This is a genomic window from Bacillus sp. JK74, from assembly GCF_053663395.1.
Genome location: NZ_JBSJQB010000006.1, coordinates 62,260 through 119,789 on the forward strand (window position 1 = coordinate 62,260; position 57,530 = coordinate 119,789).

The 57,530-nt window shown below is 46.7% G+C and carries 55 protein-coding genes and 1 pseudogene (2 of these 56 only partly in view); 42 read left to right on the forward strand and 14 right to left on the reverse strand.

Translation table 11 applies throughout. The features are described from left to right. The 4 genes in view from purM to purD are tightly spaced (at most 14 nt apart) and all read left to right on the forward strand, a layout consistent with a single transcriptional unit that may run on beyond the window. Positions 1–756, forward strand: partial view of a phosphoribosylformylglycinamidine cyclo-ligase gene (purM, locus tag ACWJJ5_RS16250; RefSeq protein ID WP_454022539.1) — the 3' portion only. 285 nt of this gene lie to the left of the window's left edge; 756 of the gene's 1,041 nt are visible here — the last part of the coding sequence; the start codon falls outside the window, past its left edge; the stop codon is at positions 754–756. After that, on the forward strand, positions 753–1,340 hold the full coding sequence (gene purN, locus ACWJJ5_RS16255; RefSeq protein WP_454022540.1) for a phosphoribosylglycinamide formyltransferase: 588 nt from the start codon (positions 753–755) through the stop codon (positions 1,338–1,340). Before purM ends, purN begins: the two co-directional genes overlap by 4 nt. After that, on the forward strand, positions 1,337–2,875 hold the full coding sequence (gene purH, locus ACWJJ5_RS16260) for a bifunctional phosphoribosylaminoimidazolecarboxamide formyltransferase/IMP cyclohydrolase (RefSeq protein ID WP_160249086.1): 1,539 nt from the start codon (positions 1,337–1,339) through the stop codon (positions 2,873–2,875). The genes purN and purH overlap by 4 nt, the downstream gene beginning before the upstream one ends. Before the next feature lie 14 nt (positions 2,876–2,889). After that, positions 2,890–4,158 (forward strand): phosphoribosylamine--glycine ligase, encoded by a 1,269-nt coding sequence (gene purD, locus ACWJJ5_RS16265; RefSeq protein ID WP_255764166.1) that lies wholly within the window; start codon positions 2,890–2,892, stop codon positions 4,156–4,158. A gap of 18 nt (positions 4,159–4,176) precedes the next feature. On the opposite strand, the gene ACWJJ5_RS16270 is transcribed toward purD, so the two are convergent. Together ACWJJ5_RS16270 and ACWJJ5_RS16275 are read right to left on the reverse strand one after the other, a co-directional pair. Next, the gene (locus ACWJJ5_RS16270; RefSeq protein WP_164672385.1) at positions 4,177–4,320 is read right to left on the reverse strand and encodes a hypothetical protein; all 144 of its coding nucleotides are present in this window, start codon (positions 4,318–4,320) and stop codon (positions 4,177–4,179) included. Beyond that, entirely contained in the window at positions 4,295–4,525 is a 231-nt protein-coding gene (locus tag ACWJJ5_RS16275; RefSeq protein ID WP_017419030.1) for a YgaP family membrane protein, read from the reverse strand. The genes ACWJJ5_RS16270 and ACWJJ5_RS16275 overlap by 26 nt, the downstream gene beginning before the upstream one ends. A 121-nt stretch (positions 4,526–4,646) precedes the next feature. Here ACWJJ5_RS16275 and ACWJJ5_RS16280 point away from each other — a divergent pair, with 121 nt between their 5' ends. Genes ACWJJ5_RS16280 through ACWJJ5_RS16290 form a run of 3 tightly spaced genes read left to right on the forward strand, consistent with a single transcriptional unit; the run spans position 4,647 to position 7,723 of the window. After that, on the forward strand, positions 4,647–6,389 hold the full coding sequence (locus ACWJJ5_RS16280) for an adenine deaminase (RefSeq protein WP_003155748.1): 1,743 nt from the start codon (positions 4,647–4,649) through the stop codon (positions 6,387–6,389). A gap of 24 nt (positions 6,390–6,413) precedes the next feature. After that, positions 6,414–7,409: a DUF3048 domain-containing protein gene (locus ACWJJ5_RS16285; protein ID WP_063174586.1), complete on the forward strand. Its 996-nt coding sequence runs from the start codon at positions 6,414–6,416 to the stop codon at positions 7,407–7,409. A 2-nt stretch (positions 7,410–7,411) separates the two neighbouring features. Then, positions 7,412–7,723, forward strand: a complete 312-nt coding sequence (locus tag ACWJJ5_RS16290) for a YerC/YecD family TrpR-related protein (RefSeq protein ID WP_003155745.1) — start codon at positions 7,412–7,414, stop codon at positions 7,721–7,723. Positions 7,724–7,757: 34 nt separating this feature from the next. Here the strand turns inward: ACWJJ5_RS16290 and ACWJJ5_RS16295 are convergent, their stop codons facing one another. Beyond that, positions 7,758–9,332, reverse strand: coding sequence for an FMN-binding glutamate synthase family protein (locus ACWJJ5_RS16295; RefSeq protein WP_454022541.1), 1,575 nt, complete (start codon positions 9,330–9,332; stop codon positions 7,758–7,760). A gap of 195 nt (positions 9,333–9,527) precedes the next feature. Between ACWJJ5_RS16295 and ACWJJ5_RS16300 the strand changes: the two genes are divergently transcribed. The 5 genes from ACWJJ5_RS16300 to ACWJJ5_RS16320 all read left to right on the forward strand — a co-directional run bounded on the left by ACWJJ5_RS16300 (position 9,528) and on the right by ACWJJ5_RS16320 (position 16,969). Further along, positions 9,528–10,217 carry a heptaprenylglyceryl phosphate synthase gene (locus ACWJJ5_RS16300; RefSeq protein ID WP_003155740.1) on the forward strand — a complete coding sequence of 230 codons (690 nt, stop codon included), beginning with the start codon at positions 9,528–9,530 and terminating at the stop codon, positions 10,215–10,217. Between the two features lie 57 nt (positions 10,218–10,274). Continuing rightward, a complete protein-coding gene (gene pcrA, locus ACWJJ5_RS16305; RefSeq protein ID WP_007408910.1) occupies positions 10,275–12,494 on the forward strand; it encodes a DNA helicase PcrA in 2,220 nt (739 codons plus the stop codon). 24 nt (positions 12,495–12,518) lie between these two features. Then, positions 12,519–14,525: an NAD-dependent DNA ligase LigA gene (gene ligA, locus ACWJJ5_RS16310; RefSeq protein WP_029326170.1), complete on the forward strand. Its 2,007-nt coding sequence runs from the start codon at positions 12,519–12,521 to the stop codon at positions 14,523–14,525. A 15-nt stretch (positions 14,526–14,540) separates the two neighbouring features. Beyond that, positions 14,541–15,737, forward strand: coding sequence for a CamS family sex pheromone protein (locus ACWJJ5_RS16315; protein WP_003155737.1), 1,197 nt, complete (start codon positions 14,541–14,543; stop codon positions 15,735–15,737). 236 nt (positions 15,738–15,973) lie between these two features. Beyond that, the gene (locus ACWJJ5_RS16320) at positions 15,974–16,969 is read left to right on the forward strand and encodes a phosphotransferase enzyme family protein (protein ID WP_454022542.1); all 996 of its coding nucleotides are present in this window, start codon (positions 15,974–15,976) and stop codon (positions 16,967–16,969) included. A gap of 36 nt (positions 16,970–17,005) precedes the next feature. Here the strand turns inward: ACWJJ5_RS16320 and ACWJJ5_RS16325 are convergent, their stop codons facing one another. Next, positions 17,006–17,698, reverse strand: coding sequence for an MgtC/SapB family protein (locus ACWJJ5_RS16325; protein WP_003155735.1), 693 nt, complete (start codon positions 17,696–17,698; stop codon positions 17,006–17,008). Positions 17,699–17,818: 120 nt separating this feature from the next. Beyond that, positions 17,819–19,297, reverse strand: coding sequence for a sodium/proline symporter PutP (gene putP / locus ACWJJ5_RS16330; protein ID WP_007408914.1), 1,479 nt, complete (start codon positions 19,295–19,297; stop codon positions 17,819–17,821). 420 nt (positions 19,298–19,717) lie between these two features. Between putP and gatC the strand changes: the two genes are divergently transcribed. The 3 genes from gatC to gatB are packed head-to-tail and all read left to right on the forward strand — an operon-like array spanning position 19,718 to position 22,924. Further along, entirely contained in the window at positions 19,718–20,008 is a 291-nt protein-coding gene (gatC, locus tag ACWJJ5_RS16335) for an Asp-tRNA(Asn)/Glu-tRNA(Gln) amidotransferase subunit GatC (RefSeq protein WP_003155732.1), read from the forward strand. Positions 20,009–20,022: 14 nt separating this feature from the next. Then, the gene (gene gatA / locus ACWJJ5_RS16340; RefSeq protein WP_454022543.1) at positions 20,023–21,480 is read left to right on the forward strand and encodes an Asp-tRNA(Asn)/Glu-tRNA(Gln) amidotransferase subunit GatA; all 1,458 of its coding nucleotides are present in this window, start codon (positions 20,023–20,025) and stop codon (positions 21,478–21,480) included. Positions 21,481–21,493: 13 nt separating this feature from the next. After that, positions 21,494–22,924: an Asp-tRNA(Asn)/Glu-tRNA(Gln) amidotransferase subunit GatB gene (gatB, locus tag ACWJJ5_RS16345; RefSeq protein ID WP_015388583.1), complete on the forward strand. Its 1,431-nt coding sequence runs from the start codon at positions 21,494–21,496 to the stop codon at positions 22,922–22,924. A 62-nt stretch (positions 22,925–22,986) separates the two neighbouring features. Here the strand turns inward: gatB and ACWJJ5_RS16350 are convergent, their stop codons facing one another. Continuing rightward, positions 22,987–23,835 (reverse strand): TetR/AcrR family transcriptional regulator, encoded by an 849-nt coding sequence (locus tag ACWJJ5_RS16350; protein WP_454022544.1) that lies wholly within the window; start codon positions 23,833–23,835, stop codon positions 22,987–22,989. A 128-nt stretch (positions 23,836–23,963) separates the two neighbouring features. Here ACWJJ5_RS16350 and ACWJJ5_RS16355 point away from each other — a divergent pair, with 128 nt between their 5' ends. The 6 genes from ACWJJ5_RS16355 (at position 23,964) to ACWJJ5_RS16380 (ending at position 34,078) form a co-directional block, all read left to right on the forward strand. Beyond that, positions 23,964–27,107 carry an efflux RND transporter permease subunit gene (locus ACWJJ5_RS16355; RefSeq protein ID WP_070081472.1) on the forward strand — a complete coding sequence of 1,048 codons (3,144 nt, stop codon included), beginning with the start codon at positions 23,964–23,966 and terminating at the stop codon, positions 27,105–27,107. A 152-nt stretch (positions 27,108–27,259) separates the two neighbouring features. After that, complete coding sequence (locus tag ACWJJ5_RS16360) at positions 27,260–28,171, forward strand: diacylglycerol kinase (RefSeq protein WP_020955460.1); 912 nt, start codon at positions 27,260–27,262, stop codon at positions 28,169–28,171. A 147-nt stretch (positions 28,172–28,318) separates the two neighbouring features. Then, positions 28,319–29,695, forward strand: coding sequence for a 23S rRNA (uracil(1939)-C(5))-methyltransferase RlmD (rlmD, locus tag ACWJJ5_RS16365; protein ID WP_454022545.1), 1,377 nt, complete (start codon positions 28,319–28,321; stop codon positions 29,693–29,695). Between the two features lie 180 nt (positions 29,696–29,875). Further along, complete coding sequence (locus ACWJJ5_RS16370) at positions 29,876–31,828, forward strand: DUF2075 domain-containing protein (RefSeq protein ID WP_173613086.1); 1,953 nt, start codon at positions 29,876–29,878, stop codon at positions 31,826–31,828. A gap of 420 nt (positions 31,829–32,248) precedes the next feature. Then, the gene (locus ACWJJ5_RS16375) at positions 32,249–33,202 is read left to right on the forward strand and encodes an ATP-binding cassette domain-containing protein (protein ID WP_454022546.1); all 954 of its coding nucleotides are present in this window, start codon (positions 32,249–32,251) and stop codon (positions 33,200–33,202) included. Further along, positions 33,203–34,078, forward strand: coding sequence for an ABC transporter permease (locus tag ACWJJ5_RS16380; RefSeq protein ID WP_003155719.1), 876 nt, complete (start codon positions 33,203–33,205; stop codon positions 34,076–34,078). Positions 34,079–34,156: 78 nt separating this feature from the next. Here ACWJJ5_RS16380 and ACWJJ5_RS16385 read toward each other — a convergent pair. The 4 genes and pseudogenes from ACWJJ5_RS16385 to ACWJJ5_RS16400 form a co-directional block, all read right to left on the reverse strand. Further along, a pseudogene (locus tag ACWJJ5_RS16385) lies at positions 34,157–34,342 on the reverse strand (immunity protein YezG family protein); the annotation flags it as partial. A gap of 147 nt (positions 34,343–34,489) precedes the next feature. After that, entirely contained in the window at positions 34,490–34,750 is a 261-nt protein-coding gene (locus ACWJJ5_RS16390) for a TIGR01741 family protein (RefSeq protein ID WP_454022547.1), read from the reverse strand. A 16-nt stretch (positions 34,751–34,766) separates the two neighbouring features. Beyond that, the gene (locus ACWJJ5_RS16395) at positions 34,767–35,252 is read right to left on the reverse strand and encodes an antitoxin YezG family protein (protein WP_069473184.1); all 486 of its coding nucleotides are present in this window, start codon (positions 35,250–35,252) and stop codon (positions 34,767–34,769) included. Positions 35,253–35,256: 4 nt separating this feature from the next. Continuing rightward, a complete protein-coding gene (locus ACWJJ5_RS16400; RefSeq protein WP_454022548.1) occupies positions 35,257–37,263 on the reverse strand; it encodes a T7SS effector LXG polymorphic toxin in 2,007 nt (668 codons plus the stop codon). 299 nt (positions 37,264–37,562) lie between these two features. Between ACWJJ5_RS16400 and ACWJJ5_RS16405 the strand changes: the two genes are divergently transcribed. From ACWJJ5_RS16405 to ACWJJ5_RS16445, 9 genes are all read left to right on the forward strand, one after another. Then, the gene (locus tag ACWJJ5_RS16405) at positions 37,563–38,282 is read left to right on the forward strand and encodes a YebC/PmpR family DNA-binding transcriptional regulator (protein WP_003155709.1); all 720 of its coding nucleotides are present in this window, start codon (positions 37,563–37,565) and stop codon (positions 38,280–38,282) included. A gap of 179 nt (positions 38,283–38,461) precedes the next feature. Then, on the forward strand, positions 38,462–38,755 hold the full coding sequence (locus ACWJJ5_RS16410) for a spore coat protein (protein WP_115996197.1): 294 nt from the start codon (positions 38,462–38,464) through the stop codon (positions 38,753–38,755). Between the two features lie 175 nt (positions 38,756–38,930). Further along, positions 38,931–39,800 carry an aminoglycoside 6-adenylyltransferase gene (gene ant(6) / locus ACWJJ5_RS16415; protein ID WP_454022549.1) on the forward strand — a complete coding sequence of 290 codons (870 nt, stop codon included), beginning with the start codon at positions 38,931–38,933 and terminating at the stop codon, positions 39,798–39,800. A 133-nt stretch (positions 39,801–39,933) separates the two neighbouring features. Then, on the forward strand, positions 39,934–40,182 hold the full coding sequence (gene cotJA / locus ACWJJ5_RS16420; protein ID WP_003155704.1) for a spore coat-associated protein CotJA: 249 nt from the start codon (positions 39,934–39,936) through the stop codon (positions 40,180–40,182). After that, complete coding sequence (cotJB, locus tag ACWJJ5_RS16425; RefSeq protein ID WP_003155702.1) at positions 40,166–40,429, forward strand: spore coat protein CotJB; 264 nt, start codon at positions 40,166–40,168, stop codon at positions 40,427–40,429. The genes cotJA and cotJB overlap by 17 nt, the downstream gene beginning before the upstream one ends. Before the next feature lie 14 nt (positions 40,430–40,443). After that, positions 40,444–41,013, forward strand: a complete 570-nt coding sequence (gene cotJC / locus ACWJJ5_RS16430; RefSeq protein WP_003155700.1) for a spore coat protein CotJC — start codon at positions 40,444–40,446, stop codon at positions 41,011–41,013. A gap of 88 nt (positions 41,014–41,101) precedes the next feature. Further along, positions 41,102–41,635, forward strand: a complete 534-nt coding sequence (locus tag ACWJJ5_RS16435) for a GNAT family N-acetyltransferase (protein ID WP_060674483.1) — start codon at positions 41,102–41,104, stop codon at positions 41,633–41,635. Positions 41,636–41,665: 30 nt separating this feature from the next. Then, entirely contained in the window at positions 41,666–41,944 is a 279-nt protein-coding gene (locus ACWJJ5_RS16440) for a YesK-like family protein (protein ID WP_017419062.1), read from the forward strand. Between the two features lie 113 nt (positions 41,945–42,057). Next, a complete protein-coding gene (locus tag ACWJJ5_RS16445; protein ID WP_024084984.1) occupies positions 42,058–42,747 on the forward strand; it encodes a YetF domain-containing protein in 690 nt (229 codons plus the stop codon). A 32-nt stretch (positions 42,748–42,779) separates the two neighbouring features. On the opposite strand, the gene hmoA is transcribed toward ACWJJ5_RS16445, so the two are convergent. Together hmoA and ACWJJ5_RS16455 are read right to left on the reverse strand one after the other, a co-directional pair. Then, a complete protein-coding gene (gene hmoA, locus ACWJJ5_RS16450) occupies positions 42,780–43,106 on the reverse strand; it encodes a heme-degrading oxygenase HmoA (RefSeq protein ID WP_003155696.1) in 327 nt (108 codons plus the stop codon). Between the two features lie 84 nt (positions 43,107–43,190). After that, the gene (locus ACWJJ5_RS16455; RefSeq protein ID WP_007408938.1) at positions 43,191–43,553 is read right to left on the reverse strand and encodes a VOC family protein; all 363 of its coding nucleotides are present in this window, start codon (positions 43,551–43,553) and stop codon (positions 43,191–43,193) included. A 161-nt stretch (positions 43,554–43,714) separates the two neighbouring features. Between ACWJJ5_RS16455 and ACWJJ5_RS16460 the strand changes: the two genes are divergently transcribed. The 9 genes from ACWJJ5_RS16460 to ACWJJ5_RS16500 all read left to right on the forward strand — a co-directional run bounded on the left by ACWJJ5_RS16460 (position 43,715) and on the right by ACWJJ5_RS16500 (position 50,591). Further along, positions 43,715–44,581, forward strand: a complete 867-nt coding sequence (locus tag ACWJJ5_RS16460) for an STAS domain-containing protein (RefSeq protein ID WP_146276292.1) — start codon at positions 43,715–43,717, stop codon at positions 44,579–44,581. Between the two features lie 239 nt (positions 44,582–44,820). Beyond that, a complete protein-coding gene (locus tag ACWJJ5_RS16465; protein ID WP_454022550.1) occupies positions 44,821–45,891 on the forward strand; it encodes a sulfate ABC transporter substrate-binding protein in 1,071 nt (356 codons plus the stop codon). Positions 45,892–45,906: 15 nt separating this feature from the next. Next, positions 45,907–46,743 (forward strand): sulfate ABC transporter permease subunit CysT, encoded by an 837-nt coding sequence (gene cysT / locus ACWJJ5_RS16470; protein ID WP_060674487.1) that lies wholly within the window; start codon positions 45,907–45,909, stop codon positions 46,741–46,743. Positions 46,744–46,753: 10 nt separating this feature from the next. Continuing rightward, positions 46,754–47,617 carry a sulfate ABC transporter permease subunit CysW gene (cysW, locus tag ACWJJ5_RS16475; RefSeq protein ID WP_070081481.1) on the forward strand — a complete coding sequence of 288 codons (864 nt, stop codon included), beginning with the start codon at positions 46,754–46,756 and terminating at the stop codon, positions 47,615–47,617. A 13-nt stretch (positions 47,618–47,630) separates the two neighbouring features. After that, positions 47,631–48,701 (forward strand): sulfate/molybdate ABC transporter ATP-binding protein, encoded by a 1,071-nt coding sequence (locus ACWJJ5_RS16480; protein ID WP_077721922.1) that lies wholly within the window; start codon positions 47,631–47,633, stop codon positions 48,699–48,701. Positions 48,702–48,819: 118 nt separating this feature from the next. After that, positions 48,820–48,993 (forward strand): YezD family protein, encoded by a 174-nt coding sequence (locus ACWJJ5_RS16485; protein ID WP_003155693.1) that lies wholly within the window; start codon positions 48,820–48,822, stop codon positions 48,991–48,993. Between the two features lie 29 nt (positions 48,994–49,022). Then, entirely contained in the window at positions 49,023–49,325 is a 303-nt protein-coding gene (locus tag ACWJJ5_RS16490) for a hypothetical protein (protein WP_003155691.1), read from the forward strand. A 90-nt stretch (positions 49,326–49,415) separates the two neighbouring features. Further along, complete coding sequence (locus ACWJJ5_RS16495) at positions 49,416–50,060, forward strand: Bax inhibitor-1/YccA family protein (RefSeq protein WP_014304571.1); 645 nt, start codon at positions 49,416–49,418, stop codon at positions 50,058–50,060. 177 nt (positions 50,061–50,237) lie between these two features. Then, positions 50,238–50,591 carry a hypothetical protein gene (locus tag ACWJJ5_RS16500; protein WP_015416996.1) on the forward strand — a complete coding sequence of 118 codons (354 nt, stop codon included), beginning with the start codon at positions 50,238–50,240 and terminating at the stop codon, positions 50,589–50,591. Positions 50,592–50,716: 125 nt separating this feature from the next. Here ACWJJ5_RS16500 and ACWJJ5_RS16505 read toward each other — a convergent pair whose 3' ends face one another. Then, positions 50,717–51,229: a MarR family winged helix-turn-helix transcriptional regulator gene (locus ACWJJ5_RS16505; RefSeq protein ID WP_060674495.1), complete on the reverse strand. Its 513-nt coding sequence runs from the start codon at positions 51,227–51,229 to the stop codon at positions 50,717–50,719. A gap of 150 nt (positions 51,230–51,379) precedes the next feature. Between ACWJJ5_RS16505 and ACWJJ5_RS16510 the strand changes: the two genes are divergently transcribed. Continuing rightward, complete coding sequence (locus ACWJJ5_RS16510) at positions 51,380–52,501, forward strand: FAD-dependent oxidoreductase (RefSeq protein ID WP_070081486.1); 1,122 nt, start codon at positions 51,380–51,382, stop codon at positions 52,499–52,501. Between the two features lie 36 nt (positions 52,502–52,537). Here the strand turns inward: ACWJJ5_RS16510 and ACWJJ5_RS16515 are convergent, their stop codons facing one another. Further along, the gene (locus tag ACWJJ5_RS16515) at positions 52,538–53,608 is read right to left on the reverse strand and encodes a DUF3900 domain-containing protein (protein WP_326355118.1); all 1,071 of its coding nucleotides are present in this window, start codon (positions 53,606–53,608) and stop codon (positions 52,538–52,540) included. A gap of 164 nt (positions 53,609–53,772) precedes the next feature. Between ACWJJ5_RS16515 and ACWJJ5_RS16520 the strand changes: the two genes are divergently transcribed. Continuing rightward, entirely contained in the window at positions 53,773–56,955 is a 3,183-nt protein-coding gene (locus ACWJJ5_RS16520; protein ID WP_454022551.1) for a bifunctional cytochrome P450/NADPH--P450 reductase, read from the forward strand. A gap of 464 nt (positions 56,956–57,419) precedes the next feature. Continuing rightward, positions 57,420–57,530, forward strand: partial view of a hypothetical protein gene (locus tag ACWJJ5_RS16525; protein WP_077721924.1) — the 5' portion only. Its footprint extends 483 nt past the window's final position; 111 of the gene's 594 nt are visible here — the first part of the coding sequence; its start codon is at positions 57,420–57,422; its stop codon lies beyond the right edge, outside the window.

Genomic DNA, 57,530 nt, shown 5'->3' on the forward strand with positions numbered 1-57,530 from the left:
GGAGCGGAGCCGCTGTTTTTCCTTGATTATTTGGCGGTCGGCAAAGCTGATCCTGTGAAAATTGAGCAGATCGTTCAGGGCGTGGCGGACGGATGCGAGCAGTCAGGATCAGCGCTTATCGGCGGTGAGACGGCGGAAATGCCGGGGCTTTATACGTCTGATGAATACGATATTGCGGGCTTTTCAGTCGGCGTCGCGGAAAAAGACGAAATCGTCACCGGTGAACATATCGAAGAGGGGCATCTCTTAATCGGACTTACTTCAAGCGGCCTTCACAGCAACGGATTCTCCCTGGTGAGAAAAGTGCTTCTTGATGACGGCGGACTTGATTTGGATACTGTCTATGAACCGTTTGCGCGTCCTCTCGGAGAAGAATTGCTGGAACCGACGAGAATATATGTGAAGCCGGTGCTCAAGGCGGTGAAAAGCGGTAAGGTGGACGGCATGGCGCATGTGACAGGCGGAGGATTCATCGAGAATATCCCGCGAATGCTGCCGGACGGATTGAGCGCGGAAATTGATCACGGCTCATGGCCGATCCCGCCGATTTTTCCGTTTCTGCAGGAGCACGGCAAGCTGAAAGAAGAAGAAATGTTCAATGTCTTTAATATGGGCATCGGTTTTGTCCTTGCCGTTAAAGAAGAAAACCTGACAGACGTCATCAGCACGCTTGAAGCTCAGGACGAGAAGGCTTATCTGATCGGCCGGGTCAAGCGGGGCGAAGGCATTTCTTTCGGCGGTGCGGCTCTTTCATGAAAAAGTTTGCGGTATTTGCTTCAGGAAACGGATCGAACTTCGAGGCCATTGCCAAACGCATGAGAGAAGAGAAGTGGGATGCGGAGCTCTCGCTTCTCGTGACGGATAAGCCTCAGGCAAAGGCGGCGGAAAGGGCGGAGGCTCTACATATCCCGTCATTCGCCTTTGAACCGTCATCTTTTGAAAACAAAGCGGCCTTTGAACGGGCCATTATTGAACAGCTGTGTCTGCACGGGGCGGAATTAATCGTTCTCGCCGGCTATATGAGACTGATTGGAGATACGCTGCTTGAAGCATACGGGGGCCGCATTATTAATATACATCCCTCACTTCTTCCGGCATTCCCTGGGATTGACGCTGTCGGACAGGCGTATCGGGCGGGTGTGAAAGTGGCGGGCATTACCGTTCATTACGTCGACGAAGGCATGGACACCGGACCGATTATCGCGCAAAAAGCATTCGAAATACAGGAAAACGATACGCTTGAAGACATAGAGCATACAATACACGAGCTTGAGCACAAATGGTATCCGAGCGTTGTGAAGCGGCTGCTGGGACTAAATAACAGAGGTGAAAAGGCATGACAATCAAACGCGCACTAATCAGTGTTTCTGATAAAACAAATCTCGTACCTTTCGTAAGGGAACTGACAGAGCTCGGCGTCGAAGTCATTTCGACCGGAGGAACAAAAAAACTTCTTCAGGAAAACGGTGTGGATGTCATCGGCATTTCAGAAGTGACCGGATTTCCTGAAATTATGGACGGACGGTTAAAAACGCTCCATCCTAATATTCACGGCGGACTGCTTGCCGTAAGAGATAATGAAGAGCATATGGCGCAGATCAATGAGCACGGCATTGCACCGATTGACCTTGTGGTCGTCAACCTTTATCCGTTTAAAGAAACGATTTCAAAAGAAGACGTAACATACGATGAAGCGATAGAAAACATTGATATCGGCGGCCCAGGCATGCTGCGCGCTGCATCGAAAAACCATCAGGATGTGACGGTCATCACAGATCCGGCCGATTACAGCTCCGTGCTCAATGAGATGAAAGAACACGGCGGCGTTTCGCTCAAAAGAAAACGCGAGCTTGCGGCCAAAGTATTCCGCCATACCGCGGCATACGACGCATTAATCGCTGATTACTTAACACGCGAGGCCGGTGAGAAAGACCCTGAGCAATTCACCGTTACTTTTGAGAAAAAACAGTCGCTCCGCTACGGTGAAAACCCTCACCAAGAGGCGGTTTTCTACCAAAGCGCACTTCCTGTCTCCGGTTCCATCGCGGCGGCAAAACAGCTTCACGGCAAAGAGCTTTCTTACAACAACATTAAGGACGCGGATGCGGCCGTTCAAATCGTCCGGGAATTTACAGAACCCGCAGCTGTTGCCGTTAAACATATGAATCCGTGCGGAGTCGGTACGGGAGCTTCAATTGAGGAAGCATTCAATAAAGCGTATGAAGCTGATAAAACCTCCATTTTCGGCGGCATCATCGCGCTGAACCGTGAAGTTGATCAGACTACGGCTGAAGCCCTTCACGGCATCTTTTTAGAAATCATTATCGCCCCTTCTTTCAGTGAAGAAGCGCTGAACGTGCTGACGGCGAAGAAAAACCTTCGTCTGCTCACGCTTGACGTGACCGCATCAGGAAAGAAAGAAAAACAGCTGACTTCCGTACAGGGCGGTCTTTTGATTCAAGATTTAGACGTCCATGGATTTGATGACGCCGACATCAGCATTCCGACAAAAAGAGAGCCGAGCGAGCAGGAATGGGAAGATTTGAAGCTGGCCTGGAAAGTCGTCAAACACGTGAAATCGAACGCGATCGTCCTTGCAAAAGACCATATGACGGTCGGTGTGGGCGCAGGACAGATGAATCGCGTCGGTTCAGCCAAAATCGCCATTGAGCAGGCCGGAGAAAAAGCAAAAGGCAGCGCGCTCGGATCAGACGCGTTTTTCCCGATGCCGGATACAGTCGAAGAAGCCGCAAAAGCCGGTGTCACGGCGATTATCCAGCCCGGCGGATCGGTCCGCGATGAAGATTCGATTAAAAAAGCGGATGAATACGGAATCGCCATGGTATTCACCGGCATCAGACATTTCAAACATTAAGGGGGGAACGAAGCGTGAATGTATTGATTATCGGAAAAGGCGGCAGAGAGCATACATTGGCTTGGAAAACGGCGCAAAGCCCGCTTGTTGACACGGTGTACGCCGCGCCCGGAAATGACGGTATGGCAGACTGCGCGACACTGGTCAACATTGAAGAAAGCGATCATGCCGCACTCATTGCGTTTGCGAAAGAACATCATGTCGGGCTGACGATTATCGGCCCTGAAGTTCCTCTGATTGAAGGGATAGCCGACCAGTTTGAAAAAGCCGGACTGCTTGTTTTCGGACCGTCTGAAAAAGCGGCTATTATTGAAGGAAGCAAACAGTTTGCCAAGGATTTAATGAAAAAATACGGCATTCCGACGGCGGAGTACGAGACGTTTACTTCATTTGAAGAGGCGAAAGCATATGTACAGCAAAAAGGCGCGCCGATTGTCATTAAAGCGGACGGACTTGCCGCCGGAAAAGGTGTCACAGTCGCGATGACGGAAGAAGAAGCGATTGAATGCCTGCACGATTTTCTTGAGGATGAGAAATTCGGGGAGGCGAGCGCATCTGTTGTCATTGAAGAGTTCCTCGCCGGCGAAGAATTTTCTTTAATGGCGTTTGTAAAAGGGGAGACCGTCTATCCGATGGTCATCGCTCAAGACCATAAACGCGCCTTCGATGGAGACAAAGGGCCGAATACGGGCGGAATGGGCGCCTACTCACCGGTGCCGCACATTTCCGATAATATCGTCAGAAGCGCAGTCGAAACGATTGTGAAGCCGGCGGCAAAAGCAATGGTGAAAGAGGGGCGCTCCTTCACGGGCGTGCTGTACGCGGGGCTGATTCTGACGGAAGACGGATCAAAGGTCATTGAATTCAACGCGCGCTTCGGAGATCCGGAAACACAGGTCGTCGTGCCGAGAATGGAATCTGACCTCATTCAGGTGCTCTTAAATCTTCTGCATGAGAAAGATGTTGACCTAAGATGGAAGGATACGTCCGCGGTCAGCGTTGTCCTGGCTTCTGAAGGCTATCCGGAAGGCTATGCGAAAGGGACGCCGATCGGCAGTTTGACGTCCGCTGAAGACGGGATCGCCGTTTTTCATGCCGGAACGAAAAAAGACGGCGGACAATTTGTTACGAACGGCGGCCGGGTCGCCAATGTCACGGCATTTGCTGAGACATTTGAAGCGGCGAGGGATAAAGTGTACAGCGCCGTTTCAGGGCTGACAAAACCCGGACTGTTTTACAGAAGCGATATCGGCGCCCGTGCGCTGAAAGCATCGCAGCGATAAAGAGGAAACCCCCGCGTCTTAAAAGATGCGGGTTTTCTTCTGAATGACGACTAAGATTGTCGATTTGCCGTGAGAGATGGTTCTTCTCGGAATCGTGATAACAGGAGAAAATAAAATAACAAGCCGAAACGGCTTGTTATTTTTCTTGCTGATGGCTGTCATCCTGATTCATTCCTGTCTGGAACATATATGTCACCGGACAGAAGCGGAGGATGCCGGACGCCGCTTTCATCGCGCCCATCATCATACAGAAGAGATGCATCTTGCACCAAGGTTTTCTCGTGTATTTCGCTGAAGCGGCAGACAAAATGGTGAGGCCGCAAGTGATGCGCATAACGGCGTTTAATAAACTGATATTCGGTTTCATCATTTCAGCTCCCTTAGAAAAAGTTTTTCATTCATCTTCAATAATTTGTAACGTTTTAGCCGTGCGATAATTGTGCGGATGTGATACGATGGGTCTAATATAAGCGAAGGAGAGTATGTGAATGTCCGAACGTACCTTTAACTGGAAAAATAAAGACATCAGATCACAGGCGGATGTTGTAGACTCAAAGCTGCTTCCAACGCTACTTTTACGGGATGCTCTCGTATTAAATCCTTTTTTAAAACAATGGCTGAAAAAGAACGTCTGGATTTACGGAGACCGAATTGTATATGTTGGTCATGAGCTTCCTGATGCAGCAGAGCACATTCATACCATAAATTGTGAAGGAAAATACATTGTGCCAGGTTACATTGAACCGCATACACATCCTTTTCAAATATATAATCCCCAAACGCTCGCCGAATATGTGTCTCAATTCGGAACAACGACGTTTGTTAATGATAACTTGTTTTTTCTTTTGCACAGCGGTAAAAAGAAAGCGCTTACTATATTGGAAGAACTAAAAAAACAGCCGGTGCAATATTTCTGGTGGTCCAGATATGATCTGCAGACTGAAGTGCTGAATGAGGACCAGCTCCTTTCTTTTGATGTCCGCAAGCAATGGATTGAGCATCCGGATGTCATTCAAGGCGGAGAATTGACCGGATGGCCGCGCCTCATGGACGGCGATGACTTGATGCTTCATTGCATGCAGGCGACAAAGAAACTGCGCAAGCGGATAGAAGGGCATTTTCCCGGAGCTTCTGAAAAAACACTGACGAAGATGAAACTGTTCGGGGCTGATTCTGACCACGAGGCGATGAATGGCGACGAGGTGATGAGACGGCTTGAATTGGGTTACTATGTTTCGCTCAGACATTCATCCATCCGCCCTGATCTGAGAACGATTTTGCAGGATCTCCATCAAAAAGGCTTCCGGCATTATGATCATTTCTTTTACACGACGGATGGAGCGACGCCGCATTTTTATAAAGGCGGCATGACGAATGAATTAATCAAAATCGCTTTGGAGGAAGGGGTTCCGGCGATTGACGCCTACAATATGGCCTCCTTTAATATCGCGAAGTATTATCAGATGGATGACTTTCTCGGTGTGATCGGTCCGGGCCGGCTTGCTTCATTGAACATTCTCGATGACCCGATGAATCCGGACCCGGTCACGGTGATCTCCAAAGGCATCCTGCTGAGGGAAGACGGCCGAAATATGAATGCGTTTACAGAAACGGATTGGAAAAAGGGCGGTCTTGTCCCTCTTGAGCTTTCATATGATATGACGATGGATGATTTACAGTTTTCAATGCCGATGGGTGTGATAATGCGCAACGCCGTCATTATGGAGCCGTATATGATTGCGATTGATAATTCTGTTGACCAGCTTTCTTTTGATCATGATGAATGCTATCTCACGCTTCTCGATAAGCATGGAAAATGGCGGGTCAATACAATGCTGAAAGGTTTTGCCGATCGGGTGCAGGGCTTTGTCAGTTCTTACACGACAACCGGAGATATTATCGCTGCCGGAAAAAATAAAGAAGATATCCTGCTCGCTTTCTCACGGATGAAAGAAATCGGCGGCGGAATCGTGCTTGCCGAAAACGGGAAGATTCTGCATGAGATCCCCCTCGCCTTAAACGGTTCTGCATCCGCGGAGAATTATGAAGAAGTGCTTGAGAAAGAGCAAAAACTGAGGACGTTGCTGGAGGAGCGGGGCTACCGATTCTGCGATCCGATCTATACGCTGCTCTTTTTGCAGAGCACACACCTGCCTTATATCCGCATTACGCCGAGAGGAATATTCGACGTGATGAAAAAAACTGTACTCTTTCCATCGATAATGCGTTAAAATATAAAAGCAGGGAGCCGACATATGAAAAGATGGAAAACCGTTTGTATGCTTTGTTTTGCGTTTTTGCTGCTTGCCGCCTGCCGGCAGAACAATGCCGATCAGGTGCAGCCGAAAGAAGCGGAAGCTCCTTTAACGGGGCTGAAAACTGAGCAGAAGCTTGCAGAACGCCGTCCGATTGCAGTCGCAGTGAACAATCATCCGAAGGCGAGGCCCCAATCCGGGCTGTCAAAGGCGGATGTTGTCATCGAAGCGCTCGCGGAAGGCCGGATTACGCGGTTTCTCGCGATTTTTCAAAGTGAGATGCCGGAAACGGTCGGGCCTGTGCGGAGCGCGAGGGAATATTTTGTCACGCTCAGCAGCGGGTTTAACAGCATATTTGTCCATCATGGCTGGAGTCCCGGCGCTAAAAAGCAGCTGGAGTCCGGAACTTACGATTATATAAACGGTTTGGATTTTGACGGCAGCCTGTTTTGGAGAGCCGATTTCAGCAAGCCGCCCCACAATTCCTACACGTCGTATGACAATATCAGGAAGGCGGCGGAACAAAAAGGATACAAGCTGAACGGAAAAACAGAACCGCTCCCATTTCAGACATCAGATGCAAAACCCGGAAATGAAACCTACAATATTCGGATAGATTATGGAACACAAAACGTTACAAATCTTGTCGAATACGATTATGATAAAAAAGCTGATGCTTATACAAGAAGCTCTGATGGTGTGAAAGCGACAGACCGGGAGACCGGAAAGCCTTTAGCCATGCACAACATTTTTATTGTTGAAGCCGGCCATCGCATGACAGACAAAGATGGAAGGCGGGCCATCGATATTCAGTCAGGGGGGAAGGGCCTCCTGCTTCAGCACGGCGATGTTATAGAGTCAGACTGGGAATATAAAGACGGCCGTATTCTGCCCGTAAAAGGCGGTGAGATTCTTCCGTTTGTGCCAGGAAAGACATGGATTAATATCGTGCCTGATCTCGATGCAGCTTCCATTAGTAAAGGAGAAGGTGTTTGACGATGCAAATCGATAAATTACGCGGAAAAGAACTGGACCAGTTATTTTTATCTATTTTATCGCTGAAAGATCTGGAGGAATGCTATCGTTTCTTTGACGATCTTTGTACGATTAATGAAATCCAATCGCTGGCGCAGCGTTTGGAAGTGGCGAGAATGCTCCGCGAAGGAAATACGTATCACAAAATTGAAAGCGAAACGGGTGCTTCCACAGCGACGATTTCCCGGGTGAAGCGCTGCTTAAATTACGGGAACGACGCCTATGAAATGGCGCTTGACCGCGTAAACAAAGGAGAATCCTCCTCAGCTACGTAAAAAACCGCTCTGCCGATGACGGCAGGCGGTTTTTTTATGCGTGCTGATTCAAAAGGCCGGGAAGTTCCCTCAGGCTTCCGTCTTCCTCCCGGTATACGATGTGTTCAGCTGAGAAATGAATCGGCGAGCTGATACCCGCCGCCGCGGCAAGATGAAACAGCCCTTCACGCAACGAGAGCACGTAGTTGCAGACGCGATGCTGTTTATCCTCGATACTGAGCGCGCGCTGAAGTTTTGGATCGGTTGTCGCCACTCCGACAGGACAATGATTGGTGTGGCATACTTGAGCGCGGATACAGCCGACTGAAAACATCATTCCCCGGGCAATATTGACAAAATCCGCGCCTAACGCGAGGGCAACGGCAATCTTATCGGGAGTGAGCAGCTTTCCGGATGCGAAAATTTTCAGCTTATCTCTTATACCGTATGTCTTCAAAAGGCCGTCAACAAGGGGGAGGCCGGTCAGAATCGGCAGGCCGACGGAATCCGCCAGTTCATGGAAAGAAGCTCCCGTTCCCCCTTCACTGCCGTCAATCGTAATAAAGTCGGGAAGTTTGCCTGATGAACTCATACAGGAAATAAGCTCTTCAAGGTCTTTGCGGCTGCCCGGGACAATTTTGATGCCGACCGGTTTTTCACCGACAGTCCTTAATTTCTCAATGAAATCAAGCATGTCCGGAACATTTGAGAATTCGTTGAAGCGGTTTGGGCTGTCAATGGATTGTCCGGGCTGCACATTTCTGATGGCGGCAATTTCTTCGGTCACCTTTGAACCGTCAATATGACCGCCTCTTGCTTTCGCCCCTTGCGCAAGCTTTAATTCAAAGGCTTTAATCTGCTCGAGGCGGCTTTTTTTCTTAAATTCTGCCCATGAAAACTCTCCATCTTCAGTGCGCACGCCGAACAGCCCGGGGCCGATTTGGCAGATAATATCCGCGCCGCCTTTCAAGTGATACTCAGACAGGCCGCCTTCGCCTGTATTCATCCATGTGCCGCCGGCCTGGTGCAGCCCTTTTGACAGGGCGGTGATTGCCCGGTCGCCAAGTGAGCCGTAGCTCATCGCTGATTGTCCGATTAACCCTTTTACATAAAACGGTTTCTTGCACGTGTCGCGGCCGATCACTTGCACATCGTCCGGATGCAGGTAATAAGGGTCCGCTTTTGCTTTTTCACGGTGTTCGCTGCGTTTCAGCAGGTTGTCTTTGTCAATCTTGTATACCATCGTGTCGATCTTCGGCGTCTGATCTGTGCGCAGCTCCTCCCTTTGTTTCGGGAAGAGGGCGTTACGGATATAATAGCCCGGCTGATCGAAATCCCGTTCTGAGCCGAAGCCCATCATTCTGCTTTTATACTTTCCCGACATGACCGTCTGTTCATATTCTCTCCGGGAAAACGGCTGTTCTTCGTTATCATTGCTGAATAAATACTGCCGCAGCTCAGGTCCGATTTTTTCAAATATATAGCGTAGTTTTCCCGCTGCGGGATAATTGCGCAGCACTGAATGTTCTTCCTGCTTTTCGTCTCTTATGTATATCCAGAGAAACAATGCGGCGGGAACTAAAATAATAAAAATCAATATACAAATCAGTACGATAATGGCTTGTTCCATTGAGACCAGACTCCTTGCCTTTTTTCTCTTTGACATTCCACATATTGTTTGTTTTCAAACATAGACGTTTCCCGTCAGGCGGAGCGCAATCTTTTTTTGTGAATCAGGTGAATGACGTCTTTTTCCGTTTTTCCGGGCCAAACGAATTTGTTATAATGTTTAAATGGCAAGAAACGAATGGAGGAACGAAAACGCATGTACGATGTTAACGAGTGGAAGCATGTTTTTAAACTCGATCCGAATAAAGATTTACCGGATGAACAGCTGGAACGGCTTTGTGAATCAGGGACTGACGCCATTGTGATCGGAGGAAGCGACAATATCACCGAGGACAATGTGCTGAGACTGATGTCAAAGGTGCGGCGGTTTTTAGTGCCGTGCGTACTTGAGGTGTCGACGATTGATTCCATTGTGCCCGGGTTTGATCTTTATTTCATTCCGAGTGTGCTCAACAGCAAAAAGGCGGACTGGATTGTCGGCATGCATCATCAGGCGATGAAAGAATACGGAGAGCTCATGTCAATGGAGGAAATCGTGACGGAGGGCTACTGCATCGTCAACCCTGATTGTAAGGCGGCCGCTTTGACGGAGGCGGATACACATATAGAAACAGAAGATATTCTCGCCTATGCGCGGGTCGCGGAACATTTGCTTCATCTCCCGATTTTTTATCTGGAATACAGCGGGATGCTGGCGGACATAGAAACGGTGGAGAAAACGAAGGCTGTGCTGGACAAGTCCGTCCTGTTTTACGGAGGCGGGATTAAAGACGCGGAAACGGCGGAACGGTTCGGCCGTCATGCCGATGTCATCGTTGTCGGAAATGCCGTATATGAAGATTTTGATCAGGCGCTCAAAACGGTGGCGGCTGTAAAGACAAAGTAGCCAAGCGGACGAAATTGATTTATGATAGAACATATGTTTGATAGGCGGTGAACGGATATGAATTACATTAGCAATCAATTATTAAGCGGATTAAATCCCGTTCAGCAGGAAGCGGTCAAGACGACGGACGGTCCGCTGCTTCTGATGGCGGGCGCGGGAAGCGGAAAAACACGTGTGCTGACGCACAGAATCGCATACTTAATGGCGGAAAAACACGTGGCGCCATGGAACATTCTGGCGATTACCTTTACAAATAAAGCCGCCAGAGAAATGAAGGAGCGGGTGGAGAGCATTCTCGGACCCGGCGCGGATGAAATCTGGATTTCCACCTTCCACAGCATGTGCGTGCGGATTCTGCGCAGGGATATTGACAGAATCGGCATCAACCGAAACTTCTCCATTCTTGATACGGCTGATCAGCTTTCCGTTATTAAAGGGATTTTGAAAGAGCGGAATATCGATCCGAAAAAGTTTGATCCGAGAAGTATTTTAGGCTCCATCAGCAGCGCAAAAAACGAGCTGATCGAACCTGAGGAATTCGCAAAAACGGCCGGCGGCTACTACGATCAGGTCACGAGTGACGTGTATACCGATTATCAGAAAAAACTGCTGAAAAACCAATCGCTCGATTTTGATGATTTAATCATGACGACGATTAAGCTTTTTGAGCGTGTGCCGGAAGTGCTTGAGTTTTATCAGCGCAAATTCCAGTACATTCACGTAGACGAGTATCAGGATACGAACAGGGCGCAATACCTCCTTGTGAAGCAGCTTGCGGCCCGTCTTGAAAATATCTGCGTCGTCGGTGACTCCGACCAGTCCATTTACAGATGGCGCGGGGCGGATATCGCGAATATCCTTTCCTTTGAAAAAGATTACCCGAGCGCAAACGTGATTCTGCTCGAGCAAAACTACCGCTCAACAAAGCGGATTCTGCAAGCGGCTAACGAAGTGATCAAAAACAACTCAAACCGCAAGCCGAAAAACCTGTGGACGGAAAATGACGAAGGCATCAAGCTTTCTTATTACAGCGGCGACAATGAATTCGGCGAAGGCCAATTCGTCGCGGGCAAAATTTATGAGCTGCACAGCTCGGGCCGGCGGAAGCTTTCCGATATCGCGATTTTATACCGGACAAACGCCCAGTCGCGCGTCATTGAGGAAACCCTTTTAAAATCCGGTCTGAACTACAATATCGTCGGCGGAACCAAGTTCTACGACAGGAAAGAAATTAAAGACATTCTTGCATATCTGCGCCTTGTGTCAAATCCGGACGACGACATCAGTTTTACGCGGATCGTCAATGTGCCGAAGCGGGGCGTCGGCGCCACTTCGCTAGAAAAAATCGCGTCATATGCGGCGATGAACGGAATGTCAATGTTCCAGGCGATCAAACAGGTTGATTTCATCGGCGTCAGTGCAAAAGCGGCAAACGCGCTTGACGGCTTTGGCGCGATGATTGAGAATCTGACGAACATGCAGGATTATCTGTCCATTACGGAACTCACGGAAGAAATTCTCGAAAAAACGGAATACAGAGAAATGCTGAAGGCCGAAAAATCAATCGAAGCCCAAAGCCGCCTTGAAAATATCGACGAGTTTCTTTCCGTGACGAAAAACTTCGAACAAAAAAGCGAAGACAAGTCTCTCGTCGCGTTTCTGACTGATTTGGCGCTTATCGCGGATATTGACCAGCTCGACCAGAAGGAAGAGGAATCAGGCGGAAAGGATGCCGTCACTTTAATGACACTGCACGCCGCTAAGGGGCTTGAATTTCCTGTCGTGTTCTTAATGGGCATGGAAGAAGGCGTGTTCCCGCACAGCCGCTCCCTGATGGAAGAAGCCGAGATGGAAGAAGAACGCAGGCTCGCATATGTAGGCATCACGAGGGCGGAAGAAGAACTGTATTTAACGAATGCCAAAATGCGAACCTTATTCGGCCGCACCAATATGAATCCGGAATCCCGCTTTATCAGGGAAATACCTGGCGATTTATTGGAGAACCTAAATGAGAAGAAAACACCTCGCATGCAGCCGGGACGAAAAGTGCAGCCGAAACGCGGGCCCGTATCCCGTCCTGTTTCCTATGCGAACAAAACAGGCGGCGACTCGCTCAGCTGGGCGGTCGGCGATAAAGCGGGCCATAAAAAATGGGGCACCGGAACGGTTGTCAGCGTAAAAGGAGAAGGCGAAAGCACCGAGCTTGATATCGCATTCCCGAGCCCAGTCGGCGTGAAGCGTCTGCTTGCCGCTTTTGCGCCGATTGAAAAGCAGTAACCTGAAGAGGAAAGGAAGAACATGATGGACAAAGAAACAGCGAAACACCGGGCAGAAGAATTGCGCCGCACCATCGATCAGTACAGTTATGAATATTACACCTTAGATGAACCGAGTGTGCCGGATTCCGAGTACGACAGACTGATGCAGGAGCTGATTGCCATAGAGGAAGAGCACCCGGAGCTCAGAACGCCTGATTCGCCCACACAGCGGGTCGGGGGAGCGGTGCTTGAATCTTTTCAAAAGGTGCAGCACGGCACGCCGATGCTCAGTCTCGGCAACGCATTTAACGATGATGATCTCCGCGATTTTGACCGCCGCGTCCGTCAGGCTGTCGGTGACGGCGTCGCTTACAATGTGGAGCTGAAAATAGACGGTCTTGCTGTTTCTCTCCGTTATGAAGACGGCTATTTCGTCAGAGGCGCGACAAGAGGAGACGGAACGACGGGCGAAGATATCACGGAAAACTTAAAAACGATCCGCAACATTCCGCTGAAAATGAAACGGAATCTTTCCATAGAAGTGCGCGGAGAGGCGTACATGCCGAAACAGTCATTTGAAGCGCTCAATGAGGAAAGGCTGAAACATGAAGAGGAGCCGTTCGCCAATCCCCGGAACGCGGCTGCGGGCTCACTCAGACAGCTCGATCCGAAAATTGCAGCGAAACGAAATCTTGACATCTTCGTCTACAGTATAGCGGAGCTTGACGAAATGGGTGTGGAAACACAGAGTCAGGGCCTGGATTTTCTGGATGAGCTCGGTTTTAAAACAAACCAGGAACGGAAAAAATGCGCCACGATAGATGAAGTCATTGAAATGATCGAAGAGCTGCAGGCGAAGCGGGCCGATCTCCCTTATGAAATTGACGGAATCGTCATCAAAGTCGATTCGCTCGACCAGCAGGAAGAACTCGGGTATACGGCAAAAAGCCCGCGCTGGGCGATTGCTTATAAATTCCCGGCGGAAGAGGTCGTGACAAAACTGCTCGATATCGAACTGAATGTCGGAAGAACGGGCGTTATTACGCCGACCGCCGTTCTGGAACCGGTAAAAGTCGCGGGAACGACGGTCTCAAGAGCATCCCTTCATAACGAAGATTTAATTAAAGAGAAGGATATCCGCATTCTCGATAAAGTGGTCGTCAAAAAAGCGGGCGACATCATCCCTGAGGTCGTCAATGTCTTAATTGAACAGCGGACCGGGGAAGAAAAAGAATTCAATATGCCGACCAGCTGCCCTGAGTGCGAAAGCGAACTTGTCCGCATTGAAGGGGAAGTCGCGCTGCGCTGCATCAATCCGGAATGTCCGGCGCAGATCAGAGAAGGCCTGATTCACTTTGTCTCACGCAACGCGATGAATATTGACGGACTCGGAGAACGTGTCATCACACAGCTTTTCCGTGAACATCTCGTCCGTAATGTCGCTGATTTGTATAAGCTGACGAAAGAACAGGTTATCCGGCTTGAGCGGATGGGGGAAAAATCAACTGACAATCTGATCAGCTCCATCCAAAAGTCGAAAGAGAATTCGCTGGAACGCCTGCTGTTCGGTCTCGGCATCCGTTTTATCGGCTCAAAAGCGGCCAAAACACTGGCCATGCATTTTGAAAGCCTGGAAAATCTGAAACAAGCCACGGAAGAAGAGCTGCTTGCGGTAGATGAAATCGGCGAAAAGATGGCCGATGCCGTTGTCACCTATTTCCGCAAAGAGGAAATGCTTGAGCTTTTGAATGAACTTGAGGAACTCGGTGTGAACACACTCTACAAAGGCCCGAAAAAAGTAAAAGCGGAGGACAGCGACTCTTATTTTGCCGGCAAAACCATCGTGTTAACCGGAAAGCTTGAAGAGCTGTCCAGAAATGAAGCCAAGGCGCAGATTGAAGCGCTCGGCGGAAAGCTGACGGGATCTGTCAGCAAAAAAACAGACTTGCTGATTGCCGGAGAAGCGGCCGGAAGCAAGCTGACAAAAGCGCAGGAATTAAACATTGAAGTATGGAATGAAGCACAGCTATTGGGAGAGCTAAAGAAATAAGAGGAGTGTTTTCTATTGAAAAAGATGTTGGCATTGGCGGCGACGGCAACGGCGGCAGTACTCATGCTGTCGGCCTGTTCGCCGAGTTTCGGGGGAAAAAAAGAGGAAGAGATCACGCAGAAAACGGCAAAGTCTTCTGAAAAAGCGATCATACCGAAATATAATATCTCTGATTCCTACTATAAAATGGTGCTCCCGTTTAAGGCCGGAAAAGCGCGCGGCCTGACCGCGGACCGGCTGAACACGAGGCTGGACATCGATGAATTCGAGACGGGGCTGATGCGGCTCGCTCAAGACACGTTCCCGACGGATGACTATTTGTATCAGGAAGGCCAGTATTTAGATGAGGACACGGTACTCAGCTGGCTTGACCGCAAAAAAGAGGGCAGTGATCTGAAAAAGGCGAAAAAGGCAGACGCCAATTTCCAGAATCTCGGCTTAAACCCGGTGCTGCCAAGCTCGGGATCGGCAAAAGAGAAAAATGAAAACAGCCCGATTTACTTAGCGTCCATGCTTGAGCAGGATTACTTAGTAAGAAAAGATAAAAATTCCATCCAGCTTGGCGGTGTCATGATCGGTCTCGCTCTCAACTCTGTATACTATTACCGCGAAAACACAGGTGATCCGCAGCAGGAAGTGGAGCTCAGCGACAAAACGATCCGCAGCCACGGTGAAGAAATCGCACAGGAAGTCGTTAACCGTCTTCGGAAAATGGATAACCTGAAAAATGTGCCGATTACCGTCGCCCTTTATAAACAAGCGCCGAAAACATCAATCGTACCGGGGAATTACATTGCGAAAACAGAAGTCAAGGCCGGCTCATCCACCATTTCAAACTGGGATGATGTCAAAGAAAAGTACGTCTTCTATCCGGCGGATACAGACACGGCAAAGAAATACCCTGATGATTCCGAAGTGTTTAAACGCTTCAAAAACGCCATCGACAGCTACTTCCCGAATTACACCGGAGTTGTCGGAACGGCAATGTACGAAAACGATGAAATGAGAAAAATGAAGATTGAAATCCCGATGCAATTTTACGGGAAAAGCGAAGTCATCGCCTTTACCCAATACTTAACAGGTGAGCTGATGGATTATTATTCAAAAGGCTCAGTTGATGTCGAAATTAACATTACCTCGTCTGACGGGCAGGAAGCGCTGATCGTCCGCAATGCGGGTGACAAAGAACCGACCGTCCATATTTACGATTAACCAAGATACCCTTGTTCATTTCTGTATGAGCAAGGGTTTTTTATTGTGAATATCGTTGGAGCGAGGAATGAGGTATGTTAAGATATTTGTATAATTAGGAATTAACAGGAAAACACATTTCATTTCTAAGCGGATGTTACGAATCTGCTGTGAAAAAAGAAGGGCAGGAATGTTGATGAATGACATTTGCTGAGTACACACACCGCCTACAAACGTTATGAGAAGGGTGAATCAGCATGCATAAAGATATTAAAGCGATTTTTGAGGAAGATAAGGTGCTGGCTGAAGCCGGTGAAATATACGGATTTACCAAGTTTCAATTTATTGCGGACGCAGAGAACTACGTATATGAAATTGTGAAAGATAACGAACCGTATATCTTAAAAATTACGCATACGATCAGAAGAACACCGGAATATATTCTCGGGGAAATGGAATGGCTTCATCATCTGGCAAAGGGAGGGCTTTCAGTAGCAAAGCCGATTCCTTCATTAAATGGCAAAGATGTCGAAGAAGTCCCGGATGGAAAAGGCGGAGCGTTTTTATTAAGAGTCTATGAAAAAGCGCCCGGACGCAAAGTGGAGGAATCAGACTGGAACGGAACTCTGTTTTACCAGCTTGGAAAGTACACGGGGAACATGCACCGGCTGACAAAAAGCTACCGTCTGAGCGATCCGGCATATAAAAGGCAGGAATGGGATGAAGAGGAGCAGCTGAAGCTGAGAAAATACGTGCCCGCAGATCAGCATCTCGTATTTGAGCGGGCGGATACTCTAATGGAAAAACTGCGCCGTTTGCCGAAGAATCCTGAAAACTACGGCCTTGTGCACGCCGATCTGCATCATGGCAATTTTAATTGGGACAACGGAAAAATCACTGCATTTGATTTTGATGATATCGGCTACAATTGGTTTGTGAATGATATCAGTATTCTGCTGTACAACATGTTGTGGTATCCGGTCATCCCGTATGAAGACAAGGCCGCGTTTACGGGTGAATTCATGACTCACTTTATGAAAGGCTACAGGGAAGAAAATGACCTTGATTCCGCATGGTTTGAACACATCCCGGATTTCCTCCGGCTGCGCCATATGCTGATCTACGGATTATTGCATCAGGCGTTTGACCTCAATTCACTCGGGGACGAGGAACTCGGGATGCTGAAAGCCTTCAGGCGCGATATCGAAAATGAAACACCGATTACGGAGTATCAATTTTCTGCATTCGTATAAATAGAAAAACGCCGGCTGAATCCAACCCGGCGTTTTTTATAACGTATCACATTTCACTCCGACGACGCCCTGAATTTCTTTAATATCATAATAGACGTCAGTGGTGTAGCGGTTTTTATGAACACTGACTTTCACTTCCATAATCGGAAATTCTTTTTCACCCAGATCATCAATCCGGACGGAGTGAATGCGGAGCTGTTTGCTTTTCATTTCCTTTAAAATCTCGGTCATTTTGTCTTTATCGGAAAGAGACATTCTCACGCGGATATCCTTTTCCTTCAAGCGGTTGGGACCGATTTTTCTGATCAGCCACGGAAGAAATTCGACACTGATCAGGATAAACAAGAGGCTTGCGAACGCCTCTTTATAAAAGCCGGCGCCTGTAGCCAGACCCAGCCCGGCCGCGCCCCAGATGATAGCCGATGTCGTCAGGCCGGATATGACGTCATTGCTTTTACGCAGGATCACGCCCGCGCCGATAAAACCGACGCCGGAAATGATTTGGGCGGGAAGGCGGAGCGGATCCATCATGATACGGTAATATTTTGGGAAATGGTATGCCGCATTAATGCTGACGATCGTCAGCATACAGGAGCTGACGGCGATGACGATACAGGTTTTCAGTCCGAGCGGTTTGTTTTTCAGTTCTCGTTCAAGACCGATGATCATGCCGATCAGCGTGGCAATGCCCAGCTTTAATAAAATGTCTGGTTCGATAGGCCAGCTCAATTTGCACAGCACCTCCGCAATTTTTCTTATAATAAATTGATATGATTTTCTCACAGTATTTATAGCAGGACAAGTGCGGAAGAAAAAAGCCGTCAGGGATAAAATCTGACGGCTTTTTGTCTATTTCTTGTTTTTCAAAAGAGCTTCCATCCGGCTGAACAGCTGATAAGAAGCATCGGCCGGTTTTTTGGTCAGCAGGCTGACGGCAATACCGGCAATCAGACTGAGGAAGAATCCCGGAATGATTTCGTATACGCCGGTTGAAGCGGCAAGCCCTGTGGTGATCCAGATTAAAACGGCCGCTGCCCCGGTAATCATCGCCGCAAGCGCTCCCCATTCATTCATCCGTTTCCAGTACAGACTGAGCAAGAGCGCCGGACCGATAGCCGAACCGAAGCCAGCCCACGCATATCCGACCAGATCAAGAATGGTGCTGTTCGGATTCATGGAAAGCAGGATGGCGATAACGGCCACGATCAATACCGACAGGCGTCCGGTCATGACCAATTCTTTATCGCTCGCTTCCCGTCTGAAAAAGGCGCGGTATAAATCTTCCGTAATGGCGCTTGCCGTTACGAGAAGCTGTGAGGAAATGGAACTCATGATCGCCGCTAAAATCGCGGACAGCAGGAAGCCCGTAATCAGCGGGTGGAACAAGATTTTAGAAAAAATAATGAAAATCGTTTCCGGATCTTTTACGGAGACCCCGAAGTGATGAGAATACGCAACCCCGATAATCCCGGTCAGCAATGAACCGACAACTGAAATAACCATCCAGCTCATCCCGATTCTGCGGGCGGGTTTTAAATCTTTCACTTCTTTAATCGCCATAAATCGTACGATGATATGAGGCTGGCCGTAATAGCCGAGTCCCCATGCCAAATAAGAAATAATGCTAATGACGCTCGCGCCTTTAAAGATATCCAATAGTTTCGGGTTAACGGCGTTGATCGAATCAATCGTCGTTGAAACGCTCCCGAGCTGGGTAAAAGCAACGATCGGCACAAGCACTAATGCCGCAAACATGATCGCTCCCTGTACAAAGTCAGTCAGACTGACAGCGAGGAAACCGCCAAACAGCGTGTAAAGGACAACAACACCCGCCGTTAAAAACAAACCGAATTTGTAGTCGGCGCCGAATGCCGATTCAAATAACCTGCCTCCGGATACCATCCCGGACGATGTGTACAGTGTGAAAAAGATCATAATAATCACGGCGGAAACAATTTTCAGCAATGATGACGAGTGGCGGAACCGTTTATCGAAAAAATCGGGAATCGTAATCGCATCATCCGCAACTTCCGTGTAAGCGCGCAGCCTCGGAGCAAGCAGCAGATAATTTGAATACGCGCCGATCGTCAAACCGAGCGCCAGCCATAAGGTCGATAACCCCGTTGCGAACATTGCGCCGGGAACCCCCATCAGCATCCATGCGCTCATATCCGCCGCACCTGCGGACAGCGCCGTTACGAACGGGCCGAGTCCTCTTCCGCCCAGCATGTAATCATTAATATTCGTTGTCTTTCTGAATGCGTACCAGCCGATTAACAGCATGGCAGCAAAGTAAATGCCAAGAGATATAATTAATTCAATACTCACGTTTTTGGACCCTCTCTTCTTTCATGTAAATGTTGCATCACCTCTGTAGATTAGTAGTGCCGGAATATGCGCCGGCGATCCAGCCTTTAGTCATCATTCCATGCGAATCACATATTTAGTGCCGGCTATGGTTACTAAACCTAACAAAGTATCCCCGATCAATCAACTCTCGAAACCTGGCCCGCTCAAGGAAAAAATCCCCGCCAACATAGAACAGCTTAGAGATGAAAACGCTACCAATAAATTATAAAAGTAAAAATTTTCTGACATATAATTCGTTTCTCTTTCTCCCCGATTTAGGATAAAATAGAGAGGGTTTCATCATGCCTCAGAAGGCGGCGTTTTGTTGCTTTAGAGGGCTCGTTTTTGATATGATCAGTATTATATGACGAAACGGAGAATTATGCGGAGGTGGATCTTATGTCACGAATTTCTATAGAAGAAGTAAAGCATGTCGCTCATTTGGCGAGACTCGCCATTACAGATGAAGAAGCTGAAATGTTCACAGAACAGCTTGACAGCATCATCTCGTTTGCCGAGGAGCTTAATGAAGTGGACACGGATAACGTGGAACCGACAACACACGTGCTGAAAATGAAAAACGTAATGAGAGAAGATGAAGCGGGTAAAGGCCTTCCGGTCGAGGATGTCATGAAAAATGCTCCCGATCATAAAGACGGCTATGTCCGTGTGCCATCTATTCTGGATTAAAGGAGGGAGACAGTATGTCATTATTTGATCACAAAATCACAGAACTGAAACAAATGATACATAAAAAAGAAATCAAGATTTCCGATCTTGTTGATGAATCTTACAAACGGATCGCATCCGTGGATGATAAGGTGCAGGCATTCTTACAGCTTGATGAAGAAAGAGCCCGCGCTTACGCGAAAGAACTTGACGAAGCGGTTGACGGACGGTCTGAACACGGTCTTCTCTTCGGAATGCCGATCGGCGTCAAAGACAACATCGTGACCAAAGGGCTTCGCACAACATGCTCAAGCAAAATCCTCGAAAACTTCGATCCGATTTACGATGCGACGGTTGTGGAGCGTCTTCAAGCCGCTGAAGCCATCACGATCGGAAAGCTGAATATGGACGAGTTCGCGATGGGTTCTTCTACTGAAAACTCCGCGTACAAAGCGACGAAAAACCCTTGGAATCTCGATACGGTTCCCGGCGGATCAAGCGGCGGTTCCGCAGCTGCGGTTGCAGCGGGCGAAGTGCCGTTTTCACTCGGATCTGATACGGGCGGCTCCATCCGTCAGCCGGCTTCTTTCTGCGGCGTCGTCGGATTAAAGCCTACATACGGACGCGTGTCACGTTACGGATTGGTCGCTTTTGCGTCTTCATTAGACCAGATCGGACCGATCACAAGAACCGTAGAAGATAACGCATTCCTGCTTCAGGCGATTTCAGGCCCGGACAAAATGGACTCTACGAGCGCCAATGTCGAAGTGCCGGACTTTCTTTCTTCATTAACTGGCGATATTAAAGGCTTAAAAATCGCCGTGCCGAAAGAATATCTCGGAGAAGGCGTCGGCAAAGAAGCGAAAGAATCGGTTTTAGCCGCTTTAAAAGTGCTTGAAGACCTCGGAGCGACATGGGAAGAAGTATCTCTGCCGCACAGCAAATACGCGCTTGCGACGTATTATCTGCTGTCTTCTTCCGAAGCGTCTGCAAACCTTGCGCGCTTTGACGGCATCCGCTACGGCTACCGCTCAGACAATGCGGACAACCTGATCGACCTTTATAAACAGACACGCTCAGAAGGCTTCGGCAACGAAGTGAAGCGCCGCATCATGCTCGGCACCTTCGCGCTCAGCTCCGGCTACTATGACGCGTATTACAAAAAAGCGCAAAAAGTGCGCACGCTTATTAAAAAAGATTTTGAAGACGTATTTGAGAAATACGATGTCATCGTCGGACCGACAACGCCGACACCGGCATTCAAAATCGGCGAAAAAACCAGCGATCCGCTCACAATGTACGCCAACGATATTTTAACGATCCCTGTCAACCTCGCGGGTGTGCCGGGAATCAGCGTGCCGTGCGGATTTGCGGACGGACTGCCGCTCGGACTGCAAATCATCGGAAAACACTTCGATGAAGGCACTGTATACCGCGTCGCTCATGCTTTTGAGCAGGCAACAGATCATCATAAAGCGAAACCTGAACTGTAAGGGGTGAAATGAAGTGAACTTTGAAACGGTAATCGGACTTGAAGTCCATGTGGAATTAAAAACAAAATCTAAAATTTTCTCAAGCTCACCGACGCCATTCGGCGCGGAAGCGAATACCCAAACGAGCGTCATCGACCTCGGCTATCCCGGCGTGCTGCCCGTTTTGAACAAAGAAGCGGTCGAATTCGCGATGAAAGCCGCAATGGCTTTGAACTGTGAAATCGCAACGGATACGAAGTTTGACCGGAAAAACTATTTCTACCCGGACAACCCGAAGGCATATCAAATTTCTCAATTTGACAAGCCGATCGGCGAAAACGGCTGGATTGAAATCGAAGTCGGCGGAAAAACGAAAAAAATCGGCATTACCCGTCTTCACCTTGAAGAAGATGCGGGAAAACTGACGCATACGGGCGACGGCTATTCCCTCGTTGACTTCAACCGCCAGGGCACGCCGCTTGTCGAGATTGTATCTGAGCCGGATATCCGCACACCGGAGGAAGCTTACGCATATCTCGAAAAGCTGAAATCAATTATCCAATACACAGGCGTTTCCGACTGTAAAATGGAAGAAGGTTCACTGCGCTGTGACGCCAACATTTCCCTCCGTCCGATCGGCCAGGAGAAATTCGGCACAAAAACGGAGCTGAAAAACCTGAACTCCTTCGCGTTCGTGCAAAAAGGACTTGAGCATGAAGAAAAACGCCAAGAGCAGGTGCTTCTGTCAGGCGGAGTCATTCAGCAGGAGACGCGCCGCTACGATGAAGCGACGAAAAAAACCATTTTGATGCGTGTCAAAGAAGGTTCGGACGACTATCGTTATTTCCCTGAGCCTGACCTTGTCGAGCTCTGCATTGATGACGAATGGAAAGAACGCGTAAGAGCAACCATTCCTGAGCTTCCGGACGAGCGCCGCAAGCGTTATATCGAAGAGCTCGGCCTGCCGGCTTATGACGCAATGGTTCTGACGCTGACGAAAGAAATGGCTGATTTCTTCGAAGAAACGGTCAATAAAGGCGCGGAAGCCAAGCAGGCATCAAACTGGCTGATGGGTGAAGTCTCAGCTTACCTGAATGCCGAACAAAAAGAGCTTGAGGATGTCGCACTGACTCCTGAAGGCCTTGCCGGCATGATTAAGCTGATTGAAAAAGGAACCATCTCGTCCAAAATCGCGAAGAAAGTCTTTAAAGAATTAATTGAAAAAGGCGGCGACGCAGAAAAAATCGTTAAAGAAAAAGGCCTCGTGCAGATTTCTGACGAAAGCGTGCTTCTGAAGCTGGTAACAGATGCGCTTGACAGCAACCCGCAGTCAATTGAAGACTTCAAAAACGGAAAAGACCGCGCGATCGGCTTCCTTGTCGGGCAGATTATGAAAGCCTCAAAAGGACAGGCCAACCCGCCGATGGTCAACAAAATCTTACTTGAAGAAATCAAAAAACGATAAAAAAAGCAGCCGCCTGAAAGGGCGCTGCTGACACGGAGACCGGTAAGCGCCGGTCTCTTTTTTTATAAGCTGAAATAGGTTTCAATGGAAGCCCGCAGCGTTTCAATCTGCTCATTTCCGCTGCCTGCCAAGTTGGATAGCATTCCTTTAATAATCGGTTTTCGCGGCTCTTCCTTTGCGTATTCCTCTTCAATGACTTCAAGCGATACGAGGACGTCCTCAGGCAGCCCCTGCTGTGCTTTTATCTTTTGAATATCCGCAAGCAGTCTTTCTCTGTCCGCCGCCGGCTGAGTGAAGATATCCTCAGGCAGCAGCGGATCGGGATTGTCTCTTATCAGTCCCGTAATCAGGTCATCGATTCTGGCAATCAGAAAGGCCGCCACGTTTTCCGTCCGGAATGCCGTATGTTCATTAAAAATCAAGAAATGAATATAGGAGCTCACTATTCCTTGCGCCATAACGGACGCATCCGCTATAAACGGTATGACGGCATCTCCGTAAACGGAGAGCAAAGCATCCCGGTACAGCATGTTAAATTGAATATTGGCCTCATGAAAATACTGTTTGACCTTTTGATTTTCAGGAATGACCTTTTCGCTCAGCAAGAGAATGATAAAGTCCTTGTGCTCCATAAATTCCTGGAATTGATAAGCGATTTGTTTTCGGAATACGTCCTTAGGCGATTTATGCTGATGTTCTGTTTTGATTTTCTTTATTTCTTCCATAGACATGCCGATGTAATACTCACATGCTGAGAGCAAAAGATCTTCTTTTGATTTAAAATGAAGATAGAAGGCCCCTTTTGAAATTTCGCATTCACCGGCGATTTCCTGAATGGTTGTTGAAGAAAACCCTTTTTTGGCAAATAAATGGATGCCTGTTTTTATGATTTTCTCTTTTTTTTCGTTCATGACGTGCTTCCCCTTAATCCTGAAAAATTTAGAAAAATTTACTGCCTTATTAGTTGACGATGTTGAGTTATACCGTTTAGTATTATATAGAATGACCAGTCAGTCAATAAAAATTAACGGAGGACATGATGAACCACATTATTAACTTTGTACTGAAGAACAAATTCGCAGTTTGGCTGATGACGATTATCGTTACTGTAGCAGGGCTGTATGCCGGTATGAATATGAAGCAGGAATCCATACCGGACGTCAACATGCCTTACCTCTCAGTAAATACGACTTATCCCGGAGCTGCTCCGAGTCAAGTTGCGGATGACGTGACAAAACCGATCGAGCAGGCGGTGCAGAATTTAGAAGGAGTGAGCGTCGTAACGTCCACATCCTCTGAAAACGTCTCATCGGTTATGATTGAATATGATTACAACAAGGATATGGACAAGGCGAAAACCGAAGTCGCTGAAGCGCTGGACAGTGTCAGCCTTCCTGATGACGCGAAAAAACCTGACATTTCCCGTTACAGCCTCAACTCTTTCCCGATTTTGACGCTCAGTGTGACAAGCGGCAAAAGCTCGCTTGAAGATCTGACTAAAAATGTGGAAAACACTCTCGTTCCTAAGCTTGAAGGCATTCAGGGCGTTGCGTCCGTACAAGTTTCCGGGCAGCAGGAAGAGCAGGTGGAATTCTCTTTCAAAGACAAAAAAATGAAAGAGTACGGACTTGATGAAGATACCGTCAAGAAAGTGATCCAAGGCTCTGACGTCAATACGCCGCTTGGGTTGTACACATTCGGCAACAAGGAAAAATCAGTTGTCGTTAACGGAAATATTACGTCAATTAAAGATCTGAAAGAGATGAGAATTCCGGTCACATCTTCTTCTGCCGCTCAAGGTCAAGCGGGCGGAGCCGGTGCGGCATCTGCGGCGGACGCTCAGGCTATGCAGCAGGCACAGCAAAGCGCGTCAGCAGGGGTGCCGACAGTCAAGCTTTCTGACATTGCCGACATTAAAGATGTGAAAAAAGCTGAATCCATTTCCCGCACGAACGGAAAGGACAGTATCGGAATTAATATCGTAAAAGCCAATGACGCCAACACGGTAGAAGTGGCCGATGCGATTAAAGATGAACTGAATCAATACAAAAAAGACCACAAAGGGTTCAAGTACAGCTCGACTCTTGATATGGCAGAGCCGATTACAGAGTCAGTGGATACGATGTTAAGCAAAGCGATTTTCGGCGCGATTTTTGCGGTCGTGATCATTCTCTTATTCTTAAGAGATATTAAATCAACGATGATTTCTATCGTTTCCATCCCGCTGTCACTGCTGATTGCGCTTCTTGTGCTGAATCAGCTTGATGTCACATTGAACATAATGACGCTCGGTGCGATGACGGTCGCCATCGGACGGGTAGTCGACGACTCGATTGTCGTGATCGAAAACATTTACCGCCGCATGAGGCTGAAAGATGAACCTTTACGCGGGAAGCAATTGGTGCGTGAAGCGACAAAAGAAATGTTTAAACCGATCATGTCATCAACGATCGTAACCATTGCCGTATTCCTGCCGCTTGCCATGGTCGGCGGACAGATCGGCGAACTGTTTATGCCGTTTGCCTTAACAATCGTCTTCGCGCTTGCCGCATCACTGTTGATTTCGATCACACTGGTGCCGATGCTTGCGCACAGCTTATTCAAAAAATCGCTCACAGGCGCGCCTGTTAAAGCGAAAGAGCATAAGCCGGGCAGATTGGCCAATTTCTATAAAAAAGTGCTGAATTGGTCATTAAGCCATAAATGGATTACATCTATCATCGCGGTTCTGATGCTTGTCGGCAGTTTGTTCCTCGTACCTCTGATCGGCGCGAGCTACCTGCCTGCGCAAGCGGACAAAACGATGCAGCTCACATACACGCCTGAACCGGGCGAAACGAAAAGCGAAGCTGAAAAAGCTGCGCAAAAAGCGGAAGATATGCTGCTTAAACGCAAACATGTCGATACCGTTCAGTATTCTTTAGGATCGCAAAGTCCGCTCGGCGGAAGCTCAAACGGCGCATTGTTCTACGTGAAATACGAGGATGACACGCCTGATTTTGACAAAGAAAAAGACAATGTCTTAAAAGAAATCAAAAAAACATCGAGCCGCGGCGAATGGAAATCACAAAATTTCAGTTCGTCAGGCAACAACAACGAATTAACGTACTATGTGTACGGAGATTCAGAGTCTGATATTAAAGGCACGGTCAAAGACATCGAAGGCATCATGAAAAAGGAGAAGGATCTGAAAGACGTCAACTCAGGCCTTTCCAGCACATATGACGAGTACACGTTCGTCGCTGACCAGGAGAAACTCAGCAAGCAGGGCCTGACGGCTTCGCAAATCTCCCAAGCCCTGATGTCCCAAACGTCACAGTCTCCTTTGACAACGGTGAAAAAAGACGGCAAAGAGCTTGACGTCAACATCAAAACAGAAAAAGACCAGTATAAGAGTGTAAAAGAATTAGAGGATAAAACCATCACATCGCCTGCAGGCCAAGAAGTAAAAATCGGCGATGTGGCGAAAGTGAAAAACGGCACGACGTCTGATACCATTTCCAAACGCGACGGCAAAGTGTACGCTGACGTAACGGCAACCGTCACTTCTGACAACGTCACGAAGGTGTCATCAGCCGTTCAAAAGAAAGTTGACAAACTGGATAAACCGGACAATGTATCGATTGATACCGGTGGTGTATCAGCGGATATTGCAGATTCCTTTACGAAACTCGGGTTAGCGATGCTTGCCGCAATCGCCATCGTATACCTCGTTCTTGTGATCACGTTCGGCGGAGCATTAGCGCCGTTTGCGATTCTGTTCTCGCTTCCGTTTACAGTCATCGGCGCATTAGTCGGACTGTATGTATCCGGAGAGACGGTCAGTCTGAATGCCATGATCGGTATGCTGATGCTGATCGGAATCGTCGTCACAAACGCGATTGTCTTAATTGACCGCGTCATCCATAAAGAAGCGGAAGGCCTATCGACGAGAGAAGCGCTCCTGGAAGCCGGCTCTACGAGATTGCGTCCGATTCTGATGACGGCGATCGCGACAATCGGCGCCCTGCTTCCATTGGCATTGGGCTTTGAAGGCGGAAGCCAAGTCATTTCTAAAGGACTCGGTGTCACCGTTATCGGCGGTTTAATCAGTTCGACTCTGCTGACTCTTCTGATTGTGCCGATCGTATATGAAGTATTAGCGAAATTCCGTAAGAAAAAACCTGGAACGGAAGAAGAGTAAGACAGCGGGCCTTGGCTCCTTAAACGGAGCCGGGGCCTTTTTTCTTCTGGCAATTCCTGTACATATTGTTGCGATTTTCTCAAGTCATAGTATAATTAAAGGTTGTTAGTGTTAATAATGGATCGGATACTCTTAAGTAGGATGATGAGATAATGAAACGTGCACGCATAATATACAATCCGACTTCAGGACGGGAGCTTTTCAAGAAAAATCTTGCCCAGGTCCTGCAAAAATTTGAACAAGCCGGTTATGAAACCTCCACCCATGCCACCACATGCGCGGGGGATGCCACCCACGCCGCAAAAGAAGCCGCTTTGCGGGAGTTTGACTTGATTATCGCAGCCGGCGGAGACGGAACGATTAATGAAGTCGTCAACGGTCTTGCGCCGTTAGACAAACGCCCGACACTCGGCATCATTCCGGTCGGCACGACAAATGATTTCGCCAGAGCGCTGGGCATTCCGAGAGAGAATATACTGAATGCCGCTGATACCGTCATTAACGGCGTAGCCCGCCCGATCGACATCGGACAGGTGAATGGTCAGTATTTTATCAACATCGCCGGAGGAGGCCGTCTGACGGAGCTGACGTACGATGTGCCAAGCAAACTGAAAACGATGCTCGGCCAGCTTGCTTATTATTTAAAGGGAATGGAAATGCTGCCTTCACTTCGACCGACAGAAGTCGAGATTGAATATGACGGCAAGCTGTTTCAAGGCGAAATTATGCTGTTTTTAGTGACGCTGACTAACTCGGTCGGCGGATTCGAGAAGCTGGCCCCTGATTCCAGCCTGAATGACGGCATGTTTGATTTAATTATTTTGAAAAAAGCCAATCTCGCGGAGTTTATCAGAGTCGCGAGCATGGCGCTCAGAGGCGATCATATTAACGATCAGCACATTATTTACACAAAAGCGAACCGTGTGAAAGTCAATGTATCAGAAAAGATGCAGCTGAACCTGGACGGCGAATACGGCGGCATGCTGCCCGGCGAATTCGTGAATCTGTACCGGCATATTCACGTCATCATGCCGAAGGAGAAAGCGGAACAGCTGGATGACTAATACGCGGACAAAATCCTAAAACAGTATTCGTTTTAGGATTTTGTCATCTTTTCAGCGTGATCGGAAACCTTTGAAGGCTGACATTGAATTTGAAGGTTTGCCAGCACGCTGAAACAAGGCTTTTGGTAAAACGAGAGGTGATTATAGATGAAAATGAAACCCCCGATAGAAAAAAATGAATACTATGACGTGACATTTGAGGATTTGACGCATGAAGGAGCGGGCGTCGCAAAGGTTCAGGGCTTCCCGATCTTCGTGCCGAACGCCCTGCCTGAGGAAAAAGCGCAAATCAAAGTGACACGCGTCAAAAAAGGCTTCGCTTTCGGCCGTTTGATCGAGCTGAAGGAAGAAAGCCCGCACAGAACGGATGCCCCGTGTCCGATCTACAAACAATGCGGCGGCTGCCAGCTTCAGCACATGACCTATGAAGGCCAGCTCTTGTTTAAACAGAAACAAGTCAAAGACGTCTTAGAACGGATCGGCAAGCTGGACCTCTCAAAAGTTACCGTGCACCCGACGCTCGGCATGGAAGACCCGTGGAACTACAGAAACAAAGCGCAGGTGCCGGTAGGAGAAAGAGAAGGCGGACTCGTCGCCGGATTCTATCAGCAAAGAAGCCATGACATCATCGACATGAGCGCCTGCCTGATTCAGCAATCCAAAAACGATGAAGCCGTCCAAGCCGTCAAAGACATCTGCGCAGCATACGGTGTCAAAGCCTATAACGAAGAACGCCACAAAGGCTGGCTCCGCCACATCATGGTCAGATACGGCGTCGTCACGGGCGAAATGATGATCGTCTTCATCACAAGAACAAGCGATTTTCCGCACAAAGCGAAGATCATCGAAGATATCACAGCGCAATTCCCGCACGTCAAATCCATCGTGCAGAACATCAATCCAAACAAAACAAACGTCATCTTTGGCGACGAAACAAAGGTCATCTGGGGCGAAGAATACATCTACGACCTCATCGGAGACGTCAAATTCGCCATCTCCGCCAGATCGTTCTATCAGGTCAACCCGGAACAGACAAAAGTGCTCTACGACAAAGCGCTTGAGTACGCAGAGCTGCAAGGAGAAGAAACCGTCATCGACGCCTACTGCGGCATCGGAACCATTTCTCTATTTCTTGCAAAGCAGGCGAAAAAAGTGTACGGCGTCGAAATCGTGCCGGAAGCCATCGAGGATGCGAAACGCAACGCTGAGCTGAACGGCATCACAAACGCGGAATTCGCAGTCGGAGAAGCGGAAACCGTCATTCCGAAATGGTATGGAGAAGGCATCACGGCAGATACGCTAGTCGTCGACCCGCCAAGAAAAGGCTGCGACGAAGCCCTCCTGCGGACGATCATCGACATGAAACCGAAGCGAGTGGTGTACGTGTCCTGCAATCCAGGAACGCTTGCAAGAGACCTGAGGGTGCTTGAGGATGGCGGGTATCAGACGCTCGAAGTGCAGCCTGTGGATATGTTCCCGCATACGAATCATGTGGAGTGTGTGGCAAAGCTAGTATTGAAATAAAGCAGTGTTCTCTTTTTGAGAACGCTGCTTTTTATATTAATATGTGAAGGAACCTTTTTAATTATCATATTAAAACAGATTAATTTGAAGAAAAATGGTATTCTCAATATAGCTCAATTTAGTTATTTTGAGCGGCGAATTTATAGAGATAACGCAAAAAGTTAATGAAAAGGTGAAACAATGATAGTCTATGAAGCTACAAAAGAAGAGTTTCTGAGTGATGTGTTTGACGACAATTTGGTGACGAATATCTGTAAAAACTATAATGATAAGATTGGCAAAATCAATGAGAGAGAGGTTAGATCTTGGGATAACTCTATGCAGTATATGTATAGGGTATTAAGTGATAGAGAAATTCCTAAGGACGCAGGAATTGCTATTGAGTTCAAAATACCCCATACTTCAAAGCGTATTGATTTTCTTATATCTGGATCAGATAAGGATGATCGTTCATCTGTTGTGATTGTGGAACTTAAACAATGGGAGAAAGTAGAGAAAATTGATAGTAAAGAGGCTATCGTTAAAACGTTTATAAATAAGGGAATTCGCGAAACAACCCATCCATCTTATCAAGCCTGGTCATACGCTTCGTTAATAAAGGATTACAATGAAAATGCGCAAAAAGAAGATATCATGCTATATCCTTGTACATACTTACATAACTACTTGAATCAGGGTACAGACGATCCATTAACTGATTCAATATATGAATATTATATAAAAGAAGCTCCTGTTTTTATCAAAGGTGATTCAGGTAAGCTTCGTGATTTCATTAAAAAGTATATTAAATATGGAGACAACAAAGAAATCCTATATACAATAGATAAAGGAAGAATACGGCCTTCGAAGTCTCTTCAAGATTCGTTAAACAGTATGCTTCAAGGTAATCGAGAGTTTATGATGATTGATAATCAAAAAGTTGTTTATGAGACGGCTTTACATTTGGCGAATGAGGCATTACGTACAAACACTAAACAAGTTTTAGTTGTAGAAGGCGGGCCAGGTACAGGAAAATCTGTTCTTGCTGTAAATTTATTAGTAGAAGCAACAAACCGAAGTCTCGTTGCACAGTATGTAACAAAAAATGCAGCTCCCAGAAATATATATGCTACTAAGTTAAAACAAAACTTTCGGAAAGGGCACATTGATAATTTATTTAAAGGATCGGGCAGTTATGTCAATGCTCCATCAGGTGAATTTGACGTTTTAATTGTTGATGAGGCGCATCGATTAAATGAGAAATCCGGTTTATTTAATAACCTTGGGGAAAATCAAATTAAGGAAATAATAAATGCTTCCAAACTTTCTGTTTTTTTCATAGACGAACATCAAAGAGTAACGTTAAAAGATATTGGTAGCACTGATACAATCCTTAAATTCTCAAAAGAATTAGATGCTCAGGTTACAAATATGAAACTGGATTCACAGTTTCGTTGCAATGGTTCAGATGGTTATATAAGCTGGTTAGATGATGTTCTTCAAATTCGGGAAACTGCGAATTCTAATTATATTGGAATGAACTACGATTTTCGTATATATAGAAATCCAAATGAATTGCGTAAACAGATAGAAGATCTGAATAAAGTTAATAATAAAGCTCGAATAGTTGCTGGTTACTGTTGGGATTGGGTGAAGGAAGGAAAAGCTAGAACAGAATTTCATGATATCGAGATTCCTGAATATCAATTCGGAATGAGTTGGAATTTAAATAACTCAGACACATGGGCAATTGACGAAGATTCTATTAATGAAATAGGTTGTATACACACATGCCAAGGTCTGGAATTTGATTATGTAGGTGTAATTATAGGAAATGATCTAGTGTGCAGGGATGGAGTAGTATTGACTGATCATTCAAAGCGGGCGAAAACAGATACCTCCTTACGTGGTTTGAAGAAAATGCTAAAGCAAAATTCAGAAGAAGCTGAGAAGCTTGCAGACGAAATTATTCGCAACACATACAGAACTTTGATGACCCGGGGACAAAAAGGCTGTTTTATTTATTGTATAGACAAACAATTAGAAAATTACTTTTTTAAAAGGCTGAAACATATGCAAATGAATTACAAAGAGAATGAGTTCTTTAAGTCTTCATCAGTTGCTGAAGAAAAAGCCACATATAAGCACAAATGAAACCTTTTTTAATTATTTATTAAAACGGAATTGGGAAAAACATCACGCTATGATCTTGTACCTTTAAAAAGCAGGGAGGGCAAGATTTTGCGATAACTGTTAAAGGCTTTTTAACGAATGCGACTAAAATTTCTACCGTTTTTGCAGGAAAAGAAAAATCTATTTGTGTAGGAGATCCTTACAAAGCTTCTTAACAAAGTGGCGATTGTTAATGACTTGGGGAATGAAAGCATAATATTAACGTAAAACGATAAAAGGCTTCTTTTAAGAAGTCTTTTTATGGTACGCATATCTTCATAATCAAGATAATTATTTATAAAAAGATAATAAATTTGGATAAAAATGAGAAAATCCTGGCGGGAATGACGATATAAAGTTAGTGAACAACGGTATAGAATCTTACTTTTCGAGGTGAACAGAATGGGAGAAGAACAAGACATTATTACAGTAACCGATCTGCGCAAAAAATATGGATCATTTGAAGCAGTGAAAGGGGTATCCTTTTCTGTCAAACGCGGCGAGCTGTTTGCATTTCTGGGAACGAACGGTGCAGGGAAATCGACCACTATCGATATTCTCTGTACGCTGATTAAAAAGACATCCGGAAAAGTGGTAATAGACGGTTATACGCTTGGTGAGGGGAAAGAGAATAATCATATCCGCAAAAAGATCGGAGTTGTTTTCCAAGAGAGCATTTTGGATGAACGATTGACCGTTTATGAAAATATCATGAACCGCGGACAATATTATCATTTAAGCAAGGTACAAGTGCAAGAGAACTATCAGTTTGTAACAGACTATTTAAAATTGGATGATATTAAGGAGAAAAAATACAGCGATTTGTCAGGCGGACAAAGAAGAAGAGCGGATATTGCCCGTGCCATCATCCATAAACCGACTATATTATTTTTAGATGAGCCTACTACAGGTCTTGATCCGCAAACGAGAGTATTTGTTTGGAATGCGATTAAAAGGCTGCAGGAAGAAACAAACATGACGATCTTTTTAACGACCCATTACATGGAGGAGGCCGCTGTGGCTGATAACGTTGTGGTCATCAAAGAAGGACGCCTGATCGAAGAGGGTACACCAAGTCAGCTGAAAGATCAATATGCGTTTGACAGTCTGCATATGATGTTTAAGCAAGGCGTTGATCCGACTGCCTGGTTTGAAAATAAACAACTGGATTTTACGGTTAAAAACTCTATTTATTCCCTTCGTGTAGAGTCCACTCTCCAAGCGTTTGACATTTTGAAAGGTCTTGAAGGAAAAATTGAATCTTTCGAGGTGATTAAAGGGAATATGGATGATGTGTTTATCCATATTATCGAAGAACAAGGAAGCAGTTTGCCAGTAAAGGGGAGCATTGCATAAATGAAGTCTTTATCCAGTTTAATCAGCAGAAATATAAAAATATACTTCCGTGATCGAACGCTTTTGCTTCTTTCTTTGCTGTCAGTATTTATCGTCATTCTGTTATATGCCGTGTTCTTACAGCAGACACAGCTGGACGCCATTAAGGCCCTGGTCGGTTCGACAGATGATTCCAAAGCAATGGTGAACGAATGGATGGTGGCGGGATTGCTGTCCATTACAGCTGTGACAACGACTTTAGGCGCTTTCGGAATTATGGTGAAAGATAAAGAAAGCAAGAGAACGTATGACTTTTTAACAGCTCCTTTATCAAGGGCGACCATCCAATTGAGCTATGTCATTCATTCATTTGTCATCGGCTTGATCTTTTCTTTCATCGCCTTTTTAGGCTGTGAAATTTTTCTCGTTTCAACAGGCAGCAAGCTTTTAAGCGGTACAGATATACTTGAAGTATTGGGGATCATTATTCTTTCAGTTGCACTCTCAAGTTCCATAAATTTATTTTTAACGCTGTTTATTCACACACAAAATGCATTTTCGACGTTAAGTACGATTGTCGGAACAGCCATCGGTTTTTTATGCGGAGTATATGTGCCGATCGGCGGCGTACCGGTGTTTGTGCAGAAGATTATTATGTATTTCCCTATCAGCCACACCGCCGTTCTGTTCAGAAAAGCGTTTATGACAGACTCAGTTGATAAAGTATTTAAACATGCTTCTGCGGACCAAATACAGGAATATGAAAAGCATTACGGGATCGTCTACAAGTTAAACGGCCATTTTATCAGTACGGCTGCGAGCTTGTGGGTCATTGTCATTACAGCCATCATATTTACCGTCATATCTATTTTCATATTTAAAAAACAAAATAAATGACCTCTTCAGACGATACATAACGATGTAACAGGCAGCATCCGTTTACTGGATGCTGCCTGTTTTGTTTATTATTATTCTTTTGTGCTCAATTCTTAATTCCTCAAAAAGTTCTCGGATTTCTCTTAAAAAAGTGTTGAAGATATCTTTATTTACACCGTATCAGGCTGGTAGATCTTGCGAATAAATCAGTTGACGTTTTTTTGGTGTCTTGAAATGAAAGAGAACCATGGTAGAGTCATCTAATACTTCTGCATAAAGATACATTTTTGCCCATTCACAAGGTATGATGTCATTTAATTCTCTGATACAAATCTTACGTTTTTTTAGTTTCCAACCTTTTTCACCCTCAATCGTCGAGAGATCCCAGTTATAAAAAATAGCCCAGCAGTAAAGCGCTGAGCCATTATTGATTTATAGACCGAAGTAGCTTATTACAAACTGTTTATCATCCTCATCTTCAGGCAAAATCCCCAAGTTTTGATATTCCCATACCACTTGCCGTTGTGTTCCGTTTAAGTCTGAGGCGATGACATCGGTGTAATCGTAGTCAATTGAGAATTTACCGGTATTCTCTAGTTTAAGCGTTAAATTGGTCCAACAATCTGGGTTATTTGCTTTAAATTCTTCTTTTAACTCCTCGAATAACTCTTGAAGTTCAATTAATAAACTCACGTAATCAGAAACTAATTTAAATTTTTCCTTCGTTAGTCTTAATATAATCCTCTAAAAAGTCTCTGACCGTTTTCCTTTTTGGCAGTAAACCCAGGTTTTTATACACCCAAATAGCTTTTCTTTGAGATCCATTTAGCTCTGAAGCAATTACATCTTCATAGTTATAATCTATAGAAAACTGTCCTGTCCTATCTAGTTTCAAAGTCAAGTTTGTCCAAATTTGCGGATTATTTTCCTTGTACTCTTCGCGTAATTCTTCGAATGATTCTTGAAGTTCGATTAATAAATCATCATAGATATCTTCGCTTACATTAAAATGGTCTGGAATGTTATGTGAATATAAGAATTCACTCTCGCCCGGTATATTAAAATAAAAATATACTTCGGAAGAGTCCTCTAATATCTCGGCGTAAAGATATACTTTTTCCCATTCTGATGGAATCATTTCATTTATCTGATTTGCTATTCTTTGATACAATTCACCCATTTTTGGTGTGTCCATGATCTCAACCTCCAGATTGATTTTTTATTGTTACTTTTTCGAAATCAGCATCTCCAATGCTGTACTTAACGATGAATTTGTCTGGTCTTAGTGAATCACCTTTATATATGGCTTTTATATTAACGTTAACTTTTTGCGGTGGTTCTTCTTTAAGAGCCTTTGCCCACTCCTGCTCCATCTCATACCATTTCCCGCCGCTCCTATTAATCTGAGAATTCATAGGCACGATGTTGTCGAATTGGCCTGAGCCTTTGAATTGAGTGGCGATTAGGTGGCCTCCGTCGTCATCTGTCAGACGGTCTGGTTTACCTGCTTTTGACTGTGCATATTGGTTGCGTTTTGCTTCTCCCAGCTGTAAGTCTGCTTTGACACTTGTAATTCTACCATAGTTGTCAGTGGTGTACGTGTAGCCTTCTTTTGTTTTATAGATGACATTCGGTTTTAATACTTTCTTTCTGGTCCATTTCGCAAAATGCTCGCCGTATTTGACCGTTACCGGCGGTACATGCGGTGCCGGTGTCCGTCTGCCGCTTGCGGAGGTTCCGTACGGTTTCGGCAGGATGACCTTGGCGAATTTCTGCAGTCCCTCTTTAAGTGTGACCCCGTTGACTGCATTGTAAGGCACGCCCGCCGGCACTAAGTCGTGACGCGGATGATACGGGAGAATATCAGCCAGGGTGAGATCTCCAATTTGATTTAACTTGGTTTTGACACGTTTTTTTGATACTTCCATGCTTGTGTTTACTTTTTGTTTGATGTGATCAACGGTTTGTTTTGAGACCGTTATCACTTTTTGTGCTGCGGCGGATTTGCTTGCTGCTGTTTTGACTTTGGTTGTCACTTTGGCGGCTGTGCCTGTTTTTGAGACGGCACCGACGCCTTTTGTGCCGACGACTGATGTCACAACGGTGCCCACTGCATATGACACCCATCTTGCTCTGGAGTAGGTGTCGCCATTCACCATGTCTTTTTGGTACGATTCTTCGATTGCCGCTGAAATGGCTTCATACGTCTTGATCGGGTGAGCCACCGCTCCTGTAATGGCTTCAACCGTTCCGCCCGGATCTGTGACCATATCCCATAGGCCAGTGACCGCGTCTTTTCCGGAATCATAAAGGCCGACGGCAACGCCTTTGAAACCGTCTGTAAGTTCACGCGTGTTTTCAATTTGAGTGAAGTAGCGCTGCTGTTCTTTTGTCAGGTTTTTATAGCCGATCGTTTTGGCCATTGAGTAGAATTCATCAGCATTCGCATAATCGTAGTTTTTCAGTCTTTCTTTCAGTTTTTCAATCTCTCGTTCCTTCGCTTCCTCTTTCTTCATCTTCAAATAAGCATCCGAATGTCTTGCAATCTCGCCTTTTTTCTTATGGATGTCGCTTTCACGGTACGCCTTGGCGTTGTAGTGAAGCGGCGTGGCGCCTTTTCCTTTGCCCGTAGCGTTTTGGAGCTGCTGAAAGTCGGCTTGGATGAACTGTTCGTTCGCTTCGGTTTCTGCGTATTCTTTTGTTAGATCGTGATCAAGCTTGCCGAGTTTATGTATCGTTTCGCTTCTTTTTTTGTCAGCTGAAGACAGCTTTTGATCTGTGCTTTCCGTTGAAAACAGATCAAGCGAGATGATGTCTTCGATCTCTCTGAGGATGGACCCCATGTCCTTTTTTTGCCCTTCCATAATCGCCTTTGATTTGCTGAGGGCGTGGGTGAGTTCATGCTCCAGGAAAGATTCCTCCACATGCGAACTGGAAAGTCCGGCATCTTCGACCTTGCCGGGAAGGCTTGTGAGAAATGCGATTTTCATATCGATCAGATCAAGCCAGCTGTCTGTGACGCCGGCGTGGTCCTTGAAAAAAGCTTTGATGTTATTTGCGCCCCGGCCTGAGAAATCATTGTCACCAAGATCAGCCATGCCTTGAAACGCTTTTTTCAGATTAACCATCTGGCCGCGCAGTTTTTTGTATTCACCCGCGCGCTGTTTGGCGGCGGCCAGGAGGGTGGTTGCTTCGAAAACTTTCATGACCATATCCTTTCTTTTGTTCGATATCAAAATTTTACCACGTGAGTCAGGATATACAGTGTAGGAAATAGGTAATAAGAATAAAATGAATCTTTTGGCTTGCGACTTCCTTCCTGTATGAAGGGGGGCTTTTTTATGTTTTGTACAATAATCCTCAAATTCGGCTTACTGCGCTCCGGTGATTTTAAGCGTGCCTGTTTTTTCTAATGTCTTACACTCGAAACAACCCAACCGCTGAGGTATAATAGAAGCAGAGTATTTATCATACAGATTCAATTCGTGAAAGAGAGTGGAACAAAATGGGCCGTAAGTGGAACAATATTAAAGAAAAGAAAGCATCAAAGGACGCAAATACGAGCCGGATTTACGCGAAGTTCGGCCGTGAGATTTATGTGGCGGCAAAACAAGGCGAGCCAGATCCGGAATCGAACCAGGCGTTAAAAGTGGTGCTTGAACGCGCAAAGACGTACAGTGTGCCGAAAAATATTATTGAGCGTGCGATTGAAAAGGCGAAAGGCGGCGCGGAGGAGAACTTTGACGAGCTGCGTTACGAAGGTTTCGGGCCGAACGGTTCAATGATCATCGTTGATGCGTTAACGAATAATGTAAACCGCACGGCGCCTGAAGTGCGCGCCGCATTCGGGAAAAACGGCGGAAATATGGGTGTGAGCGGGTCTGTCGCTTACATGTTTGATGCGACCGCCGTTATCGGCGTTGAAGGCAAGACGGCGGATGAAGCGCTGGAATTGCTGATGGAAGCTGATGTGGACGTGCGCGATATTTTGGAAGAGGATGACAGTGTTATCGTATATGCCGAGCCTGATCAATTCCATGCCGTACAGGAGGCATTCAAAAATGCCGGCGTTGAAGAGTTCACGGTTGCGGAGCTGACGATGCTTGCGCAAAATGAAGTCGAGCTTCCGGAAGATGCGAAAGCTCAATTTGAAAAGCTGATCGATGTGCTGGAAGACCTCGAAGACGTACAGCAGGTTTATCACAATGTGGATTTAGGCGAATAAAGACAAAAAGGCCGGGACGGCATAAGTTCCGGCCTTTTTATTTTGCTTATGCGGCCGGCCTGTATCGTATTTCTCCGTAAGCAATTATTGATTATTTCACCAAAACTGGGCGGATGCCCATACGTTTCCTTCCGCATGTCATAAACTGGACTGTAACCTATGTGAAGGAGCGATAAATCATGAATGAAAGAAGACCGATTTACGGCGGCGGCTATGGAGGCTACGGAGGCTACCCGGGGTACGGTTTTGGCGGCTACGGAGGCTACGGTGGCTACGGCGGCTTCGGAGGATATCCGGGATACGGTTTCGGCGGAGGCTACGGCTACCCGGGATACGGTTTTGGCGGTTACGGCGGTTTTGGCGGCTACGGCGGCTTCGGAGGATATCCGGGGTACGGTTTTGGCGGCTATGGCGGAGGCTACGGCGGCTACCCGTTCCATCACCATCATCATCGGGACAGCCAATTTATCTGACCATTCGGGAAAAGCACTCTTGGAACAGCAAGAGTGCTCTTCTCATGTTCTTGCAGCTGTGTTACGATTGGAGCAAAATCATCAAGTACATATGACATTTCTGTAAATCATGAGCAAGTTGTTTATAAACTGAAAAGCATGATCTGTAAAAACTCTTTATCGGGAGGTTTTACATGTGAGAAGTGAAGACGAAATGATGAAATTGATTCTTGATATTGCGATGAAGGACGAGAGAATCCGTCTTGTCACTTTAGAGGGATCAAGAACCAATAAAAATGTACCGAGAGACAAATTTCAAGACTATGATATTTCTTATTTTGTGACCGATATGGACTCTTTCACATCTGACGAAAGCTGGCTGGATCAGTTTGGCGAAAGAATGATGATGCAAAAACCTGAAGATATGGAACTTTTCCCTCCGGAACTCGGAGACTGGTTCTCCTATCTCATGCTTTTTAAAGATCATCATAAAATCGACTTAACTTTGATCCCTCTGAGTCAAACAGAGAATTATTTTACACAGAGTGATGGTTTGGCGGAAATATTATTAGACAAGGATGACCGAATCAACAGTAAGATGATTGCGAGTGATGAACAATATCATATAAAGAAACCGACCCCCGGAGAGTTTGATGATTGCTGCAATGAATTTTGGATGGTTTCAACCTATGTGATTAAAGGATTAATGCGTAAAGAAATACTGTTTGCGCTGGATCATATGAATGACATTTTAAGGCCTAATGTTTTGCGTATGATTGCGTGGAATATCGGGATAGAGCATCAGTTTTCATTAAGTGTAGGGAAGAATTATAAGTATATTCAACATTACATGAATGCGAAAGATTGGGAAATTCTGCTGAATACTTATGTCGGCAATACGTATGAAAGTGTGTGGAAGGCATTATTTGACTGCCAAGGTCTCTTCAGAGCATATTCAACGTCAGTGGCTGTTTTATTGAGATATGAATATCCTGAATATGATCGACGACTTACGGAATATACATTGAAACATTATCAGCGCTTTCAATCAGATTTTTCATTATGATTTTTTTACTTCAAATTCCAGATGAGCTGCATTGAGTCCGTTTTTAACGGGCTTTTTTATTTTCTTACAGGGCATAAATGCCGATACGGATTCATACCTATTAAGGTCATGTGTTTAGGAAAGGAGGATCGTAATGAAAGAAAATCAGCCGTTTACACCGGTCAAATCCTATAAACCCTTCCACAGCCGGTTTGATCCCTGCCCGCCGATCGGAAGAAAATACTACAGAACGCCGCCGCATCTTTATATGCGGTTTCAGCCGTATCACTTGGAGCAGTTTTCTCCGATGGAGGCATTGAGAAAAGGAACCCTTTGGAAGGATCTTTACGATTTCTATGATAATCCTTATCGGGGGGGAATCGAATATGGCGAAAAAGATTGATGATGAATACTATCGGCTGCTGGAACAAATCCAGGCGGCGGACTTTGTCTTGGTGGAGCTGACGCTTTATCTGGATACGCATCCCCATGACCGTCTCGCGCTTCAGCAGTTTCATGAATATTCCCGGTACTCAAGGCAGCTGAGAAAACGGTTTGAACCTGAGTACGGACCGCTTCTGCAATTCGGCGTGAGTCAGGCCGGCGCTCAATGGGACTGGGGCCGCGGTCCTTGGCCATGGCAAGTATAAGGAGGGATCTGTAAATGTGGGTATATGAAAAAAAGCTGCAGTATCCGGTTAAAGTGAGTACATGCAACCCGATGCTGGCTAAGTTTCTCATTGAACAATACGGCGGGGCGGACGGCGAATTGGCCGCAGCGCTCCGGTACTTAAACCAGCGCTACACGATTCCTGATAAGGTGATCGGCCTGCTGACGGATATCGGCACGGAGGAGTTTGCGCATTTAGAAATGATTGCGACGATGATTTATAAGCTGACAAAAGATGCGACACCGGAGCAGCTGCGTGATGCAGGGCTCAGTGATCATTACGTCAACCATGACAGCGCGCTGTTTTATCACAATGCGGCCGGAGTTCCGTTCACAGCGTCTTACATACAGGCGAAGGGAGATCCGATTGCTGATTTATATGAGGATATTGCGGCTGAAGAAAAGGCGAGAGCGACGTATCAATGGATTATTGATATTTCCGATGATCCTGACCTGAATGATTCACTCCGTTTTCTGCGTGAGCGTGAAATCGTTCACTCTATGCGTTTCAGGGAAGCGGTTGAGATTTTAAAAGAAGAACGTGATAAGAAGAAAATTTTTTAAACGGCCCTCAAACATGACGGCTGTTTTTTTCCTTTCTGCGTTTGGTCTATAATAAAGGTGTCGAATATTCTGATTACAGGAGGATTTTATGACACCATTTACGATTACGGAGGAGAAGGCGGGGGCATTCCGGGTCACCTCCGCCCGGAAGGATGATGAAGAAGAGGTTATGGATCTGCTCGTGCAAGCGGCAGAATGGCTTCGCGATAAAGGGTCGAACCAGTGGAGCGGCCTTCTGCAAGGGGAAGATACCCACAATATGCGGGAGGCGATCGCCAAAGGGTATGTTTTTTTATTCAGGCAGAATGAAGAGCTGGCAGGCGTCGTCATGCTGCTTCCCGAAGCAAGCGGGTGGGACAGACGTCTATGGGGCGATGAAGGACATGAGGAGTCCGTATATCTCCACCGGCTGGCGATTAACAGGCGGTTTGCAGGCGCGGGGCTCGGCCGGACAATCATGACTTGGGCGGAGACGGGTGTGTCTTGTCCGGGAAAAACGAAAATCCGGCTCGACTGCGTGGCCGAAAACAAGGCGCTTCAGTCGTTTTACAGCGGAATGGGTTACGAATCAAAAGGGCTCGCGCCGGGTTATCATTTGTTTGAAAAAAAGGTGAGTAAATAAAAAGCTCCTTATGACGGAGGTGCAAAAGACATGGGGTTTTTTTATCTGATCTGTCTGGCCGCATTTTGTCTTAACTTTGCCGTATCGGCTGTGCTCCGTAAGAAATGGCCTAAAAAGATGTGGCCTGAGTGTCTTTTGGCGGTGCTGGGCCTGACTGCTTTCGGTACGGTTGTTTACAGCATTTTCGGTGTCGGCGGCTGGGAAGGAATGGGCTTGGGGCTTGCCGCGATGTTTGCGGGTTCCGGAGCGGCAGCCGGTTATGCCGCTGAGGTGTGCTTACGGGTCGTCAGATCGAATCAAAAACAGTAAGCAGAAGTGAAAAAACGCGGCCTCGGCTGCGTTTTTTTGTGTATTGCCGGCCGCTGTATAGAAAACAGGCGGATGTCCATAATGGTAATGACTTTTAAGAAGAAGGTGCGAATATGGGACATTTACTTACAGTGGCTTGGGAGTTAGTATGCGGCTTGGGTATTTTATTTGTGATTTTAAAATTGCTTGGAAAAACCCAATTCTCGCAAATTACGCCGTTTGATTTTATTTCCGCGCTCATCCTCGGCGAACTGGTCGGAAATGCGGTGTATGATAAAGGCGTCAGGATTATTGAAATCATTTTTGCTTCTCTGTTATGGGGGGTTTTAATTTATCTCATCGAACTGATTACGCAGAAAGTAAAAAGCTCCAGAAAGCTGTTGGAAGGCGAGCCGAGTATTATCATACATAAAGGAAAACTGAAATATGATGTGCTGAAAAAGAATAAGCTGGACATTAATCAGTTGCAAAGCCTTCTCAGACAGGCGAATTGCTTTTCCATACAGGAAGCGGAGTACGCGATTTTAGAAACAAACGGGATGGTCAGCGTCCTGCCGAAATTCCAATATGACACGACGAAAAACGGCGACATGCAAATAAAGCCGAAGCAGGTCTCTTTGCCGGTCACGCTGATTATTGACGGCGAAGTGCTGTATGAAAATCTGAAAGAAGCCGGGCTGGAAGAAAAGCAGCTGAATCAGGAGCTGAAAAAGCTGAACATCAAAAAAACGGAGGACGTGCTGTATGCGGAATGGAAGCCCGATAAACCGCTGTTTGTCCTGCCGTATGAGGAGAAAAAATAAAAAGAGCATTGCCCTGGGGCAAATGCTCTTTATTATTTTTCGTGTACGCCTGTTTTAACGGCTCTGACATGATACATACCGACATCCGTTCCAAGCATATAATCAGGTTTCGGCTTGCCTTGGTTTGCTTTGTGGGCCGCGATGTGGTCTTCGCTTTTTTCCCATTGTTTCCAATGGTCTTCAGACTCCCAGCGGATTAACACGACGACTTCTTCATCACCGCGGCGGACTTTTTTTTCCAGAACCGTTACGTCTATCAAACCTTCCTGCTTTTCAATCACGCCTTCTGAACTGAAGCGTTCGATTACTTTGTCGGCATGTCCTTCTTTTACGGTCATTTTTCTGATTTGCACAAACATCTGGCAGCTCTCCAATCATTTTCACGCTTTATCCAACATTTTAAATGAAAATGATTATCAAAGTCAATTGAGATGCCTGACGGATTACGATTTCAGGAGAAAGACATGACCATCCTCATCTTTAAATTGCACGAAGCTGCCCCATTCCATTTGTTTCGGTTCATCTAAAAAGGTGATGCCGTTCTTTTTCATCTGTTCGTATGCGGCAAAGACATCTTCACACTCAAATACGATAGAAGCCTTCATATGCTCGGCCCCTTTCATCATCGATTTCGGATAAATAACCAAATGAGTGGCGGCCCCTTTGGGCGCTACCTCAAGCCAGAAGGCGCCCGGTCCCATCGGATGCTCGGCGACGGTTTCAAACCCCGCTTTTTCCGTCCAGAATGTTTTCGCTTTTTGCTGATCATCAGTGTATACGGCAACTGTCGCGATTTTTTTGATCATCATACTGACCTCCTGTTTCATTTCTTTTATAGTGTATCCTCCTGCCGAAAAAAGCAATCAAAAGCTTTAATGTGCCGGCTTTTTTTAATTTCTCTAGTGCGATTGGCGATTCCGATTTATAATTTAGACAAAAGTACATATTCTTGAAAGAGGAGACGGCAGTGAACAAAGACCAATTACTTCATGATTATATTATTACACATTCGGCAGAGCTGACGGAAAAATGGCTTAAGCTGAGACGGAAGCTGAGAGGGCGTTTTTATTCTGCGGATCAATTAAGCGAGGAAATGAAACGGCTGCTGATCGAGCAGCATACCTTTACAAACACGGTCATCGCAAGCGCTTTTTTGGAAGATCCGGCCGTTTTTCAGCATAATAAAGAAAAATGGGCCGCACAGGTAGCGAAAAGCAGAGTGGAGCAAGACGCGGAGGTTCATGAGGTCGTTGAGGCGATCGGCAATTCAAGAACTGTCTTTTGGGAGGCGGTCACCCGTTTTATGGATGAGCATCAGGACATCGTAACAAATGAGGATGCCCGCCGCTGGAATTACATTGTCAACGGCTCGTTTGATCAGCTGATGACGGATTTTACTGAACAGTTTCAGAAATTAATGATCGCGAGGCTGTCATCTCAGCAGGAGCTTATTTCCGAATTGAGCTGTCCGGTTATTTTGATCGCGGATACGATCGGCACTCTGCCGCTCATCGGCCCGATTGATACGAGACGGGCGCGTGTGATTTTGGAGTCGGTGCCGGAAAACTGTGTCGCCAAACGGATCACAAACCTTGTGATTGATCTGTCCGGTGTGCCCATTGTCGATACGATGGTGGCGCAGCAATTGTATATGCTGTCGAAAACGTTATTTCTCCTCGGCATCAGAACCGTGTTTTCCGGCATTCGGCCTGATGTGGCACAGACTTCTATCCAATTGGGGCTTGATTTTTCAGAGTATCAAACTTACGGCTCCCTGGAGCAGGCGCTCGCCAGCATGGGTGTCACATGTGTGATCGAGGAAGCAAAAGCATAGAAAAAAGGTGCTCCGGCCAGAGGCGGGGCGCTTTTTTTGTCAGCGGAAAACAATTTAAATATTCTAAAACTTAGTTGACAGCTAGGGATAGTTTGAATTATTCTTATACACATCGAACCGGCACAAATAGCTGATCGTACACAAACGAAAGCTGGCCGTTCTGCCCAAATCTGATACCGGTATAATTGCCCATCAGTCAACTGAAGGCATATTATTTCCCTTTTTTGAAAGGGGATAATATGCCTTTTTTTATGCGGAAAAAGAGAGGAGAAATCAGGCACATGAAAAAAACAGCGGCATTTTTAGTATTGATCTTATTGGCAGGGGCGCTGTCAGCATGTCAATCTGAGTCCGGCAGCGCGTCCTCAGACGGAAAGACCGTTCAGCTGCTGAATGTATCGTATGATCCGACACGGGAGCTGTATAAAGAGTATAATCAGGCCTTTTCTTCCTACTGGAAAAAGAAAACGGGTCAAGATGTAACCGTTCAGCAGTCGCACGGAGGTTCGGGGAAGCAGGCCAGATCCGTAATAGACGGACTCGACGCTGATGTCGTAACGCTTGCTTTAGGTTATGACATTGATTCGATAGCAGAAAAAGCCCGGCTCATTGATCAAAACTGGCAGTCACGTCTGCCGGATCAATCAACTCCTTACACGTCAACCATCGTATTTTTAGTCAGAAAAGGGAATCCGAAACACATCACTGATTGGGCTGACTTGGTGAAAAAGGACGTTTCGGTCATTACGCCCAATCCGAAAACATCGGGCGGAGCCAGATGGAACTATTTAGCGGCATGGGCATATGCCGATGAAACGTATCATCATGACGACACGAAAATCAAACAGTTTATGAAAGACCTCTACGGCAATGTGGAAGTGCTTGATTCAGGGGCGCGCGGAGCCACGACCAGTTTTACAGAAAGAGGGATGGGGGATGTGCTGATCGCCTGGGAAAATGAGGCCTATCTCACACTGAAGGAATTCGGCAAGGAGAAATATGAGATTGTCAATCCTTCAATCAGCATTCTGGCTGAGCCTCCTGTCTCTGTTGTCGACAAAACCGCGGATAAAAAAGGAACAAAAAAAGCGGCTGAAGCATATTTGTCCTACCTCTACAGCAAAAAAGGGCAGGAGATCGCCGCGAAGAATTTTTACCGGCCCCGCGATAAAGGGGTTCTGAAAAAGTATGAAAAACAATTCCCGCAGATTAAAACGGTGACGGTCGAAAAGGAATTCGGCGGCTGGAAAAAAGCGCAGGAAACTCATTTCAATGACGGCGGAACCTTTGACAGCATCTATGAGAAATAGAAAGAGGAAACGAGTATGAGAACGTTACTTTTCAAAAAAACAAAACCGTCCGTGATTCCGGGGTTCGGATTAACGATGGGATTTACATTTTTATATATGGCCGTTTTGGTTATCGTGCCGCTGTCCATGGTGTTTTTTCATACGATGTCAATGGGGCCCGGGGACGTCTGGCATATCATTTCTGAGCCGAGGGCCGCGGCTTCCTATCGGCTGAGCTTCTTGACGGCGGGCTGCGCCGCTTTGATCAATGCGGTTTTCGGCGTTGTCATCGCCTGGGTGCTGACGAGATATGACTTTCCGGGGAAAAGGCTGGCTGACGGCCTGGTTGATCTGCCGTTTGCGCTGCCGACCGCCGTCGCAGGCATTACATTAACGGCAATGTATTCACCGGACGGCTGGATCGGACAGTTGTTTCCTTTCCGTATTTCCTTTACACCGATCGGCATTGTCATCGCATTGACGTTTATCGGGCTGCCTTTTGTCGTCAGGATGGTTCAGCCCGTCTTAGAAAATCTCCAAAAGGAAACGGAAGAAGCATCTGCGTCACTTGGAGCTTCGAAATGGAAAACCTTCCAAAAGGTCATTCTGCCGGAGCTTTTTCCTTCTATTATATCGGGTTTCGCATTATCTTTTGCCCGCGCCCTCGGGGAGTATGGTTCTGTTGTATTTATCGCGGGCAATATGCCGTTTAAAACCGAGATTTCCCCGCTGATCATTATGACGAAATTAGAGCAATACGATTATGCCGGGGCAACAGCTGTTGCGGCAGTCATGCTTGTCATCACATTTTTCATTTTATTCATCATCAATGGATTGCAATGGCTCACCGCGAGAAAATACGCAGGAAGGTAGGGGATATGCCATGCAGCTGGAAACAGCGAAAACAGCCGTGCCTAAGCGGGAGATACGGGAATCACCCGTTGTGAAATGGGTGCTGATCTCAGCAGTTCTGCTCTTTTTGTCCATATTTTTAATCATGCCGCTTGCATTTATATTTATTGAAGCTTTTAAAAAGGGAGCGGAAGCATATATCCTCTTTGTCACGCATCCGGATTCCCTTGCCGCGATGAAATTGACGCTCCTCGTCGTTTTTATCACGGTTCCGCTGAATACGCTGTTCGGCGTCGCCGCGGCGTGGGCTGTGACCAAATATGAATTCAGGGGGAAAAGTCTGTTTATGACACTGATTGATCTGCCGTTTGCCGTGTCTCCGGTAATCGCGGGCTTAATCTTTGTCCTTTTGTTCGGGCTTCACGGCTGGCTTGGTCCATTTTTACTTGATCACCAGATAAAAATCGTATTCGCAGTCCCGGGAATCGTGCTTGCATCCTTGTTTGTGACGCTCCCTTTCATCGCCCGGGAATTAATACCGCTTATGCAAAGCTTGGGAAATGCTGAAGAAGAAGCGTCCGTTACCCTTGGTGCTGGTGGCTGGAGAACGTTCTGGCATGTGACGCTTCCTAATATCAAATGGGGGCTGATCTACGGGGTGATTTTGAGCGCGGCCCGGACAATCGGCGAATTCGGCGCCGTATCAGTCGTTTCCGGTCATATCAGGGGTGTTACCAACACGCTCCCGCTTCATATCGAAATTTTGTACAACGAATATCAGTTTACGGCCGCTTTTGCGGCGGCCTCCGTCATGTCGGTTTTTGCGATTGTGACACTGTTTTTGAAAAACATCATTGAATGGAAAGCCGGTTATCGTTCTGTCAAAGCCGGATGAGGAAGGAGTCATTATGGAGATTACGATCGACAGTATTTCTAAGCATTACGGAAACTATCAGGCATTGCGGGATATCAATCTTCACGTCAATAATGGCGAGCTGGTTGCGCTTCTCGGTCCGTCAGGCTCAGGCAAAACGTCATTATTGAGAGTCATTGCCGGCCTCGAGCAGGCGGATGGGGGGCGTGTCCTGTTCGGAAAACAAGATGTGACGGATACGCATGTAAAAAGCAGACATGTCGGTTTTGTGTTTCAGCACTATGCGTTATTCAGCAAGATGACGATTTTTGAAAATGTCGCCTACGGATTAAAAGTCCGTCCGCGAAAGCAGCGTCCCGCCAAAAAGGAAATTGCCGAAAAGGTGAGAGAGCTTCTGGCGCTTGTGAAACTGGAACCTTATGAAAAGCGCTATCCCCCGCAGCTGTCAGGCGGACAAAGACAAAGAGCCGCCCTCGCACGCGCCTTGGCCGTAGAACCGAACATTCTGCTGTTGGATGAACCGTTCGGCGCGCTTGACGCCAAAGTAAGAAAAGAGTTAAGGCAATGGCTCAGACGGCTTCATGATGAATTCGGCATGACAAGTATTTTCGTCACTCACGACCAGGAAGAAGCGCTTGATGTGGCCGACCGCATCGTCATTATGAATGAAGGTGCGATTGAACAGATCGGAACGCCGCAGGAGGTGTATGATCACCCCGCAAATCCGTTTGTGTACGACTTTCTCGGCAGTGTCAACGTATTTGAAGGAAGAGTGGAGGAAGGAAAGCTGATCACCGGAAACGCGGCAATACCTGTCGGGCATGCTGATCAGGACAAGGGGATCGCTTATGTGAGGCCGCACCATTTTACCGTAGAAAAAAAACCGTCCGGTCTGCATTCATTTGAAGCAAAGGCGGCTCATATCCGTGCCATCGGACCGTCCGTCAGATTGGAAGCCGTCCGTACCGACACAGGCCAGCACTTGGAGATTGAGCTCTCAAAAGAGCAATATGACGCCTTGGGGGCGGGCGTCGGCGACACGGTTTATGTCAAAGCGAAGGAAGTGAAAGTTTTCGCAAAGAAAACATATCCGAAAATTGTGTAAATGCTGTTGATTTCTGAATGAAAACATAATAGTATAATTATATATTTCTTATCAGAATAGTATGAATTAAAACACTCATTGTCAAAAGACGAACGGCCAGACATAAAGGGGGAGCATGATGACGTCCAAAGGAAACGTAGATCCGCATGTGATCGAAAAGATTATCAGTGCGCTGGAAACGCTCGATTTCGGGACTGTTCAGATTACGGTTCATAATTCCCAAGTGACACAAATTGATAAGGTGGAGAAATATCGATTTTCCCTGAAGAGCAAAGAAGTAAAACAATCTTAAAAAACAGCCAATGACAGGAGGCGGTACATATGAAGCATTCAACTGTTCCTTTCCGGGAGAGCCGGTATCTGCACCTGCCCGAAGTGCGCTTTCTGCATTGGTGCACGAAGCAATACGGCATAAATAAAGGCGTGCTCAATACAATTGACGGCTGGTTTTATGATGCGGGCGTCATTCCGATTCCCGTCAGGCGTCTTTATGTGCTGGCATTCCTTGATTTCGTGAAAACGCCGGGGCAGAAGGGGAATATCCGATTCGGGCACGGCGGATTGACGAAAAAACTGCATGATTTCATGGATATGCAGGAGTGCGCAGCAAAACGTCAGGCCTGACATCCTTAAAATCTTCTTAAAATCATGCAAATTTCTCCCATTTTATTTATAATAGACCTATCACAATCATTTTTTGGGAGGACTTTTGACATGCAAACTGCTGCTTATGAGAGCAAACAATCTATTATGCAGCGCATTATAACGGTATTTGTGTTTACACTGTTAGTTGCGACAATCGGCCTGTATACGGGCCAGTTCATTCCGCCGGCATTGATGCTGCCGCTGTCGGTCTTAGAGGTCGTCATGATCATCGCCGCATTTTGGCTGCGCCGAAAAAAAGCCGTCGGATATGTGTTTGTCTTTTCATTCGCTTTTATTTCCGGAATGACGCTGTTTCCGATCATCAGCCATTATGCGTCCGCAGCCGGAGCCTATGTCGTATTGGAGGCATTCGGTTCTTCGTTTGTGATTTTTGCGGTGCTCGGCACGATCGGCGCTAAGACGAAAAAGGACTTGTCGTTTTTATGGTCCTTCTTGCTTGTCGCTCTTATCGCGCTTCTCGCAGTGGGGATCTTTAATATTTTCAGCCCGCTGAATTCCGCCGCCATGATGGCGTATTCCGTCATCGGAACGATTGTGTTTTCAATGTACATCTTATACGATCTGAACCAGATCAAGCACCGGGACATCACGGCTGACCTGATTCCTTTGATGGCATTGACGCTTTATATCGACTTTATCAACTTGTTTATCAACCTGCTTCGGTTTTTCGGGATTTTAAACAGTGATGATTAACCGCGCGAAAAAGGCGCCCTGCTGAGAGGGGCGCCTTTTGTTAATTCTAAGAGTTTTGAATTTTTAATCTCATAAGCCATGAGATCCCCTTTGTCATACGTTTGCCAGCTAGAAGTGAACGGAGGGTTTGTCATAATAACAAACCTGTTTCAAAAAATTTGAAAGGGGAAGGATATTATGCCTTGTAGTACAGATTATGCAACATATGTATTGAGAGTTTGTACCGATGCGGATTCTTATTCTGCAAAAGCTACTTCTATTGATTGTGTAGCATCATATGGGGGCGGGACAATCGCAACATTTGATTATTCCATGACAATTGATGTTTGGAACGGTTCAAAATGGGTGGCTAATGAAACAAAGAAAGGTTCTTTCAGTCACTCAACACCTAAAAAAGTATTTAAACTCTCAAATCAAAAATCGTTAAAAAAAGGATCAAATAGTGTGAGAGTGAGGTTGAAGACTAAAAATCGATATACAAATGTAACTTCCAGCATTAAAACACCTGCATTTATAGTGAAGAGAAAGTAATTTTAAAATTATTTCTTCTGAAACAGCCTGAACAAACAAATGTGCAGGCTGTTTTTTTATAACCCTCATCTTTTTACTTCAATTTCTATCTCATAGAAATTTGCCTTTGTTTTTACGATACTTCTTTATGTTCTGTCTCCGGAAAACAGCAGAAGCTTATCAAATAAAACTTCAAGCATTTTTGTCAATTCCGCTTTTTCTCCAGCAGTGAAGCTTTCCATGACTGCTGAAATGTTGGAGAAGTGGCCGGGAAGAAACAGCATCAGCTTTTCTTTTCCTTCCCTTGTAAGTTCGATGCTGATTTTTCGTCTGTCACCGGTATGCCGGCTGCGGTTTACAAAGCCGTCCCGTGCGAGTCCGTCGATCAATCCGGTGATGGTCGCTTTGGTGACATTGGATTTTTTCGCCAGCTCCGTCGGACTCAGGCTGTGGCCGGGTTCGTCAAACAGAAACATTAAAATTTTGAATTTCCCTTCGGACAATCCGTGACTTGAGAAATAATGCTCCATGACCTGATTCATTTTTTTAGACATATCAAATAACGTCAAAAATGTTTTCAATGATTCAGCATCCATATCGGCGTAAATCTCAGCGCGTCCGGCAATCTGCGAGTAATCCGGCAAATGTCTCAACTCCATTTTTGTAAGCCTCCGTACCATTTTAGTGATTCAAAGTATAAGCTTGCCGGATTCAAAAGGCAACCTATAAAGATTGACAGTTTTTCAGCCTATATAGTAAGGTGACTAATAGTTAATGAATGATAAATAAATAGAGAAGGCGGTATCGTGATGAACCATGAAGTGAAAAAGATCATCATAGCGGGCGGAGGGATCGGCGGCCTGTCCGCAGCGATTTCTCTCGGCAGAGCAGGTTTTGAAGTAACCCTTTGCGAGGCGGCGTCCGACATGCGAAAAAGCGGAGCGGGCATTCTTCAGCCTCAAAATGCGCTTCGGGTGCTTCGGGAAATCGGTGTGTATGATGAATGCTGTCAACACGGCTTTCAAACGGATTGGCTGAAGCAGCATGATGAAAACGGAACGCTGCAGTTTAAAGTGAGTGAGGCGTTTTTAGATGATACATTGCCGGGGCGGAATAATATATTGCGGCAAACATTAAACGATATCCTCAGGAAGCATGCTGAAGCGGCGGGAGTCACGATTCTGCCCGGTAAAAAAGTCGTGTCTTACGAAGAAACGGCAGATGAAATAACGGTGCATTGTGGAGACGGAACCGCGATGACGGCTGACATTCTCGCCGGCTTTGACGGCATCCGCTCCGCTGTCCGCGATCAAATGCTGCAAAGGGAAGTGAAAACAGAGTATCTCGGCATGGGAGCGCACAGATTTTACATTTCTTTTCCCGAGCCGGTTTTTCATGATTCAACACTGATGTATAAAAAAGGGCAGACGCAGGTCGGGGTCGTGCCGCTCTCTGAAAAAACAGGATACGTATTTATCATCCGGCCGTATGACGCTGACTTCAGGGATGACGAGGACACACGTTTTGAACGGGTGAGAGACTTGCTGCGCGGAATTCCGGGAGTAAAGTTTGTGACAGAGAATATGTCAAGGGAATATCCCGTTTTGTTTCATAAGATTGAGCAGATGGCGGTCAAAGAACCGTGGCACAGAGGCCGCGTCGTTCTGGGCGGGGATGCCGTCCATGCAGGAGCGCCGACATTGGCGCAGGGAGCGGCGATGGCGATTGAAGACGCGATTGTGCTTAGTGAAGAACTGCAAAAGCACGAAAACCATGAAACTGCATGTCAATCATACTTTGAAAGACGGGCGGAGCGGGCATTACAGGTGCAGAATCTCTCATCTGAAATCGTCCGCCGCGAGATAAAGGGAACGCCCGGCGTCCAAGACATCATCGGTGAATGCTATCGATTGCTCAAAGAGCCTTATTAAATAAAGAAAGTCCAGAACATGGCGTCTGGACTTTTGTCAGTCTTGTTCAGATTTATTCCGTATCCGCTCAATCACCTCATGCAGCCCCTCAGGCTTGTGAAACTCCACCGGCGAACTGCCTTTTTCAAACGAGATCGTCTCCGCCTCAATGAGCGCGACATAGCGCCCGTTCACTTTTGCGAGATGGATGGATTCGCCGAAATCAGCCAGTAATCCTTTAATCTCTGTTTCTCCGACTTTCATTTTCAGCTCGGCTTCCGGCGTGTGTTCAATGATCTGCGCGGATGCCTCGATGACTTGATGGGTGTCGAGGCGCTCCTGAATTTCCCGCTTTTCACTCGCTTCCCAAATTTCAATGTCGTGCTCAAACTGCTGAAGCTCTTCGCTGTTTTCTTCAAAAGTTTCATACACGTGCTCCTGCACCATGTTCATGACTTGGTTTTTCATGATTTCCGGCATCGATTCGCCATATTCGACAAATTTGAGAAAATCTTCGAAATAACGGGCGTGCGAGGCCTGGTGGATTTTCAGCTCATGCTCTTCCGTCATGCCTTCTTCCGGCATATACGGATATTGAATGCTTTTCATGTTTTTTGTCGTGATGGCCATTTCGACCTTTTTAATGAGAGACGAGGCGTCTGAGATGCGGGCGACCTTCGGCTCGAAATCGCATTTCATCATAAAGACGAATTTGTCCTCAAAATATTTGCGCGGAACGGCCGATGCCACGATAAAAACACCGCCGCGCACGGCGCTCGTGTCAAGATAAGTACGGACGAACTGCTCGCTTGCCTCGATAAATGCTTCCTTCGTATCCGCAAGTCTGGCGCGGTTGAAAAGGTTGTAATTCGGATTTGAATCAAGCTCATGGCCCGGCTCCGTGATAAAATGGCCGATTTTTGTGGGGACCTGCTCGGATTGCGGATGCCGTTCGGCTTTCCGTTTGACGATTTTCTTCAATTCCCCGTCAAGAAAATGCTTCAGCTCGCTTTCTTCAAATTCTTCCGTGTCAAGGGTCTGGAAATGTTTGAACTGTTTATTTGCCTGTTCGTCTTTTCCTTCCACTTGAATGACATAAAACGATAAAAACTTGATTTCAAAATCCATATGTGAACTCACCTTATTTCTGTATTTGACAAGCCTCTCCAGTATAGAAAAAACCGTTATTGATCGTCAATCCGGGGATTGATCCGTAACGGCGGATAATCGGCCGGTGAAAAGGGCACTGTAGTTGGAAGGAACGCATCAATGTGTAAGAAAGGGTGTTATTCATGAAGGAAACAGGTCCGATTCCGCAGCCGAAGACATTCGGTCCGCTCGGCAATCTTCCTTTGCTTGATAAAGACAAGCCTACAATGTCGCTGATCAAACTGGCAAACGAGCAGGGGCCTATTTTTCAGCTGCATACCCCGGCGGGCGCCATTATCGTCGTGTCCGGACATGAACTGGTGAAAGAGGTTTGTGATGAAGAGCGGTTCGATAAAAGCATTGAAGGGGCTTTGGAGAAAGTCCGGGCGTTTTCCGGTGACGGGCTGTTTACAAGCTGGACGCATGAGCCTAACTGGCGAAAGGCGCATAATATTCTGATGCCGACCTTCAGCCAGCGCGCGATGAAAGATTATCATTCGATGATGACTGATATCGCGGTGCAGCTGATTCAAAAATGGGCTAGGCTGAACCCGGATGAGGCCGTTGATGTGCCTGCCGATATGACCCGCCTGACGCTCGATACGATCGGGCTTTGCGGCTTTAACTATCGGTTTAACAGCTATTACAGGGAAACGCCTCATCCGTTTATCAACAGCATGGTGCGCGCCCTTGATGAAGCGATGCACCAAATGCAGCGCCTTGATGTTCAGGATAAGCTCATGATCAGGACGAAGCGCCAATTTCATCATGACATTCAGGCGATGTTTTCGTTAGTAGACAGTATTATCGCAGAGCGCCGGTCAGGCGGCCGGGATGAAAAGGATCTGCTGGCCAGAATGCTGAATGTGGAAGACCCGGAAACGGGCGAAAAACTTGATGATGAAAATATCCGGTTTCAAATCATCACGTTTTTAATTGCCGGCCACGAAACGACCAGCGGCCTGCTTTCCTTTGCCATCTACTTTCTGCTGAAACATCCCCGTGTTTTGGAAAAAGCCTATGAAGAAGCCGATCGGGTTTTGACCGATCCCGTTCCTTCTTATAAACAAGTACTGGAGCTTAGTTATATCCGGATGATATTGCAGGAGTCATTGCGCTTATGGCCGACCGCGCCTGCGTTCAGCCTTTATGCGAAAGAGGATACGGTGATCGGCGGGAAATATCCGATCACGCCGAAAGACAGAATTTCCGTCTTAATTCCCCAGCTTCACCGTGATAAAGACGCGTGGGGAGACAATGCGGAGGAATTTTATCCGGAGCGGTTTGAACATCCTGATCAAGTGCCTCACCATGCGTACAAGCCGTTCGGAAACGGTCAGAGGGCGTGTATCGGTATGCAGTTCGCCCTGCATGAAGCAACTCTTGTTCTGGGGATGATTCTGCAGCATTTTACCTTTATCGATCACACCGATTATGAGCTCGATATTAAACAGACACTGACGATCAAGCCCGGCGACTTTCATATCCGGGTGCGGCCGAGAAACAAAGGAGCCGTTGCGGCAGCTCTCCCGGCGGCTGAAAAAGCGGCGGAAGACGTCGAAAAAGAAAAACGGGAAACAAAAGGCGCATCCATTATCGGGCTTGATAACCGACCGCTTCTGATTTTGTACGGCTCAGATACGGGAACCGCAGAAGGCGTGGCGCGGGAGCTTGCCGATACTGCCGGAATGCACGGCGTCCGGACTGAAACGGCGCCTTTAAATGACCGGATCGGAAAACTGCCGAAAGAAGGAGCGCTCTTGATCATTACGTCCTCTTATAACGGAAAGCCTCCGAGCAACGCGGGACAATTCGTTCAATGGCTTGAAGAAGTCAAACCCGGGGAACTGGAAGGCGTCCGATATGCCGTCTTCGGCTGCGGTGATCATAACTGGGCGGCGACATATCAGGCTGTGCCGAGACTGATTGATGAGAAGCTTGCCGAAAAAGGGGCGGAACGCTTCTCCTCCCGGGGTGAAGGGGACGTCAGCGGCGATTTTGAAGGAAAGCTTGATGAATGGAAAAAAAGCATGTGGACGGACGCCATGAAGGCATTCGGTCTCAAGCTGAATGAAAATGCCGAAAAAGAGCGAAGTGCGCTGGGTCTTCAATTTGTCAGCGGGCTTGGCGGGTCTCCTTTGGCAAAGACGTATGAGGCGGTTTACGCATCCGTTGCGGAAAACAGGGAACTTCAGGCGCCGGAAAGCGGCCGGAGCACAAGGCATATTGAAATCACTCTGCCGAAAGAGGCTGCCTATCATGAAGGGGATCATCTCGGCGTGCTGCCGGTAAACAGCAAAGAGCAGGTCAGCCGTGTTCTCCGCCGGTTCAATCTGAACGGGAATGATCAAGTGCTGCTGACGGCCAGCGGACAGAGCGCGGCTCATCTCCCGCTCGATCGGCCGGTCAGGCTGCATGATCTTCTGAGCAGCTGTGTCGAATTGCAGGAAGCGGCATCAAGGGCCCAAATCCGGGAAATGGCCGCTTATACGGTCTGTCCGCCGCACAAACGGGAATTGGAAGATTTTCTTGAGGAGGGCGTCTATCAGGAGCAAATCTTAACATCGCGCGTCTCAATGCTCGATCTCCTTGAAAAATATGAAGCGTGTGAACTTCCGTTTGAGCGATTTCTGGAGCTTTTGCGCCCGCTGAAGCCGCGGTATTATTCGATTTCAAGTTCGCCGCGGAAACATCCCGGGCAGGCCTCAATTACCGTCGGTGTCGTTCGCGGCCCCGCCCGGAGCGGTTTGGGTGAGTATCGCGGAGTTGCTTCGAATTATTTAGCGGACCGCCGCCCTGAGGATGGTATCGTGATGTTTGTCCGCACTCCGGAAACACGATTCCGGCTGCCGGAAGATCCGGAAAAACCGATTATTATGGTCGGTCCCGGCACAGGAGTCGCCCCGTTCCGCGGATTTCTGCAGGCCCGCGCGGCGTTAAAAAAAGAAGGAAAAGAGCTGGGCGAGGCTCGTCTGTATTTCGGATGCAGAAACGATCATGATTTTATTTACCGTGATGAGCTTGAAGCTTATGAAAAAGACGGAATCGTGACGCTTCATACGGCTTTCTCCCGCAAAGAAGGCGTACCGAAAACGTATGTGCAGCACTTAATGGCGAAAGACGCCGGCGCTTTAATTTCCATCCTCGGCCGGGGAGGGCACCTCTACGTATGCGGCGACGGCAGCAAAATGGCGCCCGATGTAGAGGCAACGCTGCAAAAAGCGTATCAGTCGGTCCACGAAACAGACGAACGGCAAGCGCAAGAATGGCTTTTGGACCTCCAGACAAAAGGCATTTACGCAAAAGATGTTTGGGCGGGGATTTGACCGATGTGATGAAAAGGACTGGATGACTCCAGTCCTTTTTCCTTCAATAAAATGAATTGCTTTCCAATCGATATACATTCGGCTTGTCCAACCACACCTGGTCAAGATATCTTCCCTGCTTGACTCCCGGACCTTCTATTTTGGTCATTTCTAAAACCTGCAGAAATTGTCATCAGAAGTGTGGCTTAAAAGTTTTACCATATGTTCCTCCGTTAGCCAGAAATTCAGACAGCCATTGCATGCTATCTATTGAGTTGAAGATCAGCAGGCTTCTCTTTTTTATTAGGATGCTTATATAAAGGACGTCTCATGCTGTAATGGAAGCATACCGGCGCAAAGAGTCCCATCTGCTGTTCCCAAGACTAAATAGTTGCGCCTATTTTGGATAAAACCTCTTTACAAATATATGGAATTAGAATATACTCTGTTTCACAAAGTACTTTGCGAAAAGAGGAGCCTGTCTTATGTCAAATCAGAATTTTCGTGAATCAGAGATAGCTGAAAACTTATCTCATATCAAAGTCTTGACGAATTACAAGACTGAGTACTCAAGGCAAACCAGTCCATATTTCATT

What these genes read in the sequence shown, in the direction of transcription:
- purN (WP_454022540.1), top strand. Translation starts at nt 753, where the DNA reads ATGAAAAAGTTTGCGGTATTTGCTTCAGGAAACGGATCGAACTTCGAG.
- purH (WP_160249086.1), top strand. Translation starts at nt 1,337, where the DNA reads ATGACAATCAAACGCGCACTAATCAGTGTTTCTGATAAAACAAATCTC.
- ACWJJ5_RS16270 (WP_164672385.1), bottom strand. Translation starts at nt 4,320, where the DNA reads ATGACAGCCATCAGCAAGAAAAATAACAAGCCGTTTCGGCTTGTTATT.
- ACWJJ5_RS16275 (WP_017419030.1), bottom strand. Translation starts at nt 4,525, where the DNA reads ATGAAACCGAATATCAGTTTATTAAACGCCGTTATGCGCATCACTTGC.
- ACWJJ5_RS16280 (WP_003155748.1), top strand. Translation starts at nt 4,647, where the DNA reads ATGTCCGAACGTACCTTTAACTGGAAAAATAAAGACATCAGATCACAG.
- ACWJJ5_RS16285 (WP_063174586.1), top strand. Translation starts at nt 6,414, where the DNA reads ATGAAAAGATGGAAAACCGTTTGTATGCTTTGTTTTGCGTTTTTGCTG.
- ACWJJ5_RS16290 (WP_003155745.1), top strand. Translation starts at nt 7,412, where the DNA reads ATGCAAATCGATAAATTACGCGGAAAAGAACTGGACCAGTTATTTTTA.
- ACWJJ5_RS16295 (WP_454022541.1), bottom strand. Translation starts at nt 9,332, where the DNA reads ATGGAACAAGCCATTATCGTACTGATTTGTATATTGATTTTTATTATT.
- ACWJJ5_RS16300 (WP_003155740.1), top strand. Translation starts at nt 9,528, where the DNA reads ATGTACGATGTTAACGAGTGGAAGCATGTTTTTAAACTCGATCCGAAT.
- pcrA (WP_007408910.1), top strand. Translation starts at nt 10,275, where the DNA reads ATGAATTACATTAGCAATCAATTATTAAGCGGATTAAATCCCGTTCAG.
- ligA (WP_029326170.1), top strand. Translation starts at nt 12,519, where the DNA reads ATGGACAAAGAAACAGCGAAACACCGGGCAGAAGAATTGCGCCGCACC.
- ACWJJ5_RS16320 (WP_454022542.1), top strand. Translation starts at nt 15,974, where the DNA reads ATGCATAAAGATATTAAAGCGATTTTTGAGGAAGATAAGGTGCTGGCT.
- gatC (WP_003155732.1), top strand. Translation starts at nt 19,718, where the DNA reads ATGTCACGAATTTCTATAGAAGAAGTAAAGCATGTCGCTCATTTGGCG.
- gatA (WP_454022543.1), top strand. Translation starts at nt 20,023, where the DNA reads ATGTCATTATTTGATCACAAAATCACAGAACTGAAACAAATGATACAT.
- ACWJJ5_RS16350 (WP_454022544.1), bottom strand. Translation starts at nt 23,835, where the DNA reads ATGAACGAAAAAAAAGAGAAAATCATAAAAACAGGCATCCATTTATTT.
- ACWJJ5_RS16355 (WP_070081472.1), top strand. Translation starts at nt 23,964, where the DNA reads ATGAACCACATTATTAACTTTGTACTGAAGAACAAATTCGCAGTTTGG.
- ACWJJ5_RS16360 (WP_020955460.1), top strand. Translation starts at nt 27,260, where the DNA reads ATGAAACGTGCACGCATAATATACAATCCGACTTCAGGACGGGAGCTT.
- rlmD (WP_454022545.1), top strand. Translation starts at nt 28,319, where the DNA reads ATGAAAATGAAACCCCCGATAGAAAAAAATGAATACTATGACGTGACA.
- ACWJJ5_RS16370 (WP_173613086.1), top strand. Translation starts at nt 29,876, where the DNA reads ATGATAGTCTATGAAGCTACAAAAGAAGAGTTTCTGAGTGATGTGTTT.
- ACWJJ5_RS16375 (WP_454022546.1), top strand. Translation starts at nt 32,249, where the DNA reads ATGGGAGAAGAACAAGACATTATTACAGTAACCGATCTGCGCAAAAAA.
- ACWJJ5_RS16380 (WP_003155719.1), top strand. Translation starts at nt 33,203, where the DNA reads ATGAAGTCTTTATCCAGTTTAATCAGCAGAAATATAAAAATATACTTC.
- ACWJJ5_RS16395 (WP_069473184.1), bottom strand. Translation starts at nt 35,252, where the DNA reads ATGGACACACCAAAAATGGGTGAATTGTATCAAAGAATAGCAAATCAG.
- ACWJJ5_RS16400 (WP_454022548.1), bottom strand. Translation starts at nt 37,263, where the DNA reads ATGAAAGTTTTCGAAGCAACCACCCTCCTGGCCGCCGCCAAACAGCGC.
- ACWJJ5_RS16405 (WP_003155709.1), top strand. Translation starts at nt 37,563, where the DNA reads ATGGGCCGTAAGTGGAACAATATTAAAGAAAAGAAAGCATCAAAGGAC.
- ACWJJ5_RS16410 (WP_115996197.1), top strand. Translation starts at nt 38,462, where the DNA reads ATGAATGAAAGAAGACCGATTTACGGCGGCGGCTATGGAGGCTACGGA.
- cotJA (WP_003155704.1), top strand. Translation starts at nt 39,934, where the DNA reads ATGAAAGAAAATCAGCCGTTTACACCGGTCAAATCCTATAAACCCTTC.
- cotJB (WP_003155702.1), top strand. Translation starts at nt 40,166, where the DNA reads ATGGCGAAAAAGATTGATGATGAATACTATCGGCTGCTGGAACAAATC.
- cotJC (WP_003155700.1), top strand. Translation starts at nt 40,444, where the DNA reads ATGTGGGTATATGAAAAAAAGCTGCAGTATCCGGTTAAAGTGAGTACA.
- ACWJJ5_RS16435 (WP_060674483.1), top strand. Translation starts at nt 41,102, where the DNA reads ATGACACCATTTACGATTACGGAGGAGAAGGCGGGGGCATTCCGGGTC.
- ACWJJ5_RS16440 (WP_017419062.1), top strand. Translation starts at nt 41,666, where the DNA reads ATGGGGTTTTTTTATCTGATCTGTCTGGCCGCATTTTGTCTTAACTTT.
- ACWJJ5_RS16445 (WP_024084984.1), top strand. Translation starts at nt 42,058, where the DNA reads ATGGGACATTTACTTACAGTGGCTTGGGAGTTAGTATGCGGCTTGGGT.
- hmoA (WP_003155696.1), bottom strand. Translation starts at nt 43,106, where the DNA reads ATGTTTGTGCAAATCAGAAAAATGACCGTAAAAGAAGGACATGCCGAC.
- ACWJJ5_RS16455 (WP_007408938.1), bottom strand. Translation starts at nt 43,553, where the DNA reads ATGATCAAAAAAATCGCGACAGTTGCCGTATACACTGATGATCAGCAA.
- ACWJJ5_RS16465 (WP_454022550.1), top strand. Translation starts at nt 44,821, where the DNA reads ATGCCTTTTTTTATGCGGAAAAAGAGAGGAGAAATCAGGCACATGAAA.
- cysT (WP_060674487.1), top strand. Translation starts at nt 45,907, where the DNA reads ATGAGAACGTTACTTTTCAAAAAAACAAAACCGTCCGTGATTCCGGGG.
- cysW (WP_070081481.1), top strand. Translation starts at nt 46,754, where the DNA reads ATGCAGCTGGAAACAGCGAAAACAGCCGTGCCTAAGCGGGAGATACGG.
- ACWJJ5_RS16480 (WP_077721922.1), top strand. Translation starts at nt 47,631, where the DNA reads ATGGAGATTACGATCGACAGTATTTCTAAGCATTACGGAAACTATCAG.
- ACWJJ5_RS16485 (WP_003155693.1), top strand. Translation starts at nt 48,820, where the DNA reads ATGACGTCCAAAGGAAACGTAGATCCGCATGTGATCGAAAAGATTATC.
- ACWJJ5_RS16490 (WP_003155691.1), top strand. Translation starts at nt 49,023, where the DNA reads ATGAAGCATTCAACTGTTCCTTTCCGGGAGAGCCGGTATCTGCACCTG.
- ACWJJ5_RS16495 (WP_014304571.1), top strand. Translation starts at nt 49,416, where the DNA reads ATGCAAACTGCTGCTTATGAGAGCAAACAATCTATTATGCAGCGCATT.
- ACWJJ5_RS16500 (WP_015416996.1), top strand. Translation starts at nt 50,238, where the DNA reads ATGCCTTGTAGTACAGATTATGCAACATATGTATTGAGAGTTTGTACC.
- ACWJJ5_RS16505 (WP_060674495.1), bottom strand. Translation starts at nt 51,229, where the DNA reads ATGGAGTTGAGACATTTGCCGGATTACTCGCAGATTGCCGGACGCGCT.
- ACWJJ5_RS16510 (WP_070081486.1), top strand. Translation starts at nt 51,380, where the DNA reads ATGAACCATGAAGTGAAAAAGATCATCATAGCGGGCGGAGGGATCGGC.
- ACWJJ5_RS16515 (WP_326355118.1), bottom strand. Translation starts at nt 53,608, where the DNA reads ATGGATTTTGAAATCAAGTTTTTATCGTTTTATGTCATTCAAGTGGAA.
- ACWJJ5_RS16520 (WP_454022551.1), top strand. Translation starts at nt 53,773, where the DNA reads ATGAAGGAAACAGGTCCGATTCCGCAGCCGAAGACATTCGGTCCGCTC.